This is a genomic window from Stenotrophomonas sp. STEN008 (genome assembly GCF_056760435.1).
The window spans coordinates 1-56896 of sequence record NZ_JBRRET010000009.1 but is presented as its reverse complement, the minus strand read 5'-3'; the positions used below and the strand labels follow the sequence as shown (position 1 = coordinate 56896).

The 56896-nt window shown below is 65.2% G+C and carries 51 protein-coding genes (1 of these 51 cut by a window edge); 24 read left to right on the top strand and 27 right to left on the bottom strand.

All coding sequences use genetic code 11. The features are described 5' to 3' along the window. On the bottom strand, positions 1-529 hold the start of the coding sequence (locus ACVOME_RS06870; RefSeq protein ID WP_428992351.1) for an undecaprenyl-phosphate glucose phosphotransferase. Its footprint begins 821 nt before the window's first position; only the first 529 of its 1350 coding nucleotides appear in the window; the start codon lies at positions 527-529; the stop codon falls past the left edge of the window. A gap of 594 nt (positions 530-1123) precedes the next feature. Between ACVOME_RS06870 and amaB the strand changes: the two genes are divergently transcribed. The 7 genes from amaB to ACVOME_RS06835 all read left to right on the top strand — a co-directional run bounded on the left by amaB (position 1124) and on the right by ACVOME_RS06835 (position 7647). Then, the gene (gene amaB, locus ACVOME_RS06865) at positions 1124-2656 is read left to right on the top strand and encodes an L-piperidine-6-carboxylate dehydrogenase (RefSeq protein WP_065175566.1); all 1533 of its coding nucleotides are present in this window, start codon (positions 1124-1126) and stop codon (positions 2654-2656) included. Continuing rightward, positions 2656-3459 carry an SDR family NAD(P)-dependent oxidoreductase gene (locus ACVOME_RS06860; RefSeq protein WP_481504878.1) on the top strand — a complete coding sequence of 268 codons (804 nt, stop codon included), beginning with the start codon at positions 2656-2658 and terminating at the stop codon, positions 3457-3459. The genes amaB and ACVOME_RS06860 overlap by 1 nt, the downstream gene beginning before the upstream one ends. 76 nt (positions 3460-3535) lie before the next feature. Continuing rightward, entirely contained in the window at positions 3536-3820 is a 285-nt protein-coding gene (locus tag ACVOME_RS06855; protein WP_053517549.1) for a DUF4190 domain-containing protein, read from the top strand. Positions 3821-3825: 5 nt separating this feature from the next. Continuing rightward, on the top strand, positions 3826-4593 hold the full coding sequence (locus tag ACVOME_RS06850) for a class I SAM-dependent methyltransferase (RefSeq protein WP_481504877.1): 768 nt from the start codon (positions 3826-3828) through the stop codon (positions 4591-4593). A gap of 8 nt (positions 4594-4601) precedes the next feature. Then, positions 4602-5657 carry a quinone-dependent dihydroorotate dehydrogenase gene (locus ACVOME_RS06845; protein ID WP_065181373.1) on the top strand — a complete coding sequence of 352 codons (1056 nt, stop codon included), beginning with the start codon at positions 4602-4604 and terminating at the stop codon, positions 5655-5657. A gap of 8 nt (positions 5658-5665) precedes the next feature. Further along, positions 5666-6727, top strand: coding sequence for a UDP-N-acetylmuramate dehydrogenase (gene murB, locus ACVOME_RS06840; RefSeq protein ID WP_481504876.1), 1062 nt, complete (start codon positions 5666-5668; stop codon positions 6725-6727). 32 nt (positions 6728-6759) lie between these two features. After that, on the top strand, positions 6760-7647 hold the full coding sequence (locus ACVOME_RS06835; RefSeq protein WP_283219827.1) for a DMT family transporter: 888 nt from the start codon (positions 6760-6762) through the stop codon (positions 7645-7647). A 7-nt stretch (positions 7648-7654) separates the two neighbouring features. On the opposite strand, the gene ACVOME_RS06830 is transcribed toward ACVOME_RS06835, so the two are convergent. Both ACVOME_RS06830 and ACVOME_RS06825 read right to left on the bottom strand, forming a co-directional pair. Next, positions 7655-8683 (bottom strand): phosphotransferase, encoded by a 1029-nt coding sequence (locus tag ACVOME_RS06830; RefSeq protein WP_481504875.1) that lies wholly within the window; start codon positions 8681-8683, stop codon positions 7655-7657. Positions 8684-8807: 124 nt separating this feature from the next. After that, the gene (locus ACVOME_RS06825) at positions 8808-9419 is read right to left on the bottom strand and encodes a TetR/AcrR family transcriptional regulator (protein WP_065175563.1); all 612 of its coding nucleotides are present in this window, start codon (positions 9417-9419) and stop codon (positions 8808-8810) included. Positions 9420-9522: 103 nt separating this feature from the next. Here ACVOME_RS06825 and ACVOME_RS06820 point away from each other — a divergent pair, with 103 nt between their 5' ends. Further along, positions 9523-10602, top strand: a complete 1080-nt coding sequence (locus tag ACVOME_RS06820; RefSeq protein WP_065181371.1) for an MBL fold metallo-hydrolase — start codon at positions 9523-9525, stop codon at positions 10600-10602. Positions 10603-10799: 197 nt separating this feature from the next. After that, positions 10800-13916, top strand: coding sequence for a galactose-binding domain-containing protein (locus tag ACVOME_RS06815; protein ID WP_481504874.1), 3117 nt, complete (start codon positions 10800-10802; stop codon positions 13914-13916). Between the two features lie 59 nt (positions 13917-13975). Here the strand turns inward: ACVOME_RS06815 and ACVOME_RS06810 are convergent, their stop codons facing one another. The 9 genes from ACVOME_RS06810 to ACVOME_RS06770 all read right to left on the bottom strand — a co-directional run bounded on the left by ACVOME_RS06810 (position 13976) and on the right by ACVOME_RS06770 (position 24574). Further along, complete coding sequence (locus tag ACVOME_RS06810) at positions 13976-14950, bottom strand: ABC transporter substrate-binding protein (protein WP_065175560.1); 975 nt, start codon at positions 14948-14950, stop codon at positions 13976-13978. A 16-nt stretch (positions 14951-14966) separates the two neighbouring features. Beyond that, entirely contained in the window at positions 14967-16697 is a 1731-nt protein-coding gene (locus ACVOME_RS06805; RefSeq protein WP_481504873.1) for an amino acid ABC transporter permease/ATP-binding protein, read from the bottom strand. Continuing rightward, on the bottom strand, positions 16694-17254 hold the full coding sequence (locus tag ACVOME_RS06800) for a GNAT family N-acetyltransferase (RefSeq protein WP_065181368.1): 561 nt from the start codon (positions 17252-17254) through the stop codon (positions 16694-16696). Before ACVOME_RS06800 ends, ACVOME_RS06805 begins: the two co-directional genes overlap by 4 nt. Next, positions 17251-18465: a M20 aminoacylase family protein gene (locus tag ACVOME_RS06795; RefSeq protein WP_053517561.1), complete on the bottom strand. Its 1215-nt coding sequence runs from the start codon at positions 18463-18465 to the stop codon at positions 17251-17253. The genes ACVOME_RS06800 and ACVOME_RS06795 overlap by 4 nt, the downstream gene beginning before the upstream one ends. A 4-nt stretch (positions 18466-18469) precedes the next feature. Beyond that, a complete protein-coding gene (locus ACVOME_RS06790; protein WP_481504872.1) occupies positions 18470-19813 on the bottom strand; it encodes an LLM class flavin-dependent oxidoreductase in 1344 nt (447 codons plus the stop codon). Between the two features lie 18 nt (positions 19814-19831). Next, the gene (locus tag ACVOME_RS06785; protein WP_053517564.1) at positions 19832-20827 is read right to left on the bottom strand and encodes an LLM class flavin-dependent oxidoreductase; all 996 of its coding nucleotides are present in this window, start codon (positions 20825-20827) and stop codon (positions 19832-19834) included. 14 nt (positions 20828-20841) lie between these two features. Continuing rightward, positions 20842-21204 (bottom strand): DUF3088 family protein, encoded by a 363-nt coding sequence (locus ACVOME_RS06780; protein ID WP_053517565.1) that lies wholly within the window; start codon positions 21202-21204, stop codon positions 20842-20844. Positions 21205-21363: 159 nt separating this feature from the next. Next, the gene (gene msuE, locus ACVOME_RS06775) at positions 21364-21945 is read right to left on the bottom strand and encodes an FMN reductase (protein ID WP_053517566.1); all 582 of its coding nucleotides are present in this window, start codon (positions 21943-21945) and stop codon (positions 21364-21366) included. 52 nt (positions 21946-21997) lie between these two features. Further along, on the bottom strand, positions 21998-24574 hold the full coding sequence (locus ACVOME_RS06770) for a TonB-dependent receptor plug domain-containing protein (RefSeq protein WP_481504871.1): 2577 nt from the start codon (positions 24572-24574) through the stop codon (positions 21998-22000). 260 nt (positions 24575-24834) lie between these two features. Here ACVOME_RS06770 and ACVOME_RS06765 point away from each other — a divergent pair, with 260 nt between their 5' ends. Together ACVOME_RS06765 and ACVOME_RS06760 are read left to right on the top strand one after the other, a co-directional pair. Beyond that, on the top strand, positions 24835-25836 hold the full coding sequence (locus tag ACVOME_RS06765; protein ID WP_065175558.1) for a helix-turn-helix domain-containing protein: 1002 nt from the start codon (positions 24835-24837) through the stop codon (positions 25834-25836). A gap of 86 nt (positions 25837-25922) precedes the next feature. Next, positions 25923-27167 (top strand): hypothetical protein, encoded by a 1245-nt coding sequence (locus tag ACVOME_RS06760; RefSeq protein ID WP_263177986.1) that lies wholly within the window; start codon positions 25923-25925, stop codon positions 27165-27167. 24 nt (positions 27168-27191) lie between these two features. Here ACVOME_RS06760 and ACVOME_RS06755 read toward each other — a convergent pair whose 3' ends face one another. From ACVOME_RS06755 to ACVOME_RS06745, 3 genes are all read right to left on the bottom strand, one after another. Continuing rightward, on the bottom strand, positions 27192-27677 hold the full coding sequence (locus ACVOME_RS06755; RefSeq protein ID WP_193396292.1) for a hypothetical protein: 486 nt from the start codon (positions 27675-27677) through the stop codon (positions 27192-27194). Between the two features lie 96 nt (positions 27678-27773). After that, the gene (locus tag ACVOME_RS06750; RefSeq protein WP_193396291.1) at positions 27774-28358 is read right to left on the bottom strand and encodes a TetR/AcrR family transcriptional regulator; all 585 of its coding nucleotides are present in this window, start codon (positions 28356-28358) and stop codon (positions 27774-27776) included. A 54-nt stretch (positions 28359-28412) separates the two neighbouring features. Continuing rightward, positions 28413-29366 carry an AraC family transcriptional regulator gene (locus tag ACVOME_RS06745; RefSeq protein WP_263177983.1) on the bottom strand — a complete coding sequence of 318 codons (954 nt, stop codon included), beginning with the start codon at positions 29364-29366 and terminating at the stop codon, positions 28413-28415. Between the two features lie 102 nt (positions 29367-29468). Here ACVOME_RS06745 and ACVOME_RS06740 point away from each other — a divergent pair, with 102 nt between their 5' ends. The 8 genes from ACVOME_RS06740 (at position 29469) to ACVOME_RS06705 (ending at position 34979) form a co-directional block, all read left to right on the top strand. Next, a complete protein-coding gene (locus ACVOME_RS06740; RefSeq protein ID WP_263177982.1) occupies positions 29469-30305 on the top strand; it encodes an oxidoreductase in 837 nt (278 codons plus the stop codon). 33 nt (positions 30306-30338) lie between these two features. Next, a complete protein-coding gene (locus ACVOME_RS06735; protein ID WP_053517574.1) occupies positions 30339-30653 on the top strand; it encodes an ArsR/SmtB family transcription factor in 315 nt (104 codons plus the stop codon). A gap of 2 nt (positions 30654-30655) precedes the next feature. Beyond that, on the top strand, positions 30656-31114 hold the full coding sequence (locus tag ACVOME_RS06730) for an SRPBCC family protein (protein ID WP_263177981.1): 459 nt from the start codon (positions 30656-30658) through the stop codon (positions 31112-31114). Positions 31115-31247: 133 nt separating this feature from the next. Then, entirely contained in the window at positions 31248-31667 is a 420-nt protein-coding gene (locus ACVOME_RS06725; protein WP_049445792.1) for a helix-turn-helix domain-containing protein, read from the top strand. Next, positions 31664-32530: an alpha/beta fold hydrolase gene (locus tag ACVOME_RS06720; protein WP_263177977.1), complete on the top strand. Its 867-nt coding sequence runs from the start codon at positions 31664-31666 to the stop codon at positions 32528-32530. Before ACVOME_RS06725 ends, ACVOME_RS06720 begins: the two co-directional genes overlap by 4 nt. Further along, the gene (locus ACVOME_RS06715; RefSeq protein ID WP_481504870.1) at positions 32523-32900 is read left to right on the top strand and encodes a DUF4180 domain-containing protein; all 378 of its coding nucleotides are present in this window, start codon (positions 32523-32525) and stop codon (positions 32898-32900) included. The genes ACVOME_RS06720 and ACVOME_RS06715 overlap by 8 nt, the downstream gene beginning before the upstream one ends. A 97-nt stretch (positions 32901-32997) precedes the next feature. Further along, complete coding sequence (locus tag ACVOME_RS06710) at positions 32998-33762, top strand: COG4705 family protein (protein WP_481504869.1); 765 nt, start codon at positions 32998-33000, stop codon at positions 33760-33762. Between the two features lie 140 nt (positions 33763-33902). Next, positions 33903-34979 carry a Shedu immune nuclease family protein gene (locus ACVOME_RS06705; RefSeq protein WP_481504868.1) on the top strand — a complete coding sequence of 359 codons (1077 nt, stop codon included), beginning with the start codon at positions 33903-33905 and terminating at the stop codon, positions 34977-34979. A 57-nt stretch (positions 34980-35036) separates the two neighbouring features. Here ACVOME_RS06705 and ACVOME_RS06700 read toward each other — a convergent pair whose 3' ends face one another. Next, a complete protein-coding gene (locus ACVOME_RS06700; RefSeq protein ID WP_481504867.1) occupies positions 35037-35819 on the bottom strand; it encodes a 3-hydroxybutyrate dehydrogenase in 783 nt (260 codons plus the stop codon). 128 nt (positions 35820-35947) lie between these two features. On the opposite strand from ACVOME_RS06700, the gene ACVOME_RS06695 reads away from it, so the two are divergent. The 3 genes from ACVOME_RS06695 to ACVOME_RS06685 all read left to right on the top strand — a co-directional run bounded on the left by ACVOME_RS06695 (position 35948) and on the right by ACVOME_RS06685 (position 39733). Further along, the gene (locus tag ACVOME_RS06695; protein WP_481504866.1) at positions 35948-37327 is read left to right on the top strand and encodes a M1 aminopeptidase family protein; all 1380 of its coding nucleotides are present in this window, start codon (positions 35948-35950) and stop codon (positions 37325-37327) included. 253 nt (positions 37328-37580) lie between these two features. Beyond that, positions 37581-37853, top strand: coding sequence for a nucleotide pyrophosphohydrolase (locus ACVOME_RS06690; protein WP_481504865.1), 273 nt, complete (start codon positions 37581-37583; stop codon positions 37851-37853). Next, positions 37850-39733 (top strand): DNA/RNA helicase domain-containing protein, encoded by a 1884-nt coding sequence (locus tag ACVOME_RS06685; protein WP_481504864.1) that lies wholly within the window; start codon positions 37850-37852, stop codon positions 39731-39733. The genes ACVOME_RS06690 and ACVOME_RS06685 overlap by 4 nt, the downstream gene beginning before the upstream one ends. Before the next feature lie 66 nt (positions 39734-39799). Here the strand turns inward: ACVOME_RS06685 and ACVOME_RS06680 are convergent, their stop codons facing one another. Together ACVOME_RS06680 and ACVOME_RS06675 are read right to left on the bottom strand one after the other, a co-directional pair. Further along, on the bottom strand, positions 39800-40531 hold the full coding sequence (locus ACVOME_RS06680) for a hypothetical protein (RefSeq protein ID WP_481504863.1): 732 nt from the start codon (positions 40529-40531) through the stop codon (positions 39800-39802). Between the two features lie 98 nt (positions 40532-40629). Next, positions 40630-41469: a type 1 glutamine amidotransferase domain-containing protein gene (locus tag ACVOME_RS06675; RefSeq protein WP_481504862.1), complete on the bottom strand. Its 840-nt coding sequence runs from the start codon at positions 41467-41469 to the stop codon at positions 40630-40632. A gap of 96 nt (positions 41470-41565) precedes the next feature. Here ACVOME_RS06675 and ACVOME_RS06670 point away from each other — a divergent pair, with 96 nt between their 5' ends. Both ACVOME_RS06670 and ACVOME_RS06665 read left to right on the top strand, forming a co-directional pair. Beyond that, the gene (locus ACVOME_RS06670; RefSeq protein ID WP_481504861.1) at positions 41566-42489 is read left to right on the top strand and encodes a LysR family transcriptional regulator; all 924 of its coding nucleotides are present in this window, start codon (positions 41566-41568) and stop codon (positions 42487-42489) included. A 544-nt stretch (positions 42490-43033) separates the two neighbouring features. Then, a complete protein-coding gene (locus ACVOME_RS06665) occupies positions 43034-43390 on the top strand; it encodes a hypothetical protein (protein ID WP_065181349.1) in 357 nt (118 codons plus the stop codon). Positions 43391-43491: 101 nt separating this feature from the next. Here the strand turns inward: ACVOME_RS06665 and ACVOME_RS06660 are convergent, their stop codons facing one another. The 9 genes from ACVOME_RS06660 to guaB all read right to left on the bottom strand — a co-directional run bounded on the left by ACVOME_RS06660 (position 43492) and on the right by guaB (position 56447). Further along, positions 43492-43644 carry a hypothetical protein gene (locus ACVOME_RS06660; protein WP_155761001.1) on the bottom strand — a complete coding sequence of 51 codons (153 nt, stop codon included), beginning with the start codon at positions 43642-43644 and terminating at the stop codon, positions 43492-43494. Between the two features lie 62 nt (positions 43645-43706). Then, positions 43707-44681 (bottom strand): ATP-binding protein, encoded by a 975-nt coding sequence (locus ACVOME_RS06655; RefSeq protein WP_231107719.1) that lies wholly within the window; start codon positions 44679-44681, stop codon positions 43707-43709. Continuing rightward, positions 44636-44794 carry an RNA-binding domain-containing protein gene (locus tag ACVOME_RS06650; RefSeq protein ID WP_231107718.1) on the bottom strand — a complete coding sequence of 53 codons (159 nt, stop codon included), beginning with the start codon at positions 44792-44794 and terminating at the stop codon, positions 44636-44638. The genes ACVOME_RS06655 and ACVOME_RS06650 overlap by 46 nt, the downstream gene beginning before the upstream one ends. A gap of 37 nt (positions 44795-44831) precedes the next feature. Further along, on the bottom strand, positions 44832-47489 hold the full coding sequence (locus ACVOME_RS06645) for a TrlF family AAA-like ATPase (protein ID WP_478452716.1): 2658 nt from the start codon (positions 47487-47489) through the stop codon (positions 44832-44834). A 159-nt stretch (positions 47490-47648) separates the two neighbouring features. Further along, positions 47649-50249, bottom strand: coding sequence for a DEAD/DEAH box helicase (locus ACVOME_RS06640; protein ID WP_065181347.1), 2601 nt, complete (start codon positions 50247-50249; stop codon positions 47649-47651). 3 nt (positions 50250-50252) lie between these two features. After that, on the bottom strand, positions 50253-52382 hold the full coding sequence (locus ACVOME_RS06635; RefSeq protein ID WP_065181346.1) for a site-specific DNA-methyltransferase: 2130 nt from the start codon (positions 52380-52382) through the stop codon (positions 50253-50255). A 458-nt stretch (positions 52383-52840) separates the two neighbouring features. Then, positions 52841-54406, bottom strand: a complete 1566-nt coding sequence (guaA, locus tag ACVOME_RS06630) for a glutamine-hydrolyzing GMP synthase (protein ID WP_065181344.1) — start codon at positions 54404-54406, stop codon at positions 52841-52843. Further along, a complete protein-coding gene (locus tag ACVOME_RS06625; protein WP_317233198.1) occupies positions 54403-54882 on the bottom strand; it encodes a hypothetical protein in 480 nt (159 codons plus the stop codon). The genes guaA and ACVOME_RS06625 overlap by 4 nt, the downstream gene beginning before the upstream one ends. A gap of 107 nt (positions 54883-54989) precedes the next feature. Further along, positions 54990-56447 (bottom strand): IMP dehydrogenase, encoded by a 1458-nt coding sequence (gene guaB, locus ACVOME_RS06620; RefSeq protein WP_053517615.1) that lies wholly within the window; start codon positions 56445-56447, stop codon positions 54990-54992. Between the last annotated feature and the right edge of the window lie 449 nt (positions 56448-56896).

The following is a 56896-nucleotide window of genomic DNA, read 5'->3' as shown; positions in this document are numbered from 1 at the left end:
CATCCAGTGCGCCCAGGCGCTGCGGGGCATCGCCGCCACGCCGGGTGGCGATGTCGCCCTTGCTGGTGAAGTAGCCGATCACTTCCTTGCCCATCTCCGGCTTGCCGCGCAGCAGGCGATGCAGCCTGAGCGCCGGGGCCCGGAGCCCGACCAGCAGGATCCGCTCATGATCCAGTCCACGCGAACGCAACCGGTGCAGCTGGACACGAAGGAGTACGCGCAGCCCCGCCATCGAGGCCAGGCCGCCAATGTACCAGCCCACCAGCCAGCGCGACGGAACGGCATCGGCCAGCCCCACCAGCACGGCATACAGCGAGAACAGGGCGAAGCTGCCGGACCAGGCCAGCAGCAGCAGCCAGAGGTCGGCCAGCAGGCCACGCAGGCGCCAGTTGCGGTAGACCGGCGCGATGGAGAAGCAGACGATGGCGCTGAGAATCACCGCACCGAAGACGATGCGCTGGGACTGGTTGGGCGCCGGCGTGCCGTAGCACACGACGTGGGCCAATGCAGCCATGCCGGGCAGGAGCAACAGGTCTCCGAGGCGAAGCCCCAGTTCCAGGGCCGCCCGGGCTTCGACCCGGCGGCGGCCGGCATCGGCACGCTCTGCGGGGAGGTCATCTACCGATCCATGTAGCACTGCACTTCTCCAAGCTGTTTTCCGATCCAGCACTACAATTGTGATGGCTGTCGCATACCAGGCCTCCCCAAGCCGGTGCGAACAGACGGAATTGCGTCAATAAGTCGAACGTGATTGTGGATGATGTGAAAGGCAATTGGTAGGAAGCGGCAGCCCGTCGCGCGCCCATTCACCCGCCCGACCCACCCTAAGTCATTAGAACTATTCCTATTTTTTTATATTTCAAAATGCGTCAAAATGATTCGCACTACGTCCGACAGCGTCCAGAAATTGACGTTTGATGCACGGAATCATCCCATCACGCCCCGAAGGATCAACCCGATTGGCGCCCCCCCGGGACGTCCCGTCCCAGCACGTCCGCCAGGCCTGGCACCCTGCACTGCACCAAGGCCGCTCATCGCCCTCTGCTACCATCGGCGGTTCTGTTCATCGCCCCCCACCCGCCCGCGATGACGCCAAACAACGTAACGAAACACAGGAGTCTGCATGTCTTCCGAGCTGCTCAAGTCCCTTGGCCTGGACGCGATCAACGCTGGCACGTACCTGGGCAACGGGGAGTGGTCGAGCGCTGCCAGCGGTGAGCTGATCACCCCGGTCAACCCGACCACGGGCGAGCCGATCGCACAGGTGCGTGCGACCACCGAGACTGAATACGAAACGGTGATCGCCCGCGCCCAGGAAGCGTTCAAGCAGTGGCGCACCACCCCTGCCCCGCGCCGTGGCGAAGCCGTGCGCCTGTGCGGCGAGGCGCTGCGCAGGCACAAGGACGCGCTGGGCTCGCTGGTTGCCCTGGAGATGGGCAAGAGCAAGCCGGAAGGCGATGGCGAGGTGCAGGAGATGATCGACATCGCCGACTTCGCCGTCGGCCAGAGCCGCATGCTGTATGGCTACACGATGCACTCGGAGCGCCCCGGCCACCGCATGTACGAGCAGTACCACCCGCTGGGCCTGGTCGGCATCATTTCAGCCTTCAACTTCCCGGTCGCGGTGTGGAGCTGGAATGCATTCCTGGCGGCGATCTGCGGCGACGTGTGCATCTGGAAGCCGTCCAACAAGACGCCGCTGACCGCCATCGCCTCGATGAAGATCTGCAACGACGCGCTGCGCGAAGCCGGCTTCCCGGACATTTTCTACCTGGTCAACGATGCCGGCACCGCGCTGTCGGAAAAGCTGGTTGATGATCGTCGCGTGCCGCTGATCAGCTTCACCGGCTCCACCCAGGTCGGCCGCACCGTCAATGAAAAGGTGGCGCGCCGCCTGGGCCGCTGCCTGCTGGAACTGGGTGGCAACAATGCCATCATCCTCGACGAGACCGCCGACCTGAAGCTGGCTGTGCCGGGGATCGTGTTCGGCGCCGTCGGTACGGCCGGCCAGCGCTGCACCACCACCCGCCGCCTGATCGTGCACCGCTCGATCTACGCCGACGTGCTGGCCACGCTGGTCAAGGCGTACAAGCAGGTGGAAGGCAAGATCGGCGACCCGACCGATGCCGCCAACCTGATGGGTCCGCTGAACAGCGAAGGTGCCGTGCAGCAGTTCCTCGATGCAATTGCCCAGGCCAAGGCCGCCGGCGGCACCATCGAGACCGGTGGCACCCGCATCGACCGCGCCGGCAACTTCGTGCTGCCGGCCATTGTCAGCGGCCTGAAGAACAGTGATGCCGTGGTCCAGCACGAGACCTTCGCGCCGATCCTGTACGTGATGCCCTACGACAGCATCGACGAAGCCATCGACATGCAGAACGGGGTACCGCAGGGCCTGTCCTCGTCGATCTTCACCCAGAATCTGAAGACCGCCGAACGCTTCCTGTCGGCTGCGGGCTCGGATTGCGGCATCGCCAACATCAACATCGGCACCTCCGGTGCGGAGATCGGTGGCGCGTTCGGTGGCGAGAAGGACACCGGTGGTGGCCGCGAGTCGGGCTCGGACGCATGGAAGGTCTACATGCGCCGGCAGACCAACACCATCAACTACTCCGATTCGCTGCCGCTGGCCCAGGGCATCAAGTTCGACCTGTGATGCATCCCGGCCCGGACGTCGCCGAGAGTGGGGCCCCGGCGGGGGCTCCAATCCTCGACTTCAGCGGCCGCCGGGTGCTGGTTGCCGGCGGCAGCAAAGGCATCGGCCGTGAGATGGCCCTGGCCTTCGCTGCGGCCGGCGCCCATGTCTCGGTCTGCGCACGTGGTCAGGCGGGGCTCGACGCCCTGCTGGCCAACGCAGCGGCCCAGGGGGCATCACTGCACGCCTTTGCCGCCGACCTGGCCGACCCCGGCCAGATCGACGCCTGGCTGCATGCGGCCGCAGCGTCCCTGGGCGGCATCGACGTGCTGGTCAACAATGCCACCGGTTACGGCATGGCAGACGATGAAGACGGCTGGGCCGCCAGCCTGCAGGTCGACCTGATGGCCGCGGTGCGGGCCTCGCGGCTCGCCGTGCCCTGGCTGCGCGAATCGAGCGACGCCTGCATCCTCAATCTCTCCTCGATCGCCGCGCAGCAACCCCGGCCGGGGGGCGCTCCCTATGCGGCTGCCAAGGCCGCTCTTTCGCACTACACCACGTCGCAGGCGCTGGCACTGGCACCGGACCGGATCCGGGTCAACGCCATCGCCCCGGGCTCCATCGAGTTTGCCGACGGTCTGTGGGACCGGCGCAAAACCAGCGACCCGGCGCTGTATCACGGCACCCTGGCAAGAATTCCGTTCGGCCGCTTCGGCCAGCCACGCGAGATTGCCGATGCCGCGCTGTTCCTGTGCTCGCCGCTGGCGCGCTGGATCACCGGTCACGTGCTGAACGTCGATGGTGGCCAGGTACTGATGGGCTGAACCGCTCGGGCCGGGCACTGCCCATGGGATTGCCCGGACGGAGGCACTATCATGTGCGTACTGCAAGGAGGACCCGATGAGCGTGGCACCCCGACAGACAAGCGCCCTGGCCGTGGTCAGCCTGGTCATGGGCATTGCCGCCTGGACTGTCCTGCCCTTCGTGGCCAGCATCGTCGCCATCGTCACCGGCCACATGGCCCGCGCCGAGATCCGCCGCCGCCCGCATGAACTCGAAGGCGATGGCCTGGCGGTCACCGGGCTGGTGCTGGGCTGGGTGATGGTGGCAGCCGCCCTGGCGGCAGTCCTGGCCTTCATCCTCTTCTTCGGTGGCCTGGCCTGGCTCGCCGCACTGTCGAACTGACCGCCATGACCTCCTCCGACAGCACCGAACGCTTCAGCAGCCGCGTCGCCGATTATGTCCGTTACCGGCCTGACTACCCGCCGGCGTTGATGGAATGGCTGCATGGACCGATGGGCGTCGGCCACGATGCACGGGTGGCCGACATCGGCGCCGGTACCGGCATTTCCAGCCGTCTGTTCCTCGACACCGGCCATCCTGTGGTCGCGGTCGAACCCAACGCCGCCATGCGCGCCGCCGCCGAAGGCTGGCTGGCTGCATATCCGTTGTTCCAGGCCGTCGATGGGCGTGCCGAGGCCACCGGCCTGGCAGAGCACAGCGTCGATCTGGTCAGTGCCGCGCAGGCCTTCCACTGGTTCGACACCGACGCCGTCCGTGTCGAATGGCAGCGCATCCTGCGCGCCGGCGGACTGGCGCTGATCTACTGGAACTCACGCCTGCTCGATGCCAGCCCGTTCCTGGTCGGCTATGAGCAGCTGCTGCTCGATTACGGCACGGACTATTCCGCCGTGGCCGAACGCTACCAGGATGACGCCACGATGCAGGCATGGTTTGGTGCCGGGTTGCGCGGCCAGGTGGAACTGCCGAACGTGCAGCATCTGGATCTGGACGCCCTGCGCGGCCGCCTGCTGTCGTCCTCCTATGCGCCACAGCCCGGGCATCCGCGCCATGCGCCGATGCTGGCGGCACTGCAGGATCTGTTCGCGGCCCACGCGGTCAACGGCCAGGTCGCCTTTGAATATCGAACCCGAGCCTTCCTCGGCACGCTGGACTGAACCGACGCATGTATTCGCTTGCCCGCCCCTTCCTGTTCTCGCTCGACGCCGAGCGCGCCCACGGCCTCGGCCTGTCCGCATTGGACGTGGCCTACCGCACCGGCACCACGCCGCTGCTGGCCGCACGCATCGCGCCGCTGCCGAGCACCGTGTTCGGGCTGACATTCCCCAATCCGGTCGGCCTGGCGGCCGGCCTGGACAAGAATGGCGAGCACATCGATGCGCTGTTCGCGCTGGGTTTCGGCTTCGTCGAGATCGGCACGATCACGCCGCGGCCACAGGCGGGCAACCCGACGCCGCGGCTGTTCCGGCTGCCGGCGCACAACGCCATCATCAATCGCATGGGCTTCAACAACGCCGGCGTGGATGCACTGGTGCGCAATGTCGAGCGCGCGCGCAACCGTCGCGGCCTGCTCGGCATCAACATCGGCAAGAACAAGGACACCCCCAACGAGCAGGCCGTCGACGACTATGTGGCCTGCCTCGACAAGGTGTACCCGCTGGCTGACTACATCACCGTCAACATCTCCTCGCCCAACACCGCCGGCCTGCGCGAGCTGCAGGAGGAAACCGCACTGCGCCAGCTGGTCAGCCAGCTGCGTGATCGCCAGGAAGACCTGGCCGCGCGGCACGGCCGGCGCGTACCGATGCTGGTGAAGGTGGCGCCTGACCTCAGCGAGCGCGACATCGACGCTGCTGCGCGCGTGCTCGGCGAGCTGCAGGTGGACGGCGTGATCGCGACCAACACCACGATCGACCACAGCAAGGTGGCTGGCGATCCGCTGGCGAACGAAGCCGGCGGTCTGTCCGGTGCCCCGGTCCTGGAACAGTCCACCCTGGTCCTGCGGCGGCTGCGCTCGCGCCTGCCCGAGTCGGTGCCGCTGGTCGGTGTCGGCGGCATCCTGTCCGGCGCCGACGCAGTGGCCAAGATGGCGGCGGGCGCCTCGCTGGTGCAGTGCTACAGCGGCCTGATCTTCCGCGGGCCGGCGCTGGTATCGGAATGCGTGGAGGCGATCCGCCGCCGCCGCGAAGCGCCCAGCCGTGGCGCGGTGGCGCCGCTGTGAGCGCCCCCATGGATGGACTCGACACCGCCGCGCCGCTGCGCTGGACACTGACCCGGAACGCGCCGCTGCAGGCGCTGAACACCTTCCACGTGCGTGCCAATGCCGCGCAGCTGCTGGAGCTGCATGACGCATCGCTGCTGCCGGAAGTGCTGGCGCTACCGGAGGTTTCCGGCGGACCGCTGCTGGTACTGGGCAGCGGCAGCAATGTGCTGATCGCCGACGATCTGCCTGGCACCATGCTGGTGTTCGGCAACCGCGACATCAGTTTCCTGGAGCATCGCGCCGATCATGCGGTGATCCGCGCCGGTGCCGGCGTGCCCTGGCACGGCCTGGTGATGTGGTCGCTGCAGGAAGGCCTGTCCGGGTTGGAGAACCTGGCCCTGATTCCAGGCACGGCCGGTGCAGCGCCGATCCAGAACATCGGCGCCTATGGCGCACAGGTCGGCGAGTTCATCCAGGCAGTGGAAGCCTGGGACTGCCGCGAGCAGGTATGGGTGCGGCTGGACAACGAACAGTGTGGCTTCGCCTACCGCGACAGCGTGTTCAAGCAGCAGGCAGACCGCTACCTGATCACCGCCATCGAGCTGAAGCTGCCCTTGCTGCACGACCTGCGCATGGACTATGCCGGCATCCGCGAAGAACTGCAGGCGCAGGGCGTGGAGCTGCCCAGTGCCGTGGACGTGGCCAACGCAGTCATCGCGATCCGCCGCCGCAAGCTGCCCGATCCGGAGGTGCTGGGCAATGCCGGCAGCTTCTTCAAGAACCCTGTCCTGCCCCTGGAGCAGGTCGACGTGCTGCTGCAGCATTTCCCGGACCTGCCGGTGTTCCCGGCCGATCGTGAGGACCGGCGCAAGGTCTCCGCAGCGTGGATGATCGAGGCCTGCGGCTGGAAGGGCTTCCGTGAGGGCGATGCAGGCGTTGCTGCCAGCCATGCGCTGGTCCTGGTCAACCATGGCAACGCCACCGGGGCCGAGCTGCTTGCGCTGGCGCGGCGCATTTCCGCGTCGGTGCTGGAGAAATTCGGCGTACCAATCGAACCGGAGCCCCGCCTGCTCGGCGCACAGTGGTGAACACCCCCGCCCTTTCCACCGGCGCCACCCCGATGCGGGCGGCGCTGCTGATGCTCGGCAGCACCCTGGCGTTCGGCATGATGGCGGTGGCGATCCGTTACGCCACCCGTTACGTACCGACCCAGGAGGTCGCCTTCTTCCGCAACGCGTTCGGCCTGCTGGCATTGCTGCCGATGCTGCTGCGGCCGGGCCATGCGCCGCTGAAGACCCAGCAGCTGCCACGCTACTTCGTGCGTAGTGCGATCGGCCTGGGTTCGATGCTGTGCGCGTTCTGGGCGTTGGGCCATCTGCCACTGGCGCAGGCGGTATCGCTCTCGTACTCCACACCGTTGTTCGTCACCATCGCCGCCGTGCTGTGGTTGGGCGAAACCGTGCGTGTGCGCCGCTGGGCCGCAGTGGTGGTCGGTTTCATCGGTGTGCTGGTGATCGTGCGGCCGGGCACCACCGGCTTCACCGCTGGCAGCCTGGTCGCCGTCGCCGCTGCGGTGCTGAGTTCACTGGTGGCCATCCAGATCAAGCAGCTCACCCGCGTGGACAGCGCCGATACCGTGGTGCTCTATACCTACGTCTTCTGGGTGCCGCTTTCGCTGGTTCCGGCAGTGTTTGTCTGGGTCTGGCCCAGTGGCGTGGCCTGGCTGTGGCTGCTGCTCACCGGCGTGATGGGCACGGTCGGCCAGCTGCTGTGGACGCGTGCGCTGCGCCTGGGAGAAGTGTCGGCGCTGACGCCGATCAGCTTCCTGCAGCTGCCGCTGGTGACCCTGTGCGGGTGGCTGCTGTTCAACGAGACCGTGGACCGCTGGACCATCATCGGTGCGGGCATCATTCTGGCCGCCAACGCTTACATCGCCCACCGCGAGGCCGTGCTGTCGCGGCGGGCGGCGACGGCGGCGGCGTCAGCGGCGGCCAAGCCCGCCGAATGATCCACCGTCAACGCTGCAGCGGCGACGCATCCAGTGCGCGATACGCGCGTTCGGCTGCGTCGAACACATTGCCCGGCGCGAACTGTTCGCCCAGGTAGTGCAGCGACTGACGGCGCAGCTGCGGCGAGCGCTCCAGTGCGTCGCCCCCCAGCAGCACCTGTTCGAACTCGATCAGGTCCTGCAGGATCCGCCAGTGCCGGTACCAGGCGATCCAGCGTGGGTCCCCCAGGTCCGGGCCATACCCTTCCACGAAACCGAGCGGACGTTCGCGCCCCCAGCGTCCACCCACCGCCGCGCCGGGAAACATCAGATCACGCTCGCGGGGCGCCAGGGACAGGCCATCCCAATCAATCAGGTGCAGGTTGCCCTCGTTGCCCATCAGCAGGTTTCCCGCATGCAGGTCGGTATGGCACAACCGCAGCGGCGGCCGTTCGTCGCGCAGTTCATCGTGCAGTTCCGACGCGCGGCGGTGGACCTCGGCGATACGTTCGCGGCGCAGCTCCCAGACGGCCAGGAATGCGCTGCCCAACCGATCCTGCGCGACCGGCAAGGCATCGCCCGGCTGCAGCCAGCGCCCAACGGTGTTCAACGCATCCGCTTCAAGGCGCAGGCTCGGCAGCGCGCGTTGCAGCGATTCGGGCACCTCAGCGTCATGCAGCCGGCGCAGCACGTTGCCCAGGCGCAGCCACTGCGCATGGCTGAGCGGCGCCTCGAAACCGGACTGGCCCTCGATGTAGGGAAACAGCGTGAACTGCAGGCCCCAGCGCTGGACCGACGCGCCGCCGGTCAATGCCGGCCAGGGCGCCACGACCTCCTCGATGCCCAGGGTGCCCCGCAGCCAATGCAGCGTGTCCCAGACCGCCGGTTGCACCTGGTAGGTGCGGCATTTCAACCACCACTGACCGCGTCGCGCGTCGATGCGGTAAACGCTGGCATTGGCGTCTGCGCCAACCGGGCGAGGCACCACGGCGGCGGTGGTGATGCCATAGGACTGTTGCAGGACTTCGCCGATATGGCGCGCCGAAGCGGATGACATGGAAGCAATCGTGCATTGATACCCGACGTCACTATCGCAGATGGCGCATCGACGGCACAGACATGTCCGTCACAGCACTGTGCTTGCGGGCCGGGCGAGCCATGCCGACGCGGTTGCCACGGCGTCAGCGCGCGTAGTGGCCCAGGAACATGGCGACCGCCGATGCCGCCACCCGCGCGCGCTCGTCGGCCCCCAGCGGCGCCTGCCCCATCGTTACCTGCGGCCAGAAGGCGAAACTCTTCACCAGTCCATGCAGCTGATGGGCGGCGAATTCGGGATCGACCGCACGCAGCCGGCCATCGGCGATCGCTGCACGGATCCAGGCGCTTTCCCCACTCTCCTTCTCGCCCATGCGACAGACGATTGCCTGCGCACGTTCGGGTGAATGGATGATCTCCGCCATGGCAACGCGGGCCAGGTCGATGAAATTGGCATCACCCAGCAGTTCCAGCTTCTGCTCCAGCAACGCGAGCAGCTGCGGCTCCAGTGGCTGCTCCGCACGGTAGGGCAGCTCGACGCCGGCCATGCTGCGTTCCCAGAGTTCCTCCAGAATCAGCGAGAACAGTTCTTCCTTGCTGGGGAAGTGGTTGTAGACCGTGCGTTTGGATACACCGGCCGCTGCCGCGATCCGGTCCATGCTGGTGGCTTCATAGCCGGCCGTGCGGAATTCCTCCACCGCCGCGCGCACGATGGCCTCGCGTTTGCGGTCGGTCAGACGCTGCGGCGGACGGGACATGGCGACACCAGATAACTGAACGGATACCCCCATTTTACACCGATCAGTGTACTTTTCCGCAGCGGGAAACTACACTGTGCAGTGTACGCTGCGGACGTCACCCATGAAGCGCCTGCTCCTTGTCCTCCTGCTTGGAATCCTCGCCGTGACCGCCTACACCTTCTGCAAGTCCTGGTCCCTCCCCGACTTCCCCGACTCCCCGCAATACCGCGAGGGCAAGTTCCACAACGTACTGCCGCGGCCGGCGATGGGCCTGCGCAACGGGCTGGAGATCTGGTGGACCTTCCTGTTCAACAAGCCGAAGGGGACCGTACCCGCGGGCGCCATACCGGTGCAGGCGCTGGATCGTGCCGCGCTGGAAGCCGCGCCGGATCGCAGCCTGTTCCGGCTGGGGCACTCGACGATCCTGCTGAAGCTGCGCGGCCAGTACTGGTTGACCGACCCGGTCTTCTCCGAACGGGCGTCACCGGTGCAGTGGATGGGCCCTGCGCGCTTCCACGCCCCGCCGATCAGCATCGAACAGCTGCCGCCGATCGCCGGCGTGATCCTCTCGCACAACCATTACGACCACCTGGATCACGCTGCGGTGATGCAGCTGGCGGGCAAGACCACGCGCTTCATCGCGCCGCTGGGTGTGGGTGATCAGTTGATCGCCTGGGGCGTGGACGCGGACAAGGTCGAACAGCTGGACTGGTGGCAATCGACCGAAGCCGATGGCCTGCGCCTGACCGCCACACCCGGCCAGCACTTCTCCGGCCGCGGCCTGGGCGACAGCGACCGCAGCCTGTGGGCCTCGTGGGTCATCCAGGACGGCGACTTCCGCATCTTCTTCAGTGGTGACACCGGCTACTTCGATGGCTTCAAGGCCATCGGCGAGAAGTACGGCCCGTTCGATCTGACCATGATCGAAACCGGCGCATACGATCCGCGCTGGGCGTTCGTGCACATGCAGCCGGAGCAGACGCTGCAGGCCCACCTGGACCTGCGCGGCAAGTGGCTGCTGCCGATCCACAACGGAACCTTCGACCTGGCCCTGCACGACTGGCAACAGCCCTTCGAGCGCATCACCGCGCTGGCAGCCGCGCACGATGTGCCGATCGCCACGCCGATGATGGGCGAGGCGCTGGACATGCAGGCGCCGCAGGCAGGCACGCGCTGGTGGGAACAGGTGGCGCTGCGCTGAGCTTGCCTGGGCGCTGCTGTCACGGGGCGCCGGTTCGTGCAGGCAGTGACCTTGCGGACGATGGCTGTCGCGACGCCTTGCAGGGAGCCGCGCCACGCGTCCGCACTCTCCCCTATTGCAGCGCGTCATGTAAACGATTACACCCCCTGCTAGCGTAGCGCCTGCCCGATCCTGGCCGAACCTCCAAGGCTGTCGACATGACGCTGCGTGCTGATCGCTTCCGCCCCTCCTGGGCCTGCCTGCGCTACGTCGCGCGCGCTCTGCTGCCGCTGGCCGTGATGGCCTCCGCCGCGCAGGCGCAGACACTGCCACCGCGCAGCCAGTGGCAGGCCAGCAGCTCATCACAGCAGGTCCCGGCGATGGCCATCGGCCATCTGATCGACAACGACCCGAAGACGGTCACCGGCGGCGCCTTCAGCCCCGGACACTGGTTCCAGATCGATCTGGGCGCACCGGCCCTGCTCGGCGGTGCACGCCTGACCTGGGACGTCTCCAATCCCGAGGGTTACACGCTGCAGACCTCGATGGACGGCCGGCAGTGGCAGACCGCATACACCATGGCCGACTCGCTGGGCGATGTGGAGACGCTGTACTTCGAACCGCGCCAGGCGCGCTATCTGAGGCTGGCCAGTCCCCAGCGCACGTCGGACTGGGGGGTCTCCATCTTCGAGATGGAACCCTTGGACGCCACGCTCAGTGCACGCGTGCACGGACTCGACAGCGCACAGGCAGCCGCGTTGTGGCAAGGCGGTAGCGGCGTCGCCCTCCCTACCGATGGCAAGGGCAGCCATGTGCTTGAAATCACCCTGCCGCGCGCTCAGCCGGGCACCGGCCTGGCGGTGGAGTGGGCGGGCCAGCGTGGCGCCGCACGCCTGCAGGCCCAGGATGCGCAGGGGCGCTGGCAGCCGCTGGCGCAGGACACGCAGGCCGCCAGCCATGCCCAGAGTTGGTTGGCCAGCGATACGGTGCACGATGTGCGTGCCCTGCGGCTCATCGTCGACGGGCCCTCGCCACAGGTCACGCGCCTGCGCCTGCTCGGCCCGAAGGCCGTGATGACGCCGATGAAGCAGTACCAGATCGCCGCCAGCGGCGCGCAGCGTGGCTTGTTCCCGGCGTCGTTGCAGATGCAGCAGACGTACTGGACGGCCGTGGGCGTGCATGCCGGACGGCAGAAGTCGATCTTCGACGAATACGGCAACATCGAGGCATTCAAGGGCGCACCGCTGGTGCAGCCGATCTGGCGCAATGCCGATGGGCGTGCCGCCGGTGCCGCGGAACAGGCCGTGCAGCATGCCCTGCGCGACGGCTGGAAGCCGATGCCCTCGGCCGCCTGGTCGCCGCAACCCGGTCTGGAACTGCGCAGCGAAGCGTTCGCGATCGAGCGCGACGGCCAGCCCGTCACCTTCCTCCGGCATCGACTGCGCAATACCGGTACCACGCCGGTCGAGGGCACGCTGAGCCTGGTGGTGCGGCCGATGCAGATGAACCCGCCGTGGCAGAACGGTGGCCTGTCGCCGATCCGCGACGTGGCCATCGACGGCCAGAGCGTGCGCGTCAATGGTCGTACCCTGCTGCACTCGCTGTCGGCGGTCAGCGCCTCCGGCGCGGCACCGTTCGGCCCGAACGGCGAAACCGAGATCACCTCCGCCATCGCTTCGGGCCGGTTGCCCGGCGCACGCCAGGCCACCGATGCGCGTGGCCTGGCGGCGGCGGCGCTGGACTACCGGATCACACTCGCACCCGGCGCCAGCCAATCCGTGGTCGTCGCCTTCCCGCTGGGCACGGCGGCGGCCGACGCCAAGGGGGTGCTACCGGAGCCACCGGCACTGGACCTCGCGCGCCTGCCACGCGATGCCGATGCCGGCTTCGAGACGCTGGCCGCCGAAGCCTCCGCCGACTGGCAGGCACGTTTGGGCCAGGTCGGACTGCGCCTGCCCGATCCATCGCTGGTCGACATGCTGCGTGCCCAGGCCGCGTACATGCTGATCAACCAGACCGGCCCGGCCATGCAACCCGGCCCACGCAACTACAACCGCTCCTTCATCCGCGACGGCATGGCCACCTCGGCGGTACTGCTGCGGATGGGCGAAGCCAAGGTCGCGCGCGACTACCTGGCGTGGTACAGCGAACACGGGGTACATGCCAACGGCCTGGTGTCGCCGATCCTCAATGACGATGGCAGCGTCAACACCGGCTTCGGATCGGACATCGAGTACGACAGCCAGGGGCAGTACGTCGCGTTGGTGGCCGATGTCGCGCGCCTCGACGGTGGCCCTGAGTCCGTGCGTGCGTACCTGCCGAAAGTGAAGGCCGCGCTGCGCTTCCTGCAGGAACTGCGTGAGCGCACGCTGGTACCCGGTTACAAGGCCGATCAACCGGCGCCGGAACGCTTTGCCGGCATCCTGGCACCGTCGATCAGCCACGAGGGCTATCCCTCTCCCACCCACAGCTACTGGGACGACTACTGGGGCCTGAAGGGCTGGCATGACGGCGCATGGCTGGCTGAATCACTCGGCGACCACGCCACCGCCACCTGGGCACGCGGGCAGTACAAGGCGCTGTATGACGCACTTCACGCTTCGATCCGCGCGACGATGGCGTGGAAGGGCATCGATTTCATTCCCTCCTCCGCCGATCTTGGCGATGGCGACCCGACCGGCGTCTCCATCGCGCTGGATCCCACCGGTGCGCAGAGCGTGCTGCCGGCTGATGCGCTGCGCACCACCTTTGCCCGCTATCTTGACGACGTCCGCAAGCGCAACCAGCCCGGTGCGCTGTATGCGTACACCCCTTATGAAATCCGCAACGTCCTGAGCTATGTGCATCTGGGCCAGCCCGCAGCGGCCGACGAACTGCTGCAGGGCCTGCTGCGCGACCGTCGCCCGCTGCAATGGCAGGTGCTGGCCGAAGTCGTGCACTCACGGCTGCGTTTTCCGCGCTACCTGGGCGACATGCCGCACACCTGGATCGGTGCCGAATACGGCCGCACCCTGTTCGGGATGCTGATGCGCGAGGACGACGATGCCCTGTCACTGCTGCCGGGCACGCCGCCCTCCTGGCTGGCCGGCGATGGCCTTGCGGTGGAGCGCCTGCCGACGGCGTACGGCACGCTGCGGATGCAGGCACAGCAACGCGACGGTACGCTGACCGTGACGCTCGGCGAAGGGCTGCGCAGCGCCACGGCCGTCAAGGTCTGGTGGCCCGCGCGCACGGCACCGAAGCAGGTGCGCGTGGACGGCCGTAGCGTTTCCGACTTCGATGCCGAGGGTGTGCGGTTGGCGAAGCCGTTCAGGACGCTGGAGGCGCGTTGGTAGAGCGGCCGAGCATGGCTCGGCTCTACAGAAGCAGCCTTGGTGCCGGGGCATGCCCGGCGTCAGAGATCCGGCAAGCCCGGCGGGTTGGTCTGCGACTGCGGCACGGCTTCCTCGGTCACGTTCCAGCGCGCCAGTGCCTGTGCGTAGGTGCCGCTGCCGATCTGGGTATTGAGCGCCTGGGTCACCGCATCGGCCAGGCCGCTGCCCTTCCGCGTGGTGACCGAGATCGCAGCAGCGTTCGGCCAACCGCCCGGAAACAGGCCAACGCGCCGCACCTTGCCATCGCGCGCGGAGTACGCGCCGGTGGCGTTGGGTTCGAACGACACATCGGCCCGGCCGGTGATCACGGCCAGGCGGCCGACCACCGAATCATCGAAGTACTGGTATTGCACCGGCTCCAGCCCGGCCGCGATGTTCTGTGCATCCCACTGCCGCAGGATCTGGTCCTGGTTGGTGCTGGCACCGACCACCACCTTCAGGCCAGCGACATCGGCCGGCTTCTCGATCTTCTGGATGGGCCCGTCGGTGCGCGTATAGATGCCGAGCAGGTCATAACGGTAGCTGGAGAAGTCGAACTTCTTTTTGCGCTCTTCGGTCACGGTTACGTTGGACAGCACTGCGTCGTACTTGCCCGACTCCAGTCCCAGCGGCCAGTCGGCCCAGGCGACCGGCACCACCACCAGCTTCAGGCCCAGCGCATCGGCCACCAGCCGTGCGATATCCGGCTCGATGCCGATCACTTCCTTGCTGTCGGCGCCATAGTCGGCCAGCGGCAACTGACCGGGATGCGTCGCGACCGTCAACGTGCCCGGCGTCACGAAGCGGAAGTCCGCCGGAACCAGCGCCTGCGCTTTCGGATCCACGGTCCCCCGCAGCGCTGGCGCGCCGGCACCGGCCAGGCTGCTGGTCGCTGCGGGCACGGCCTCCGGGGCCTGCCGTGCCCGTGAATAGACGATGCCGGCAATGCCGATGACCAGCACCGCGATGACCAGCAGGGTGCTGCGCGAGGGGCGACGAGACGTTGCAGGGCTCATGGGGGTCACATCCGGATCAGAGGGTCTTGGCGAGAAAATCGGCGGTGCGCTGCTGGCGCGGGTGTTCGAATACGGCCTCGGGCGTGCCCTGCTCGATCACCCGGCCCTGGTCCATCATCACCACGTGGTCGGCAACGCGGCGGGCGAAGCCGAGTTCGTGGGTGACGATCACCAGCGTGGTGCCGGAACGGGCGAGCTCTTCGATCACGCTGAGCACTTCGGCCACCAGTTCCGGGTCCAGCGCCGACGTCGGCTCATCGAACAGCAGCACCTTCGGCTGCAGGGCCAGTGCACGGGCGATGGCGATGCGCTGCTGCTGGCCACCTGACAGCTGGCGCGGGAACGCATCGGCCCTGTCCGCCAGACCGACGCGCTCCAGCAGCACGCGCGCCTGCTGTTCGGCCTGCGTACGCGGCACACCGCGCACCGCGATCGGCGCCTCGATGATGTTCTCCAGCGCGGTCAGGTGCGGGAACAGGTTGAAGCCCTGGAACACCATGCCGACCTCGGCACGACGGCGGCGGATCTCGCGCTCCGGCAGCTCGTACAGGGTGTCGCCGTCACGGCGATAGCCGATCAGCTGGCCACCGACGCTGACGAAGCCGGTGTCGGCGCGCTCCAGGTGGTTGATCAGCCGCAGCAGAGTCGACTTGCCGGCACCGGACGGGCCGATCAGCACCGTTACGCTGCCGCCGCGCAGTTCCAGGGTGATGTCCTCCAGTACCTGCTGCCCGTCGAACGCCTTGCCGACACCGTGCAGCGATATCGGCGCTCCCTGTCCGGCCTCGGCCGCGCTCGCGATGCGCGGCCGCACCGGAACCGGCGATGCCGCACGCGGCGCGGGCGAGGATACCCGCGACACGCTGCGCTCACGCTGCAGCTGGCCACGCGCGAAGCGCTGCTCCACGCGCCGCTGCAGCAGCGACAGCACGGTCAGGATCACCAGGTACCAGACCGTGGCCACCATCAGCAGTGGCACCACCTCCAGGTTGCGGCGGTAGATCACCTGCACGGTGTAGAACAGCTCCGGCAACGCCAGCACGTAGACCACCGACGTGCTCTTGGCCAGGCCGATCACATCGTTGAAGGCGGCCGGCAGGATCGAGCGCATCGCCTGCGGCAGGATGATGCGCCGCACCTGGCGGCCGCGCGGCAGGCCCAGCGCGGCCGCGGCGTCATACTGGCCGTGATCGACCGAGAGGATGCCACCGCGGATCACCTCGGCCGAGAACGCCGCCTGGTTCAGGGTCAGGCCCAGCACCGCAGCCGTGAACACACCGATCAGCTGGGTGGTGGGATACGAGAACAGGCTGATGCCGGTGAACGGAATGCCCAGTTCGATCGTGCTGTACAGATAGCCCAGATTGTTCAGCAGCAGCAACAGCACCAGCAGTGGAATCGAACGGAACAACCAGACGTAGCCCCACGATACCGCCGACAGCAACGGCGAGCCGGATACCCGTGCCAGCGCCAGCAGCGTGCCCAGCGCGAAGCCCAGGCCGGTGCCGAGCGCGGTCAGCAACAGCGTGCGACCCAGCCCTTCCAGCACCGGGCGGGCGAAGAACCACTCGGCGAAGGTGCCCCAGCCCCAACGTGGATTGCCGAGTACCGACTGCAGTCCGACCAGGATCAACGCCAGCGCCAGGACCGTGCCGAACACCTGCAGCGGATGCCGCGCCGGCACGATCTTCAATGCCGGTGCCGGACGCGCGGCCAGACCCTCGATCGCGGTGGACGGCGTACTCATGCGTGGACTCCCTGCACGGCGGCAGTGCTTGATGCCGGCGGACGCGCCGGTGCCCGCAGCTGCTTCTCGAACGGCAGATGGGCGATCGATTCCGGGTCGGCAGACAGATCGAACAGTGCGGTGTAGCCATGGCTCAGGTACAGGCCGACCGCCTCAGGCTGGCGGAAGCCGGTGGTCAGGTACACGCGGCGATAGCCCTGGCGTGCGGCCTGGTCTTCAAGCTCCTGCAGTACCCGCCGGGCGATGCCCTGGCGGCGCAGGCCAGGCAGTGTCCAGATGCGCTTGAACTCGGCCGTATCCGGGTCGCGGTGAGGCATGAACGCGCCGCCGGAAATGGCCACGCCCTCACGCAGCAGCAGCACGAACGCTCCCACCGGCGCAGCGAATGCCTGCGCTGGATAGCGTTGCAGCTCCTCGCGCGCACTGCCACCGATGCGTCGCCGCACATCGGCGTAACGACTGTCGTACTCCTGTTCGAGCCCATCGAACAGCGGCCGCGCCAGTGGATCGTCCACCGATGTGTAGAGGAAGCGCTCCTCGAATGGTGCCGTACTCATGCTGCGTCCTCCACCAGATAGTGTTCGGCCAGCCGCGCCCAGAGGCTGGCGGCAGGGGCGATGGCCGCATCGTTGAACACGTAGCGCGGGCTGTGCAGCGGCGCACTGTCACCGTTGCCGACGAACACGAAGCTTCCGGGCCGGGCCTGCAGCAGGAAGGCGAAGTCCTCGCTGGCGGTGCGCGGCGCGAAGGCATCCAGCACCTGCCCTGCGCCGAATCCCTGCAGCGCCACCTCACGGATATAGGCGGTCTGCTGCGGATGGTTGATCACGCTCGGGAAGCCACGCGGGAACTCGATCTCGGCGCGCGCCCCGAACGCGGCGGCGGTCTGCTCGGCAAGCTCGGTCACGCGACGGCGCAGCGTGTCGCGAACGTCGGGCAGATAGGCGCGTACGGTCAGGGTCAGCTCCACCACATCGGGAATCACGTTGGCCGCCTGCCCACCGTGGATCGAACCGACCGTCACCACGCCCATCTGCCGCGGGTCCACATTGCGCGACACCACACTCTGCAGTGCGGTGACGATGTGCGCGGCGGCGAGGATGGGATCCACGCTTCCCTGTGGTTCCGCACCATGCCCGCCCTTGCCGATCACCCTCAACCGTGCCCAGTCCACCGATGCCATCGCCGGTCCGTCGACGAAGCCGAAGTGCCCCACCGGCACACCCGGCCAGTTGTGCAGTCCGTAGATCGCATCCACCGGAAAGCGCTCGAACAGACCGTCGGCGAGCATCCTTGACGCACCGGAGCCGGTTTCTTCCGCCGGCTGGAACACCAGTTGCAGGGTGCCATCGATGCGCCCGTGCCGGGCCAGGTAATGCGCCGCCGACAGCAGGATCGCAGTGTGGCCATCATGACCGCAGGCGTGCATCCGTCCTTCGTTCTGGCTGGCATAGGGCAGCCCGGACGCCTCTTGGATCGGCAGCGCATCGATGTCGGCGCGAAGCCCGAGCCTTCGGCTGCCCTGACCCCGCTGCAGCGTTCCGACCACACCGGTTCCACCGACGCCCGTGGTCACCGTATAGCCCCACTGCTGCAGGAGTTCGGCTACGCGTGCGCTGGTGCGATGCTCCTCGAAGGCGAGCTCCGGGTGTCGATGCAGGTCGTGGCGGATGGCGATGGCCTCATCGGCGCGTGCGGCTATTTCAGGCAGCACGCCCGTCGGCCCGGTGGGCGCCACAGTCAACGATGCCCGGCGCAGTACGTTCATCGCCTCACCCCACCTTCCGCGCCGGTTCGGCGGCCGTCGAATGACGGCTGGCCTTGTAGGGCAGGCCCAGGTGGTCGCGCAGCGTCTTCCCTTCCAGCTCGCGCTGGTGATACCCGCGCGCCTGCAGGATCGGCAGTACCAGGGTCACGAAATCGTCCAGCCCCTCGCGCTGCGCCGCGAACCCGAGAATGAAGCCATCGCTGGCGCCCGCCTCGAACCAGCGGATCAACTCGTCGGCCACGTGCTCGGGTGTACCGATGAAGTTGGGCCGCGGGCTCACCGCCTGCAACGCGACCTGGCGCAGGCTCAAGCCCTGCTCGCGGGCATCCTGCTTGATCCGATCGGTGGTGGAGCGGAACGAATTGCTGCCGATCTCGCCCAGGTCGGGGAACGGCGCGTCGGGATCGTACTGGGTGAAATCGTGATGGTCGAAGAAGCGCCCGAGGTAGGCCAGCGCATCGTCCAGGCCCGCGAGTGCGGCAATCGCCTGGTACTTGGCTTCGGCCTCCTCGGCGGTGTGGCCGACAATCGGCCCGATGCCCGGAAAGATCTTAACGTCATTGCCGCTGCGCCCGTGGGCGATGGCCGAGTTCTTCACCTTCTGGGTGAAGGCACGGGTTTCCTCCAGCGAGGGCGAGTGGGCGAATACCGCATCGGCATACTTGCCGGCCAGCGCGATGCCGTCGTCGGACGAGCCCGCCTGGAAGATCACCGGCTGCCCCTGCGCCGAGCGCTGGATGTTCAGTGGGCCTTCGACCTGGAAGAAGCGGCCCTTGTGGTCGAGGCGGCGGAACTTGTCGGTGGCGAAGAAGGTGCCCTGTTCGCGGTCGCGGATGAAGGCATCGTCGTCCCATGAATCCCACAGGCCCTGCACCACCTCCAGGTATTCGTCGGCGATCTGGTAGCGCAGCGCATGTTCCGGATGCGGGCGGCCGTAATTGCGGCCCGATCCTTCCAGCGGCGAGGTCACCACGTTCCAGCCGGCGCGCCCACCGCTGATCAGGTCCAGCGAGGCGAACTGCCGGGCCACGGTGAACGGATCGCTGTAGGAGGTGGACAGCGTGCCGGCCAGGCCGATCTTCTTCGTCGCCGTGGCCAGCGCGGACAACAGCGAGATCGGCTCGAAGCGGTTGAGGAAGTGCGGGATCGATTTCTCGTTGATGTACAGCCCATCGGCAACGAAGCCGAAGGCGATGCCGTTGTCTTCGGCCGTGCGCGCGATGTCGATGTAGAAGTCCAGGTTCACGCTGGCATCGGCCGGGTTGGACGGATGCTTCCACGCATGCATGTGGCTGCCCGGTCCCTGCAGCATGATGCCGAACGGGATGGTGCGCGGTGTCTTGCTCATGGGTATCGCTCCTGCAGGTCAGGCCACCGCCGCGCGTGGCGCGGGCGACAGCAGTTCAAGGGATGCCAGGCGTGCGTCGAGGTCGGCCACCGGCGCATCGAGGATGAATTCGCCCACGCCGAAGCGGCGGTGCAGTGCGTCCAGTTCCCCGCGCACCTGCTGCGCGTCGCCCGACAGCACGCTGGGCCGCGTCTCTTCGATACGGAAGTCGGTCACGCCGACCTGGCGGGCATACTCGGCCGCGGCGTCCGGGCTGGGCAGGTTCACCGTCTGCCCCGGGCCGAGGTGCAGCTTGTAGACACGCAATGCGCCGACATGGCGCGCCGCCGCTTCGCTGGTGGGCGCCGCGAAAGCGACGGTGGCCAGCAACGGCGGCTGCGTGGATACGGCGCGATAGGCCTCGAACGCCGCTTCGATGTGCTTCGGGTCGCCGTCGAAATGGGCGGCATAGACGAAGCGCCAGCCCAGCTCCGCCGCCTGCCGTGCGCTCTGCGGGCTGGCGCCCAGCAGGAAACGCTCGGCCGCCACCTGCGGCACCGGCCGCGCCTGCGCATTGGCATGCGCATGATCTTCGGCCAGCGAGCCGGACAGGAATCCTTCCAGATCGCGCAGCTGCTGATCGAAATCGGCGAAGGCCGGCCGCCCCGCGGCCAGCGCTGCGGTGGACGCCGGCAGGCCACCGGGTGCCTTGCCCACCCCCAGGTCGACGCGTCCGGGCGCCAGCGCCGCCAGCAGGTTGAAGTTCTCGGCCACCTTGTACGGCGCATAGTGGCGCAGCATCACGCCACCGCTGCCGATGCGGATGCGCCGGGTCTGTGCCAGCACCCATGCCGCCAGCACCTCCGGCGCCGGACTGGCCAGGGTCGGTGCGGCGTGATGCTCGGCAAACCAGTAGCGGTGGTAGCCCAGCTGTTCGGCACGCTGGGCCAGCTGCAGGCTGTTGCGCAGCGCCTGCTCGGCGCCTGCGCCTTCGGCCACCGGGCTCTTGTCCAGCACGCTGATGAGGTAGCTCATGTCCGCGTCCTCGCTCAGGGGTGGGCCACAGGAATGCCAAGCAGGCCATTGAGTGCGGCCAGGATCGGCTCGGCACCGGTCACGTACTGCCGGTCCTGGTAGGCACCGTTGGCGTGTTCGCTGCGCACGCCCTGCGGCAGCACCAGCTTCGGCAGCGACTGGTCCTGCTCGCCCACCGCCGCGATCACCTCGCGGCGTGGCCGCGCGAAGCCGATGCGGCGCACGTCCAGCTGTGCATCCAGGCCGTCGATGCTGGACAGCGCGCCTTCCAGCAGCAGGCTGTGCCGGCAGAAGAAGCGCTGGCCCGGCAACTGGCCGTCGACGAACTCGCGATCAAGCAGGAACAGGATGGGTTTGGGGGAGGCAGCTGCAGCCACGGGTTCGTCCTCGTCTGGGCCGGCAATGAAGTGCCGTTTCGCTATCGATGCTAGAGAAGCTGTGCGCCGCGCCCGTACCTGCTGGCGACAATCGCCGGTCGGATCCGGCCACGCAGATGCAGGTTGGCAATAAGCAGACTGCTGGCCGTTATGGGCAGCTCAGGCGATGCGGCGCAGGGGCGCCGGCCCGCTGGCGGCATGCGGCAGCAGATGCCCGGCAGCGCGCTCGGCAGCCAACTGGATGCGCGCCTGCAACGCCGCGCTGTTGATCTGCTCGCCATCGAAATCGGCTGGTGTGGCGTACACGCCGATGGGCAACGTATGCGCCTGCAGGAAGCTGAACAACGGTCGCAGCTGATGGTCGATCACCAGCGCATGCCGCTCGCTGCCCCCGGTGGCCGCCAGCAGCACAGGGGTATCCACCAGCGCCTCGAGGTCGATGAAGTCCACCAGGTGCTTGAACAACCCCGGGTACGAGCCACGATGGACCGGTGCGGCCACCACCAGCAGCTCGGCGTCCTCGAGGGTGGCCAGCGCCTGCTCCACCGCGGGCTCGGCCTCGCTGCGCGACAGCGTCTGCCCCAGCGCGCGCGCTATCGGCGCCAGCTCCACCAGTGTCACGCTGGCATGCAGGCGCTGCTGCAGCGCCTCCAGCAGGTGCCGTACCAGCAACAGCGTGCGCGAATTCACCGATGCCGTTGGCGAACCGATCAACGCAACAATCTTCAACCCAGATGACATGCCACTCTCCTCGGTAACGCCGGACGCTGGCCGGCGACGCCATGCCTGAACCTCAGAACCGGTAATTGACCCGCCCGTACCAGAACGCGCCGATCCTGCTGAGCACGTCACCGCTGTCCCAGGTGGTCTCGATGCTGGCCACGTCGGTGGCGCTGCGCGCGTACTCCGGCACCTTGCGGGTGCGCTTGTCGAACACGTTGTTGATGCCCAGCGCCGCACTCCAGCCCGCGCCCAGCTCCACACCGCCGGACAGGTTGGTCACCAGCACCGGTGGCTGCCTGTATTCCACGCCGTTGTTGAGGCGCTTGATCGACCCGTAGTAGGTAACGTCCACATTCGAGCGCCAGCGTCCGTTCTGCCAACCCAGTCCGGCCACCTGGGTGTAGCTGGGCGTACGGAAGCGCAATGCGTACTCGCCGGACTTCGTCAGCAGGTTGATGTTGGGCAGCCCCTGCAGCGCCGCAGGAATGGCGCTGACGCTGCGGATCGTGGTGCGTCCGACGTTGGCGGCATAGCTCCAGCGCAGCTTGCCCCACGATGTGTCCTGGTTCGCCTCCAGCGTCAGCTCCACGCCGCGCGTGCGGGTGTCGCCCACGTTGGTGAAGTAGCTGGCATAGAACGCGTCGCCCGGCAGGATGCTGATGCCGGCCGAACCCAGCAGCGCATCGATCGTGTTCTTCTGCGCGGAGGTCAATACGGTGCCGCTGTTGTCGGTGATGCGCGCCGGATCCTGCGCGTTGTAGCCGATCTGGCTGGACTGGCCGAGCTGGCCGCGGATGTCGATCTGGTAGGCATCCACGGCCAGGTGGAAGGCCGGGCTCGGGTCCCAGGTCACGCCGATGCTGTAGTTGGTGGCCTTCTCCGGTTTCAGCGGGGTGGCACCCAGTGCCACCGCAGCGGGCGAGGACACCTGCGCCACCAGCGTCGTACCGCACGGGCAGCTGCCCGTGGCCTGGTAGAACTGCGCGCCCAGGCTTGGCGCGTGGAAGCCGTTGCTGACCGTCGCACGCACGCCCAGTGCGTCGGTGATGTCGAAGCGGCTGGTCAAGCGTCCGGTCGAGACGCTGCCGAAGTCCGAATGGTCTTCCCAGCGCGCGGCCGCATCCAGGTACCAGCGCGAGGTGACGTTGGTCGCCGCCCCCACGTACACCGCCTTGCTGTTGCGCGTGGCTTTCACCGCGTCGGCGGTGGAGTAGCCGACAAACGCAGCGGCACCGAATCCGGTGTACGACTCCCACTGCCCTGCCCCGCGCTCGTAGCGCTCGTGCTGGTACTCGGCACCGGCACTCACTTCCAGGGGTGAGGCAAAGGCCGCTACGTCAAAGCCCCGACGCAGGTCCAGGTTGGCAATGCCCTGCTGGTAATCCAGCTTGCCGTCATAGAAGTCGGTGGGCGAGCCCGGGTACGGCAGCGAGTAGTTCACCGAGTTGCGGGTATAGGTGCGCACCGTGCTGCGGTTGCCGGTCAGGCTGGCGTCGTAGTCCCAGCCGGCCACCTGCCCCTTCACGCCGGCGGTGCCGGTGTACTGCTTCTCCTTGGTCTCCAGCACCGGCAGGAAGCCGTCGGGAAACACGCTCAGCACCCCCGGCGTCCGGTACGTGGTGAAGATCGTGGCCGGCAGGCGGAAGTTCTGGATCGCCTGCGCGGTGCGGTCACTGGCAGTGGCGTTGGCGTAGAACTGCGCGCTCTCACCCAGGCCATGGCCCACGTTCACCGCAAACGCCTTCAGCGCATACGACGGTGAGCTGAGGATGGTGTTGGCTTCGGCATCGCGCGTGGCCTCGGCAGGGTCCGGCGTCGCACCGGCCGGCAGGCGGTTGTTCGGCCGCAGCGCGATCCGGTTGCCATTGGCATCGATCGCCGGATAGCTCAGATAGCCATCGATGTAGCGTCGCGTCCGGATCGCGTGGTGCTGGCGCGTGGTCTCGCCCGAGAGGTTGACGAAGCCGTCCTCACCCCAGGGCAGGCCGACGTTGGCGCGCACGCTGGTACGGGTGCCATCGCCATCGATACTCTGCCCGCTCTCCACCGACACCTCGCCGCCCTGTGCCTGCGATTTCAGGATGACGTTGACCACACCGGTGATCGCGTCCGAGCCGTAGATGGCGGAGGCACCATCGCGCAGCACTTCCACGTGGTCGATGGCCGACACCGGAATCAGCGCCAGATCCGCCCAGGCGTGGCCAGGAAAGCCGCCGCCGTTGGCACCGCTCACATAGGCACTGGCGTTGCGGCGCTTGCCGTTGACCAGCACCAGCGTGTAGCCCGGTGAAAGATTGCGCAGCTGATAGCCGCGGATCAGGCTCTCCTGGTCGCTCTGGTAGCCACCGATCTGGCTCAGCGACGGCAGGCTGCGCTGCAGCGCTTCGAGCAGGTTGGCCTGCCCGGTCGCAGCAAGATCCTCGGCGGAGATCACGTCGATGGGCGTGGAGCTGTTCTTGACCGTGCGCGTGCTGGTGCGCGAGCCGGTCACCACCACTGCGTCCAGGGTGGATGCAGCAACGTTGGCGGCAGCCGCTGTGGTTGCCGGCTGCGCATCGGCGTCTGCCGCATGCACGGGGGCCGCTACCAGGGCGGCGGCGATCAACACAGCAAGAGGACTCAGGACAGGGGCGTAGGCGGCAGGCATGGGGGCTCGTGGGGTGGGCCGGAAACACGGTTCCATTCAAGGGCCTGTTCACTCGCCACGACAGGCGTGATCGCGTCACCCAGCCGTAACATCCGGCCACCCACATGACCGCTGGTAATGACGTTAGGCAGCGCACTTGCATGGGGTCGGATCCCTTTCGAAGGAAACGGATCCGACCCCAGCCGCCATATATCCCGCAGGCATCACCTCATGACCGCATGCCACGCGGCGGCATGCACCATCACCGGTAGCATCAGGCCATGCCCATCCACGCTGCCGATCCCACCGCGCCGACCGTCGCCATCGTGGCCTGCCACGGCCAGGGCCTGTTCGAGTTCGGTTGTGCGGTGGGCCTGTTCGCACCGGTGCGTCCGGAACTGGGCGTGGCGTGGTACCGCACGCAGCTGTGCGCGGGCGAACCCGGTGCACTGCGCATGCTCGGCAATACGCAGGTGCAGTTGCCGCATGATCTCAACGCGGTGGACGATGCGGACATCATCGTCATTCCCGGTTGGCGCGAACCCAGTGAACGCCCGCCGCAGGCGTTGCTTGATGCGCTCGTCCGCGCCCACGCGCGCGGCGCCCGCATCGCCTCGATCTGCTCCGGCGCCTTCGTGCTGGCCTGGGCCGGCCTGCTCGATGGCCGCCAGGCCACCACCCACTGGCGGCTCACCGAAACGCTTGCGCAGCAGTTCCCCCGCATCGGCGTGCGCGACGACGTGCTCTACGTCGACGCCGGCAGCATCATCACCTCGGCCGGTTCGGCCACCGGCATGGACATGATGCTGCACATGGTGCGCAAGGATTACGGCGCGCGCGTGGCCAACCTCGTTGCCGAGCGCCTGGTGCTGGCGCCCTGGCGTGATGCCGGGCGCAGCCAGCGCGTCAGCCGCGCCATTCCCAGCGGCGAGCCGACGCGCCTGGCCAAGCTGATGGAATGGATGCGGCGCAATCTGCGCGAACCGCACTCGCTGGGCAGCCTGGCCGAACAGGCTGCGTTGAGCCAACGCACCCTGCAACGGCAGTTCCTCGACGCCACCGGCCTGTCACCCATCGACTGGCTGATCCGCGAACGGGTGGCTTTCGCCCGCGAACTGCTGGAAACCACCGACCGCCCCCTGCACTGGGTCGCCGAGCAGGCCGGTTTCGGCTCACAGGAATCGTTCCGCCGCCATTTCCGCGGGCTGGTCGATGCCAGCCCCACCGAGTACCGCAGCCTGCATCGGCAGGGCATCGAAGCCGATCGACTGGTCGGCTGCTGAGGGTAGGCCTGCGGCAACGTCCGCCTTTCCACGCCGCCATCGGACCGGCAAGATATCGCCATGTCCCGCAGGCCGATGGAACGGTGATGACTGACCGCCCTTACAGGAACTACCGCTTCGGGATAGGCGTGTCGCTGGTGCTGGCGGCGTTCATCGCCACCCTTTCGCTCATCGCCGTGGCCACCCCCAATCTGGGTTGGGGCGTTGTGGCGCTGGCCACCCTGGCGATCTGGGTGGGCGTACCGTTGCTGCTGGTGCTTGCGCTGGCGTGGCTGCGCTACATGGTACGGGACCGTGGCCAGGTGCCCGGCCGCGTGCACGCTGTGATGTTCGTGCCCACCGCCGCAGCCATGCTCATCGTTCCGCTGTGGCACTCCCTGCAGAACACCTGGGACAGCTTCGCCGGCGGCTCGCGTGCCGCCATCGCGGAACTGCACGTCAATCTCAGCGGGCAACCGCTGTGGCTGGACACCTCGCCGTATGCATCCACCGGCTCCGGCGCTGGCCCGGACCTGCCCATGCAGGGCGACACGCCCGAACGTTTCATCGCCTTCCACCGCTACCCCAACGCGCAGTCCGATGCAGACAGGGCATTCCCGTATGAAGACGGGCGCTTGAAGCGCTCGGTGGACCACTACCGCTACGCCACGCCCTCTGGAGATCGTGCCGTCACCGACGTGCCCCTGCTGCGCCGCCCCTATCCGGACCTTGCGCCCTTCAACGCGGCATGGAGACGCCCGGGCACGCCGGAACTGGTGCATCTCTATTACCACTACCGCGATCATGTGGAGGTCGCGCCCGCGCTCGCACGCCTCAGCGGCACTACCGCAGATGATCTGGAGCGCAGCCGCTTCGAAGGCCTGGCGCTGTTCAAGGTCCACAACTACGGCGGTGCGCCCATCGTGCGGATGGAGGTCAATGGCCTCACGCTGGACATCGGTGACGGCGCCATCGCCAACATCCCGACGCCACCCGCGGACTGCACCGCCTACGGCTACCCGGACGGCGCCGCGCTGCTTCCGCTCGATCAGCCCTTGCAGGTCCGCTGGCAGACCAGCAGCGAGCCGATGCGCTGGCACAGCGCCCGCGTGCAGGTACCGGCGTTCCGCACGCCGCAGCCCCTCGATGGCCAGTCAACCCTGCAGCGCGTGCTGCTGTATGTGCTGCCTGATGACGCGCTGGCCGCCGAACGCTACGCGGAAATGTTCGACCGCGATACACGGCGTGGCATCCGCGCCACCGGCCTGCCCGCGGCGGCCGCTGCGGTGGCCACCTGCGGCAGCGCCTACGCCACCTATGGCGAAGACGCGCCGCCGCCGCTGGCAGACTGAGCAGCGTCGCCGCGGCGCCCGTTCTCAGCGGCGGCCACGCATCCGCCAGCACTGTGCGATGAAACCGAGCACGAACACCACGAAACACCCCAGCAAGGTCTGCAGCACGACCGGAGCCATCGGCGCGGCCGCAATCGGATGTGCCACCGGGATGCGGGTCAGCGTTTCATTCACACCCGGCACCAGCGAGAGCAGGAAGCTGAACGACAACGCGAAGGTGGACAGATACCGCGCCGCCCGCCCCAGGAAGCGCAGGCGCGCGGCTAGCACCCCGCCGAAAGCAACCAGCAGCACGATCACGCCAAAGGCGTGGCCGGGATTGAGTCCGCCCGTGCTGGACACGGTGAACGAGGTTGCCACCGACAACACCAGGCCCAGCAGGTAGAGCTTGCCGGCACGCGTGGCCGGATCGATGGCGCGGTGGCGGACCAAGCCATAGAGACCGGCCACGATGGGAAGCAGGCTGACGGCAGTGTGGATGACGCCGAGGGCGGACAGCGGGTGTGGCATGGGAGTACTCCATTGGGCTTCAATAAACCTACTAGTAGGTAGGCTTGGTGGGCAAAAAGAAGACCCGCGTTGCCGCAGGCCTTCCGCATACAGTTCTCAGGCGGCGCTCACCCGCGCGATCGCCAGCCGCGCCAGGGCCGCGAAGGTGGCCGCATCGCCAAACCCCCGCGCCGCCAGCATCGCACCGTGCACGGACGCCATGAACGCCTTGGCTTCGTCGTCCGCCGGGCCCTGCAGGCGCAGCTGCCCCTGCGCAGCGCCCTTCAGCAGGGTACGGGTCAACCACTCGGTCAGGTCCTCGAAGTGGCCGCGCACCTCCTCGGCAATCTCCACCGGGATCATCGGTGCTTCCGCGGCCAGCATCGCGCAGATGCAGAACGACGCCGTTCCGCCGGCAATGCAGCTGGACCAGTAATCGACATAGGCGTTGAGCTCCAGCAGCGGATCACCCAGCTGCCGGTCCAGCAGTGCCAGTCCCTCGCGCGCCTCGGCCCGGTACAGCACCACCACCGTGCGCACCAGATCGGCCTTGCTGGGGAAGTGGTGATGGATGCTGGCCTTGCTGATGTTCACCCGCGCGGACACGTCCGCGTAGCTGAAACCGTTGTAACCACCGGCTTCCAGCAGGGAACGGGCCTGCGCCAGAATCTCCAGCGCCTTCGGGGACAGCGACTCTTTCATGGCGCAAACCTACTAGTAGGTAGATAGGCCTGTCAACGGGCCGACCCGCGCCGTTCAGTGGGAAGACACATACAGCGCACCGGCTGGCGCGGGCGGCACCGCGAAGCTGCGCCGCATCCGCGCCACTTCCGCCGCCGGCGGCAGGCCGAACAGACGCTTGAACTCCCGGTTGAACTGCGACGGGCTGGCATACCCCACCGCCAGCGACGCCGCTTCGGCGGTCATCCCCTGGCGCAGCATCAGCAACCGCGCCTGGTGCAGGCGCGTGGACTTCACGTACTGCATGGGCGAAGTGCCGGTGACGTCACGGAAGTGATCGTGGAAGGTCGCCACGCTCATCCCCGCCTCCGCCGCCAGGTGTGCCACGTCCAGCGCCGTGGCATAGGCCGCATGGATCTGCCGCAACGCCCGGCCGATGCTGCCGAAACGGCCGCGCATGGCCAGCGCCTCGCGCATCGCAGCGCCCTGCGCGCCGGTCAGCACGCGGAAGTACACCTCGCGCACCAGCGCCGGGCCCAACACTGCCGCTTCCCGTGTGTCGCCCAGCGCATGCAGCAGCCGTATCACCGTGGCCTGCATCGGCGGGTCCATCGGGCTGGCCATCATGCTGCGCGCGTGTGTCTGCCCCGGCGCCTCATGCGCATCCAGCGCAAGCAGCAGCTCCGCCGCCAGCTGCAGGTCCAGGTGCAGGTAGATCGCCAGCAACGGCGCCTCCGCCGACGCGTCGGTTTCCATGGTGAACGGCACCGGCACCGACACCGCCAGGTAGTGCTGCGCGTCGTACTGGTAGACCTGCCCGCCCAGGTAGCCGCGCTTGACGCCCTGGCAGACGATCACGATGCCCGGGTCGTACAGCACCGGCGTGCGCGCCAGCGGCCGGTTCGAGCGCAGCAGGCGTACGCCCGGCACGGCGGTGAGCGTGTAGCCCTCCTCCGGCGCCAACGCGTGCAGCAGCCCCACCATGCGCGCCTGCGCATCCTGCTGCACCGGATCATCGCCAGACCGCACCGCACACCTCAGAGGAATAGGCAAGATCGGCCGAAGCTTAGGCCTGTAGGGCATCCCCCACAAGCACTACTGTGCAAGCCCGCTTTCCATGAGGCCATCACCATGTCCCCCTCCCGTCTGCTGCTCATCACCGGCGTCAGCAGCGGCTTCGGCCGCGCCCTCGCCGAACAGGCCCTGCAGGCCGGCCACCGCGTGGTCGGTACCGTGCGCAACGAACCGGCCCGCCAGGCGTTTGAATCCCTCGCTCCCGGCCGCGCGTTCGGCCGCCTGCTGGACGTCACCGACCACGCCTCCATCAACACGCTGGTCGATGCCATCGAAAGCGGCATCGGCGCCATCGACGTGCTGGTCAACAACGCCGGCTATGGCCACGAAGGCATCCTCGAGGAATCCACGCTGGACGAACTGCGCCACCAGTTCGAGGTCAACGTGTTCGGCCCCGCCGCGCTCATCAAGGCCGTACTGCCGCGCATGCGCGCGCGCCGCCGTGGCCACATCCTCAACATCACCTCGATGGGCGGCTTCATCACCCTGCCCGGCATCGCCTGGTACTGCGGCAGCAAGTTCGCACTGGAGGGCATCAGCGAGGTGCTGGGCCAGGAAGTGGCCGCGTTCGGCATCCACGTCACGGCCGTCGCGCCGGGATCGTTCCGCACCGACTGGGCCGGCCGTTCGATGGTGCGCGCACCGCGCAGCATTGGAGATTACGACGCCTTGTTCGACCCCATCCGCAGTACGCGCGAGGCCAAGAGCGGTCATCAGCTGGGCGATCCGGAAAAGGCGGCGCAGGCCATGCTGAAGATCATCAACAGCGACGCACCGCCCAGCCACCTGTTGCTGGGCAGCGATGCCGTGCAACGTGTGCGTGACAAGCTGCAGGCCATGTCCAGCCGCATCGACCAGTGGGAGGTCGTGAGCCGATCCACCGACGGCGGTTGACATGCAGGTATCTACCTGCCTATTCTGTCCGCCATGGATGCAGACAAGGTGTTCAAGGCCCTGGCCGACCCCACGCGCAGGACGCTGCTGGACCTGCTCTGCGCAGACAACGGCCAGACGTTGGGCCAGCTGTGCGAACACCTGGACATGGCCCGGCAATCGGTCACCCAGCACCTGGGCCTGCTGGAAGACGCCAACCTCATCAGCACGGTGCGCCGTGGCCGCGAGAAGCTGCACTTCATCAACCCGGTGCCGCTGCATGACGTCTACGAGCGCTGGGTACGCAAGTTCGAGCAGCAGCGCCTGAGCCTGCTGCATGACCTGAAACGAGAACTGGAAGGAGAATGACGATGTCCGCAGCGTCCACCCGCTTCATCCACGTGGTCTACATCGCTTCCACGCCACAGAAGGTGTTCGAGGCCATCACCCGGCCCGAGATCGCCCGCCGCTACTGGGGCCACGAGAACGTCTCGGACTGGAAACCCGGCTCGCGCTGGCAGCACGTGCGCGCCAACGACACGCGCTCGGTCGAGCTGGTCGGCGAAGTGGTGGAAAGCACCCCACCCTCGCGACTGGTCATCACCTGGGCCGCGGCCTCGCAGGCCGACAACCCGGACAGCTACAGCCGGGTCACCTTCGAGATCGTGCCCTACCAGGACATGGTGCGGCTGACCGTCACCCACGACGATCTGGAACCCGGCAGCGGCATGGATACCGGCATCCGCCAGGGCTGGCCGATCGTGCTGTCCAGCCTGAAATCGTTGCTGGAGACCGGCAAGGGTCTGGACGTGTTTGCCAAGCCAGCGTAGTCGTCGGGATGGCTGCCCGCGCAGGCGGCACCAGGGAGATGCCCCCCTGTCGCCGCCTCGGCAAAACTCCCAATCGATCCCACCAATTGCATTCTATGGAACAATAGGGAGCACATGGTTCTCGAGTTCCGATATGTCCCCCGCGCTGCTAACCGTCGAACAGGCTGCCCAGCAGCTCAGCCTGCACCCCAAAACCGTCCTTCGGCATATCCGTAGCGGCCAACTGCGCGCGACCCGCATCGGCAAGTCCTATCGCATCACCGCTGAAGACCTCGACGTGTTCACCGGCACCGTGCGTGAGCCCTCCGCTGCGCGCCCACAGCTGACCACGGTGGTGGATATTCCCGGATGCGGTGCGGCACGTGCCGCCGACCTGGTCCGTGCCCTGCATGCGCGCGTCACCGGCCGCGAGGCCGACGATGAGCCGCTGCGCATGGAGACGATTTATTCGCCCGAGCACGATGTGCTCAAGCTGATCGTGATCGGTGGCCTGGCAGGTTCCACGGCGCTGCTGGTCAGCCTGCAGCGTCTGCTGCAGGACCACAGCGCATGAAGCGGCGCCGCCCCGGCATTCCCACGCAGCGCGTACTTGCCGCCTACCGCCAGGTGCTTTCGGACTGGCCGGTACCACACGAATCGCACCATTTCGCCACCCGCGCCGGTTCGACATTTGTGGTCAGCTGCGGCCCCGAACACGGCCCTGCCCTGGTGCTGCTGCATGGCACCCTCAGCAATGCCGCCAGCTGGATGTTCGATGCCGCACGTTGGAGCGAGTACTACCGCGTGCATGCCGTCGACATCATTGGCGAACCGGGTCTCAGCGAAGGCACGCAACCTGCGCTGGACAGCGATGCGCATGCGCAATGGCTGGATGATGTCCTCGACGCACTCGGCGTGGAAAGCGCTGCATTCGTGGGCCTGTCGTTCGGCGGATTCCTGGCAATGGATTACGCGTTGCGAAGGCCTGCCCGGGTTAACGCACTGGTTCTGGTCAGCCCCTCGGGTATCGGGCGCCAGCGTGCATTCCTGCTCAAGGCGCTCCCACTGTTGCTGCTTGGCCGATGGGGGCGCGAGCGCCTGCGCCGTGCGGTCATGGGCCCCGAGCCACTGCATGCACCTGCACGTGCGCAGCCGCTGCTCGACCTGTTGGCATTGATCCGTGCCGAGGTCCGACCACGTCCGCTGCGCATTCCCCGCATCAGCGACGAGCGCTTGGCTACGTTGCATCCACCGGCAGCCCTTGTCATGGGCGCGCGTGATGCCCTCATCGACACCCCTGCCGCCGCCGAACGCATGAAACGGCTCGTCCCGACGGCGGACGTCACCCTGCTGGCAGACGCCTACCACTACATCCCCGGCCTGCGCGAAGACATCCTCGCCCGGCTGCGTCGACTGCAGAGCCTCCAGCATGAATGATTCCATTGAGTACATCGGCACCATCCGTCTCCTGCGCATCGAGCCGCAGGGCCCGACACTCGATGCCAACGGCCTGCGCGACCTGGTCGGCGATGCCCTTGGGCATCAGGCCGAGTGGATCGCCATTCCGGTGCAACGCCTCTCTCCGGACTTCTTCGAGCTGCGCTCCGGCATGGCCGGGCAATGGCTGCAGATGCTGGTGAACTACCGCCTGCACTTCGCCGTACTGGGCGATGTCAGCACCTACCGCGCACAGAGCGAATCGCTGGACGCGTGGATCACCGAATGCAACCGCGGCCGCAACGGCTGCTTCGTGGCCGACTGGGACGCCCTGCTGGCGCGCCTTTCGGCCCCGGCCAGCGTGGGCTGAACGCCGCCGCCACACTCACTCTCGCCGAACCCGGTTCCGACTGCACTCCGACGCCGGCCGCCACAGCATCACCGACAGGCTCCCCAGGCGTCGTTCGATGAGTGCTTCAAACGCAGATTCCCTGCACAGCAAAGTGGCGGCGGTCACGCTCGGCTTCTGGGTGATGAAGATCGCCGCCACCACCCTCGGCGAGACCGCCGGCGACCTGCTGTCGATGACGCTCAACCTGGGCTACGTGGCCAGCTCGGCCATCCTGCTGACGGTCCTTGCCGGCCTGTTGGCCCTGCAGCTGTCTGCACGGCGCTTTCACCCAGTGCTGTTCTGGTCGGTGGTGCTGACCACCAGCACCGCAGGAACCACAATGTCCGACCTGCTCGACCGCACCCTGGGGCTGGGCTACGCCACCGGCGCCAGCCTGCTGGCCGGCTGCCTGGCGCTGGTGCTGCTGGCCTGGCGCATGTCAGAGAAGTCGATCTCGGTCAGCAACATCGCATCGCGCCGCGCCGAAGGCTTCTACTGGACCGCCGTGCTGTTCTCCAACACGCTCGGCACCGCGCTGGGCGACTTCCTTGCGGACGATTCCGGGCTGGGCTTCACCGGCGGCGCACTGCTGATCGGCAGCCTCATCGCGCTCACTGCACTGGCCAGCCGCATCAAGGGCATCAACCGGGTCATCCTGTTCTGGATCGCCTTCGTGCTCACCCGCCCGTTCGGCGCCACCTTCGGCGACCTGCTCACCAAGCCGCTGGAAAAGGGTGGGCTGGGCTTCGGAACGGTCGGCTCGTCGCTGGTGCTGTTCACCATCCTCGTTACGCTGGTGGCGCTGCCGATGTTGCAGCGGCGTGCACAGCCGGTCCAGTGACTGGATCGACTGAGTATCCCTGGCCGTTGATTCCCAACTGTCGTCCTCATTGGTGAAATCTGTAAGGGAATCCCCGATTGTGTGCCAAACATAAGACGCACATTGTTGACACTCCATGGAGGAGCGAGAGCAATTGCAGAATGAAGATTGTAGATACGGTACTCAGCTACGCAGGCGACTACCACCCGCAATCCAAAGGCATGTGCCGCCTACGGGTATTCTCCGGGGATGACGGCCCGCGCGTTCTCATCACGGATCTTGGCCCATGCAACAACGGGCGGTCCGTTACCAATGCCATTGAAACGATCGTGGAGCGAATCGAGGACAGCGGGCTGGCCCTCGGTGCGACCGTTTATATCGAACACTATGAGAGACCTGACCCGGAGCAAGACACCTTTGACCAGGTGCGAGTCTCTCCAGGGGTCAACTGGCAGTCGATCTCGAGAGAGGCTGCAATTGCCCTTCTGGGTTGTAGTCCGGAAGAGCTTGAAGACCGTACCGAACACAACAAGCGAATCGTCGGCAGGACCGAAACGCTCAGGCTCTCCACAAGGCGATTTGATGGTTCACCCTGGCCCGAGTCTCCCGAAGTCATCAAGCGCAAGCTGGAGATAGCAGACGGCATGATCTCGCGCTCCTCTGTGCGCGCACTCGTCGAGGCTGGAAGTGGTGAACGCGAGCTCCAACGCTTGCTCAAGAGCGATCTATCGATTGTCGCCGAAGCGTTCACCTCACCAGATGACGAGTACATCTGCTTTTCAGAATTTCCCTTTGGCGACGGCTATGTGGATTTCGCCGTGTTCACCGGTCGCTCGCGCATGGACGTCATCCTGATCGAGGTCAAGGGAGCCGAATTCAACCTCGTCAACAGCAACCACTACCAGGAATTCAACCACAAGGTACTGGAAGCCGCAGGCCAGCTCCGCAACCGCCTCGGATTGTTCTATCGCAACCCGGAGCCCATCCGCTGCGAGCTGCACCGTCTCCGCGCGGAAGCCGAGCGCGGAAGTTCGCTCCACAATGCATTTCTCGGCCCCGAAGCCCCTCTTGAGGTCGATCCCGATAAGGACATCAACATCCGCCCGGTGATCATCGGCGGGAGAACCCAGAATGACCTGGAAGAGAGCCGCAAACGCCACGATTACGAACGCGGAACGTCACCCCAAGTGCGGCTTGAATCGTGGGACACGTGGTTGCGCCGAATCCAGCGGGACTGAACCCACCATCCAGCTGGCAGTCCTATCCCATCCCCGCTTTGATCAGGGTTCCCGCTGCTAGCGCGCGGTCCAGCCCCCATCCACCGGCAACGCTGTGCCGGTGATCTGGGCGGCGGCGTCCGAGGAAAGGAACACCACCATTTCTCCCAGCTGCTCGGGGGTGACGAACTGCAACGAGGGCTGCTTTTCGGCCAGCAGCGCACGCGCGGCAGACTCCTGATCGATGCCCTCGCGCTCGGCCAACGCGGTGATCTGCTGCTCCACCAGCGCCGTGCGCACCCACCCCGGGCAGAGGGCATTGGCGGTGATGCCGGTGCCGGCATTCTCCAGCGCGGTCACCTTGGTCAATCCCACCACGCCATGTTTGGCTGCCACATAGGCCGACTTGTTCACCGAGCCCACCAGCCCATGCGCCGAGGCGATGTTGATGATGCGGCCGGCGCCCTGCTGCTTCATGTAGGGCAAGGCCGCCGCCGTGGCATGGAACACCGCCGAGAGATTCAGCGCCAGGATCGCGTCCCACTTCTCGACAGGAAATTCCTCGATCGATGCGGTGTGCTGGATGCCCGCGTTGTTCACCAGGATGTCGATACGCCCCATCCTCGCAACGGCGTTGGCGATCATGTTCCGTACGGCCTCGCCCTGGGACAGATCGGCGCCGTCATGCGCCACCCGCACACCGAACTCCGCTTCGAGGTTGGCGCGGAGGCTCTCGATCTGCGCCGCATCGCCGAAGCCATTCAGCACGATGTCGGCGCCCTGTCGCGCCAGCGCCGTGGCGATGCCAAGGCCAATACCACTGGTGGAACCGGTGACCACCGCGACCTTTCCGTTCAACATGGGCGAGCTTCCATCACGTGCAGGGGGCCAGTGTAGCTCCGCAACTGCACGCCACGCGTGGATGCGCCCCTCTCGGCAGGAATTCATATTGGCTCTATAGTCGGCGCCATCCACCCAAGGATGGCTCGATGAACCCCAGCAAGGCCCTGCTGCCGGCGGCCCTCGCCGCACTGCTCGCTCCTTCCCTCAGCCAAGCCGCATCGCCCGAGCAGCTGGCAACGCCGCTCACCACTGGCAGTGTGCGCCTGGATATCGCCAGTGGCCGCGTGGAGGGCGATGCATGCCTGTCCAATCGCCCCGCCGACGCACAGGGCCACTTCGTGCTCAATGCCGGTCTGAACGTCGCACGGGTCACCGATGACGAGGGCAAGCCGGTCGGATTCGATGGCTGGTACGACCCGGGCGTGGATGGCGAGGCGCGCGTCTACTCTCTGGCCGAGCCCACGGCCACGCTCTGCGTGCAGTACGTGGGCGCGTTCCCGCTGTACCCGAAGCACGATGCCATGGGCGACTTCAAAGGCATGATGGCCTTCAACGGCGACAGCGCCCGTTTTACCGAGCAGTCTGCATGGCTGCCTCAGGCGTTCGACCCCAAGGCCCGCGTGCGCGGCAGCGAAAGCCGCTACGACCTGCAGGTGGACTGCCGCGGCTGCCGCTTCCTGTACCTCAATGGCAGCCCCGCCATCGAAGGCACGCAGGGCCGCTTTCGCAGCGACAACGCGCGGCCCATCCTGCTGTTCGGTGGCAGCGGCCCGATCACCCACACCGCGCAGGTCACCCTCCTCAACGAGAGCCTGCCCACGCCCAAGGTCGACGCGCTGTCCCGCGTCGTGCAGCAGGTGGCCGACGTGCACGCGCGCTACATGGGCGTGCCGCTGGCCGACCGCCCCACCTTCCTGCGCATGGTCACGCTCAACCAGGCCGAGCGCGACCGCGACGGCAGCGAATGGGGCTTTGCCACCTGGCCGACCATCGCCATGAGCGGCAGCATCGGCAACGTGGCCGATTCGCTGCTGGCCGGCGGTGAACAGGCCGAACGGCGCGTGCAGTACGTCGCGCACGAAATGGGCCATTACTACTTCGGCACGCTCAACCGTCCGCAGGGGCCGTACTACTGGGTGCTGCTGGAATCCAGCGCCGAATTCCTGTCGATCAAGGCGCTGCGTCAGATCAGTGGTGACGCTGCGGCGGACCACTATGTTGCAAGGTTGCAGGCCACCGTCGATGCGCTCGATACGCCGCTGCCGGCGCTTGATGCCGTCGATGGCCACTCGGACCTGGGCGAGATGTATCGCTACGTCTATGGTCCGTTGCTGCTACTTTCGCTGGAAAAGCAGGTGGGTGAGGCGAAGATGCAGGCCTTCATGCGCGGGCTGCTGGCCGCGCCTTCACCGAAAGACTGGGCGGAGCTGCAGGCCATTGCACTGAAGGCCAGTATCGATGCCGAGGCCTGGCAGCACTGGCAGGCCAGCTGTGTGGCAGGGGGCAGGCCGAGGTGTCGGGGCTGATGCCGGGACGGGCAATCATCGCCTGATCGCATCACCAACAAGGGCGCCCATTGGCGCCCTTGTTGATTGCAGGGGAATCAAGGCCGAAATGTCGCTTACGCCCCACTGGCATGGGTAGAATTGGCCAAACCCTGTCGTATAAGGCCATGCCATGGAACACCCTCTTGTCGAGGTTCGGGGCGCTGCCCAAGCGCTCAGGGAGTTCGCCGAAGCCCGTGACTGGGCCCAGTTTCACTCCCCCAAGAATCTTGTCATGGCCCTTTCCGGCGAAGTTGGAGAGCTGAACGAGATCTTCCAGTGGATGACAGAGGCCGACTCGTTCAAGGCGGCGACTTCGGAAACCACCGCCAAGGCCGTACGCGATGAAGTTGCCGATGTAGCCCTGTACCTCATCCGGCTGTCGGACGTGCTCGGCATCGATCTGAACGAAGCCGTCAGCAGCAAGCTGGCCACCAATGCCGCCAAGTACCCGGTGGACCTCTCGCGGGGTGTCAGCACCAAGTACAACAAGCTGACGCCGCCATGATCGTGTACCAGGCAGACAAGGCGTCCTTCCTTCGCCAATGCAACGACGAGGAGATCGAGGAGGTCATCCGCGCCAGCTTCAAGGCGGCGACGAAGGGCGACGTAGGCGAGTCCGAGATCCGTTCCTGGCGCGAGTCGCTTCGGTACGTCGCGCGTGCACTCACCCATCACTCCATTCCCGATGACATCGGCGTGGCCGTGGAGTTCATACTTCCTCAGTCGAAGAAGCGCATCGACGTCGTCCTGACCGGTCGCTCCGAGGACGGCTCACCCCACGTCATCATCGTCGAGCTCAAGCAATGGTCCGCCATCAAGCCGACCAAGCGCGACGCCATCGTGGAGCTTCGCGAAGGGCAGTCACTCGTTCACCCCAGCTATCAGGCGTGGTCCTATGCTGCGTTCCTGGAAGGCTTCAACGATGCGGTCCATGAAGGAAAACTCCAGCTTCACCCCTGCGCCTACCTGCACAACTATGTGCCGGACGGTGTGATCGATTCGCCCCACTATCAGCCCTACATCGAACGTGCCCCGCTCTTCCTGAAGAGCACCGGGGACCTCGAGAAGCTGCGTGGCTTCATCAGTCAGCACACCAGCAAAGGTGATGGCGCGTCCGTGCTTGCCGAGCTGGAGAATGGGCGAATCCGCCCTTCCAAGGCGCTCGCCGACGATGTGCATCGGCTGTTGAGGGGAAACAGTGCCTTTGCGCTGCTTGATGAGCAGAAGCAGGTATTTGAAGCCGCCAAGGCCGCGTGTGCCCAAGCGCACGCCAGCGGAAAGCCCCGTGTCGTCATTGTTGAGGGTGGCCCGGGCACGGGCAAGTCCATTGTCGCGGTGAATCTTCTTGCCGCGCTTCGCGATGGATTGACCGTCAAGTACATCTCCAAGAATGCGGCACCTCGCGCCGTCTACAGCAACACGCTCATCCAGAAGCCCGAGAACGCCCATCTGGTGCATCTTTTCGGCGGGTCCGGCTCCTTTACCGAGTCGGCACAGAACGCGTATGACGTATTGGTCGTGGACGAGGCACACCGCCTTACCGAGAAGAGTGGGTTCTATGGAAACCTGGGCACGCACCAGATCCAGGAACTGATAAACGCCGCACTTTGCAGTGTGTTCTTCATCGATGAAGACCAGCGCGTCACGCTGAAGGATGTGGGCACCAAAGAGGCCATCCGGGACTTCGCAATCGCCCGTGGAGCGACGGTGGAGGAATACGTACTGTCTTCGCAGTTCCGTTGTGCGGGTTCGGACGGCTATCTGGCGTGGCTGGACGATGTGCTGCAGATCCGGCCTACCGCAAACACAACGCTGGACGAGAACAGCTACGACTTCCAGGTATTCGACGATCCGTCCGCGCTGCATGCCGCCATCGAAGCGAGGAACACCGGCAACCGTGCGCGCGTGGTGGCCGGCTACTGCTGGCCTTGGAACAGCAAGAAGAACAGCAAGGAGATGGACATTGTCATCGGCAGCTACCAGCGCCAATGGAACCTCAATGACGACGGAAGCCTCTGGATCATCTCGCCAGACTCGATCGACCAGGTGGGATGCATCCATACCTGCCAGGGTCTGGAAGTGGACTACATCGGGGTGATCATCGGGCCGGACCTCGTCATGCAGGACGGCGCGCTCAAGACCGTGCCGCGCGCGCGGGACCGGCACGACAAAACCATGAAGGGTTTCGTGAAGCTGTCAAAGGCTCATCCCGCCCACGCCGCTGAACTCGCGGACACCATCATCAAGAACACCTACCGCACCTTGATGACCCGAGGGATGAAGGGCTGCTACGTCTACGCGACCGATCCGCAGGTTGCCGCCTACTTCAGGGCCCGACTGCAGTCCGTCGCCAGCGTTGAGCACGCTGTAGAGGTGGAGGCCTGAGCGCCTCCACCTGACAGGCCATCAGCGGTAGATTCACGCGGGGCGAAGATGCTCCCCCTCAACCCATCACTTCCAGTGATCCGGCCCCAGAAACGGCAGGCTCAACACAAATACCGGAACCGCCACGGGAATCAAAGCGGCGCCCAGCACCTTGCCCGCCGCTGACCCCACACCCGGCCCGTCCTCCCGCTCCGGCAGGATACGCTCGGCGCGCGCGTTGATCGGCTGCGCCAGCGTCGCCTTCTCCGCCAGCGCCGCAGCGTGCGGCAGCTGCACGCGTTCGCCATCGCCCTCGAACAACGCGCTGTAATAGCTGCCACCCTTCTTTGAAAGGTCGCAGGCACGATCAAAGGCCAGCGAGTAACGGGTCCGCTCCAGCGGCAGGTAGTAGCGCGCGCGCTCATCGACCACCTTGGCTTCGCGCGGTGTGACGTCAATCCGTTCCAGCCTGAACTGCGCTGCGTGTTGCGGCGTCACCTGCTCCGGCCGCAGCAGCAGCGCGTAGCTGCCATGCACCTTGGCCTTGTTGGCCGGGTCGCGCCAATCCTCGTGGAAGTACATCTGCGCGCACACCACCGCCTCGCGCAGCGGGCTGTCCATCAGGGCGCGGTAGTCACGGAACGGCGCGGCATCGAAACGCATCGGTTCGTCGTAGCGCGGCAGCAAGTACAGCTGGCCATCGTCGGCCACGAAGGCACCGGTGATCTCGCGGCTTGAGGTGTGCTGCTCCGGGCCACTGGCGCACCCGGACAGCAGGCCCAGGCACAAGGCGGAAAGAATGAAGAAGGACGTTCGCATGTCGTGTCGAGGGCTTCCCTGGGAAACGGCCTCGCCAGCAAGGACGAGGCCAATCCGCCATGGTGCCATGCCGGCCATCACACGCCCAATCAACCGGTTTACTTCAACCGCTCAAGCAACCGCTGCCCGACTTCCAGCGCCGAGGCCGGGTTCTGGCCGGTAATCAGCTCGCGGTCCACCACCACATGGCCGGTCCACGGCGTGGTGTTGCTGCTGAACTTCGCACCCGCCCGCTGCAACGCGGTCTGCGGGTAGAACTTCATCTCGCCGCCGCCCAGCAGCGGCTTGGCCTGTTCTTCTTCCTGGTTGCTGATCACCGTCATCCGGTAGCCGCTGTAGATCCACTTCGGCGTGGCCGGCGTCGCCCCCGCGTCCAGCTTCGCCACGAAACCATCGGCGTCCGGCAGCGTGGACAGCAGCGCGATCGGGCCGTGGCAGACCAGCGCGGTGGTCTTGCTGCGCTGGTGGAAGTCGGCCAGCAGCCGGCCCAGCGCCGGGCTCTTCAGCAGGTCCTGCATCGGCGCGTGGCCACCGGGAATGTAGACCGCATCGAAGCGCGCGTAGCCCTGCTGCTCCACACGCGCCAGGCTGACCACCGGCGAGGCCGTCGGCGAGGTCAGCGCCAGTTTCTCGAGCAGGTCCTTGTGCAGCGTCAGCTGCGCGGCGTCGTTACCGAAGTACGCCGGCGTCACCGAGGACGCATCCACCGTCGGCGCCCGCCCCTGCGGCGTGGCGAAGGTCACCGCGTGGCCCGCATCCAGCAGCAGCTTGACCGGCTGCATCAGCTCGTTGAGATAGAAGCCGGTGGACAGCACCTTGCCGTCCTTCAGGTCCAGGTGGTTTTCGTCGGACAGCACCACCAGCACGTTGGCGGCCTGCGCGCCGGTGGCGGCCAGGGTGAGGGCCAGCGCTGCGGCCAGCCGGGTCATCAGGTTCATGGGGAGCTCCTATCGGGGAATGGCGGCCACTTTATTCATCGCCCCAGCGGCGATAAATTGGCCCCATCGCAAAACATCTGTTCCCCGGAGAGCCAAATGAGCCGCAAGTTCGACTACCTGGGCGATGTGGAGGTGTTCCTGGCGGTGGTCGAGCACGGCTCGTTCACCGCCGGCGCGGTGGCGCTGTCCACCACGCCGTCGGTACTGAGCCGCGCGGTCACCCGGTTGGAAGCGCGGCTGGGCCGCCAGCTGCTGCAACGGACCACCCGCCGCGTGGGCCTGACCGACGCCGGGCGGCTCTATCGGGAACAGGTGCGCACGGCCTTTGGCCTGCTGGACGACGCCGAGCGCGACATACTGGCCCAGGACGGCTCGCTGGCTGGCCGCGTGCGCCTGAGCGTGCCGACTACCTATGGCCACTACCGGCTGCCGCCCGTGCTGGCGCGCTTTGCGCAGCAGTACCCGCAGGTGCAGGTGGAACTGAACATCACCAACCGCAACGTGGACCTGGTGGCCGAAGGCTTCGACCTGGCCATCCGCCTGGGCCAGCTGCCGGACAGCGGGCTGGTGGGGCGAAAGCTGGAAGACGCTCCGCTGCTGCTGGTGGCCGCGCCGGACTACCTGCAACGCCGTGGCACGCCGCAGACGCTGGACGACCTGCAACAGCACCTGTGCCTGCCCTTCGTGATGCCGCGTACCGGCCGGCTGGCGCCGTGGATCTTCCGCGACGAGGGGCGCGACGTGGACTGGCTGCCGCGTTCGTCCATCGAGACCTCCGACGATGTGCTGGGCGTGGTGTCGCTGGCCGAACAGGGCATCGGCATCTGCCAGAGCTATGAGTTCATCGTGCGCGAGCGGTTGCTTCGCGGGCAGCTGGTGGAAGTGCTGCCGCAGCTGCGGGGAAGATCGCGGCCGTTCTCGGTGATCTATGCGCCGCATCGGCGGCAGTCGGCGGCGGCGCGGGCGATGATTGAGTTGCTGGTGGGGAATGCGGCGGAAGCTGAGGACGGCGTTGGTTGAGGGTGCGATGCCTGCTGGCAGTGTCGTGATTGAACCGATTTTTCAGATGCGCGGGTGATCGGGCAGCGTCGCCATTCGATTTTGAGCCGAAAGGGGTGTTAAGAAGGCTGTCGCGCTATTCGCTTGTGGCGTGGGCGATTACGCCAGTTTGATTCGCAATCAGCAGGGTGACTGCGCGAATGCGTCTGGCGATGTCGCGTGCTGCACGAATGGGGCGTGCCACAATAGTTCTTCGCTCTCGATTCGTGCGATTTCTTCGGGAATTTCTATTGGCATTCGGAGCGACGGCGTAAACACCATGGCGCGCCACCGACAACGGGTGGCCGGGTCTGCAAACCCGAACTGTTAGTTGTTTACGCTTACCCGTCGGCACCGTCATTGAGCGGTGCCGGCGGGTAATCCGTCGGCCTTTATGGCGGGCGGTGCGTGGGGGTCTTCGGACCCGCCGGGGCACTGACAACTAACGACCGGTTTGCAGCCACGCATCGTCCGCCACCCCGCCTACGCGGTGGCGCTGTCACGCACAGCCAGGGAAACCGACGCCATGAACGACTCCGAGAACTTCTCTTCGTATACGTCCGTTGAGCCCATCAACGACGACACCCCGCCGCCCGACCTCAACTCCTTGATTGGCATCCTCAAGCGCATCCGCCGCTGCGAAGGCGCGGATGGGCTGCCTTGGCCGGAAAACGATGTGTCGCCTGGACGCCGAGTCAGCCTCGCGAGGAGCGAGCGCGCGATGGTGGGGGCGCTGACCGTGCTGGAGGTGCTGCACGCCGCAGATCGCTGCCGGGTGGCGGCTGACCCGGAGCGGCATTTGGATGAGGGGGTGGTGGATGGGTTGTTTCTGGCTTGCCGGGGGTTGCTTGAGTGGGCTTGTCGGGAGGTTAGGCCGGAGTGAGACTCGAGCCCTTCAAGATCAATCAAGTCACCGATAGAGATCAGCAAGACGCACATTGACGCTCTCGATGAAATTGGTGGTTATAGATCACCTTCTAGATATCAGGTGGGAACGCGAAGGAGCTCTACCCCGATGTCGCGGACGCTCTTCGTTCTGGCACGGCCGCGAGATTTGAACTCACAGCCGGCAGCAGCCGTCTGGGCGGCCATGTCCTCGGTGGCGAAGAACGTTTCGTTCTCATCGTTCAGTTCCATGCTGACAGCATAGGGACGATCTAAAGACCAGAAGCCTATCCACCTCACTTTCAGCCGATCAGTCAAGAACTTCCGGCCGCCTCGAGAAAGTTGCGACGTGCCACGATAGCCTTGAACAGATTGCCAGCCCGATCATCGATGAGTTCGATCTGCGGCCATGCCCTCAGTGGGCGCAGCAAGCCGCTACCCAATCCGCGATAAGGCAGGAGCTTGGCGGCAAAGGACGCCAGGATGGGGTTGCGCATACTGGAGTTGCCTGCCTTGATGTTCTCGATAGTCAGGTTCTTGGGCAGGTGGCCAGGGCTGACGATCTCGACACGATCCGCGAAGACCAGTATGCGGATAGGCGCGCTGACGAAGTAGTCGCAGTGAATGAGGGCGTTGGCAACCAGTTCTTCCCAGACGATGCGGGGAATCTCAGGCTGCCCTTGAGAGTTAAAGCCCTGCTCGCCCTGCGCGGCGCGGGTGTTAGCGACTATAAAGCCCAGCGTCTGCTGGAACACGTCGGCCAGCTTGCCGACGATGTCGCGGCTGTCGATGTAGCGTTCGTCCTCAATCTGGGTGCCAACAAAGGCGACGGCCTTGACGACGAAGGCAGGCAGCGCGTAATACGGCGATTTGGCAAACAGCAGACCGCCCACCAAGTTGAGCTGCTCCTGGTTCATCAGGTTCATGTTGGTCAGTACCTGCGGCAGCGGCTTGTTATGCTGAGCGAGCGACTCACCGAAGTGCTGCTCGAAAGAGGTTTCGAGATAGGGCATGTCCACATCGCCCGCGCTCAAGCCCGCTACGGGCGTTTCGTCGGCGTGCACCAAACCTGCCTGCTGGAACAGGCGCTGCAATTCCTCGCGCCAAGTGGCCCGGCGCTTGTCCGAGGTGTTCTTCACCCAAATTGTGCCGTTCTTGTCCATGTAGGGCTTGTTAACACCGTCAGCGACGAAGAGCACCAGCACCGTGCCTGCCGAGTGGGGCACGTTCTCAGTGAGCGGGTTCACGGCTGGACGCACGACCTGCGAGGCGACGTTGGCGATGAGCATGTTGAGACGAGCAACATCGGCGCTGGATAGACTCCGCACCGAACCGCGTCGTTCACCCCGATGAAGATGCGACCACCAGCGGTGTTGCTGAAGGCAAAGATTTCTGCTGCCAAGGGGTCAGAATTGTTGATGTCCGTTTTGAACTGCTGCCTACTGTCCTCTCCCCGGCTGAGCAGGTCGATCAGCTCTGTGGTTCCATAGGTTATAGACCTCTTTGCGGCGGTTGAAGGCTTCCTGGCCTCCTTCCATGATGTTGATGATGGCGTCCTGCACCCGCCGGGCGTCGATGCTGCCGCTTCGCGTGGCGACCTTCTCGTCCTGATATTGGCAGGCGTGCACCTGTTCCGCGTCACCCAGCACCGGGAAGTTAGCGTTGTGGGTCGCGAAAATGAACTGGGCATGAGGCTTCATTTCCCGTAGCAGCTTGATCACATCGTCGTAAATGGTCTGGTTGTCCAGATCATCTTCCGGTTGATCGATGATGATCACGTCGTTCTGGCGTTGACTGAGCACGTACAGCAACAGCGCCGAAGCGCGCTGCCCGAGAGAGTGGTGCTTCAACTCTTTGCCGCGATAGCGGATGACGAAGCGGTTGGGCACCTGCCAAGTGACGAAATCGGTCAGGTTCTGCATCAAGGTCCTCTCGAAGACCTCGGGGGTACTGCCAGCCTTCGCCAAGGCTCCCGGCAGGGCACGCAGGAGGCCGCCGAAATCGGCATAGTCATCCATCACTGCGCGCAGCGTGGTTTCGCGGATGTTGCTGCCCTTGAAGAGTTGTTGCATGAAGTTGATGGCGGCTTCCTTGTCACCCTTAAAGTCCGCTTCGATCTGCAGGGCAGTGTGGCCAGCGTTCACGCGGTCCAGCTCTGCCTTGATGGTGTTGAACTCGCGCAGCCATAGTTCATTGAGCTTGTCGATCTCGGCAAACAGCGCGTCGCGGATGCTGGTCTGCTGTGATTCCTGCTTGGTCAGTGCCTCCAGCATTTGCTCCGCCTTGGTTTTGCGCTGCTGCTGGGCCAGGAAGTCGTCCGGCTGGATGGCAGTCATGCCGGTTTGCTTGAGCTCCTGAGCCAGTTGGCGCTCAACTTGTGCGAACTCCTCCTGAAGGTTCTTGCTTGCATCTTCAAATTCGCCCTGTTTGGTCTTGAGGCGAGCCGCAATGGCCCGCGCGTCTTGCTCGATCTGCTTGAGCTGATCGACCTTGGCAACGAGGTTGGAGAACTCGGCGTAGCAGGCCGTGAAGAAATCCGGGTTCTGCTTGGAAACGTAGCTCGTTGCGTTCCGCAGCTCGTCCTCATGCTCGGCAATCAGACTTCCTAGGGCGAGGATGAAGCTGTCTGCCCGCTCCATCATGCGCGCGAGCGCTGTGGCGTCCTGCTGGAAGCCAAGTCGCTTTTGGAGCTTATCGGCGACACCATGCTCCGCGAACTTGGTCAGACGGAAGTTGGCATCATTTAGTTGGGTCTCGAAGTCGCGCTTGAGTTCGGCCGTGTTGCTGAGCTTGAGCCAGCGCTGAGCAGCGTCACGCACGCGCTGGCGTTGAACCTCTATTTCGTCACGCAGCACACGCAGCTTCTCGCCAACCAGCTTTTCCACCAGGTCGGTCTCGAAGCCTTCGCCGGTACTGGAAAGGTCCTTCTGGCCGAAGTAGATCGGACGGCGCAGTACGGTCTCCCGGATCGACACGCCGGGTTGCAACTTGCCGCCCAAATAGACATTCGGGGCTTCGCGGAAGATGCGGGAGATGGTGAATTCCTGTCCGTAAACGTCACATGCTGTCAGCGTCACCTTGCCGCCGCTGCCAAGGGTATGGCGGATCAACTCATCCTTGTACTTGGTGTCCTGCGCCTTCTCACCGCGTGGAATGTCGAGGGCGTAGCGTACTGCCTCCAGGATGGATGATTTGCCGCTGCCCCGAATGCCGATCAACGTGTTGAGTTCGGAAGAGAAATGCAGCACTTGCCCGTCGAGGATGCCGCCGTCGAAGCGGATGCTGCGGATGTGCGACGCTTGATGTTTGGGCGGCTCCATGGCTACCCGCCCAGCGGGATCGCTCAAGGCAAACTTGACCGCCTCGAAGGACAGTTCGCCCAGCTTCAGGTAGCTGGCTTTGCCTCGACCGATTTCATCGACACTCTTGGGGTCGCTGCCTTCCAGTTCGGCGGGGTACCAGCTCTGTAGCCAGCTTTGAATCTTGGTGCGGCAGGGTTTGTCTTTGCCTGCGCCGTCGTGCGTGCGTACCTTCTGAAAAGCCAGCGTTCTGCGTCGGAAGAACTCGTTTTGCCCCAACTCAGTAAGCCGGCCGCCATCCAGCTCCGCCCACAGGCCACTCGGGGCTTCGACATGGGCGAAGACAAGGAAGAAGTCCCGGTGATAGCCTTCCAGCTTCTTGATGGTCTCCAGAAGCGACCATGAAGTGCGCCCGTTCTCCTGCTCGTACTGCGCGGGCGTTTTACCTTCGAATGCGCTGGTCAGAAAGGGGTTGATGTAATTGTGTTCATCGATCCATTCGTCGGAGAACACAACAAGCGTGTGGATGCCATTAGCCCCGTCATTGACCGACAACTCAACGCCTGGCAGCAGCGCAATACCCTTCTTCTGCGCCGTCTTGCGCAGTGCTTTGAATTCTTCGAAGTCGAACTTGTTGTGGTTGGTGATGACGCCCAATCGGATGTCCGCTTTCTCCAACGCATCCACATAGTTGCTGTTGTAGAAGTTGTCATCGCCCTTGAACTTGAATTCTCGGTCCGCTCGGGTATGCAGATGAAAGTCAGCACGGACCCACAGCGCCCCTTCTGCAAAGACCATAGATCGAGTCTCTGGTTGCTTCGGTCGCAGATTTTCCATCATGGTCCATCCTTACATTGAGTCCGCGCGTAGACTGCCAATTGCGAGGTAATTGGATCATAGATAACTTCGTTAATCGATCCATTTCGAATGTGCTGATTCGTCATTGCGCCTAGACGGTCACTGGTAATCTTCCGCCAACCCGCTGCTGAACAGAACCTCTGCATCCTGGCCCACGGCAATCGCATCCCGCACTTCCGGCCGTTTCAAGTCAAGCACGCGCAGTTTGTCACTGCCCTTCACCTTGGCAATGGACTCGATCCGGCGATAGGCATCGGCATGGTTGGCTGCGTACAGCGCCAAGCCCTGCAGCTTGACCAGCGCGTCACTCAAATGCAGCCCATGCGGATCAACCAGATCAACGACAAGGGAGCCATCCCCCTGAATAGCAAAGAACAGAAAGTCCGGGCGAACAATTCCATACTGCCCAGCATTTTCATAGGCGATACCCAGCGAAGCCTGCCCTGGCTGCTGCGGGTTGCGATACCAGAACGAGAATCCCGGCTTTGCCGATTCCGTATCGACGACCGTCCGCTCCCAGTCATTCAGTTCAGCAGGATACTTGCCGGCCTCGTTGCACAGCAAGTGGCCATCCCAGACCTGGAGCACTCTCACTTTGCCGTTCTCGTTCGCCTTGGTCGCCTCATAACGAGCCTCTGGCTTGAGCAAGCCCACGTCCTGCGGCTCCGTGCTCATTTCGATGATCTGCCTGTAGGATTCCCGTCGATCGTCACTGAGCGCCTTGATCTGCGCCCCATGCTTGACCAGCCAATCCTTCGTCAGCTTATCGGCCTCGGCATCGAAATAAGCCTGTGCCTCCATCACCAGCCCCAAACCGGCAATGGTTACGCGAGCCTCCATAATGGCCTCAAGAAAGCCCTCCGGGTCTTCGTCGCGGTCGGCTTCCTGACTGGCAAGATGGTCAACATAGGAATGGGCAATCGGCGGGCTGAAGATGCGCGCCGCACGGCGGTAGGCATCGTCGATGACTGCCACATCGGCGTCTTCCCAGAATTTCTCTAGACTTCGGCCCTGACCCAGCAGGTCAGCCTTGACGGTCTCGCCGTCCACAACCAGGACCGACTGCCGCTTAGCCTTGATCTTGGCCTCGTTGTCGGCCTGAAATGCATCCAAGACCGTATGCATCGCGGCGTGTGCCCGTTGGCCTGCGCCGGACAGAATATCGTCAGATACCAATTCATGTGCCAGTGCGGTCAACCTGACCGCCGGCCTGGCACCCCGTTGCGGCCGGGTTTGCGACGGCAGCGCCTCGAATGCCTCCCACACCGCAGGCGGGGCCGCCGGGTTCGGCCGCACCTCGATGTAGTCGATCAACACCCGTCCCGGTGTGGCGGCCTCGCTGCCGGTCATCAACGCATCAACCACTTCTTCCACGGCCTTGCGATTGAATTTCGGCAGCAAGCAGTCAACCGCATTCAGGCGGTCGTTACCGGGAACACGGCGGGCCAGCGGCGAGCGCACCAGACGACCCAACAACTGCGTGATGTGCGTTTTGTCGTTGGCCGCACGGAACGACACCATCACCTCGGCACGCGGGCAATCCCAGCCGGTACTGATGGCATCCTTGGCAATCAGCACCCGCACCCAAGTCGATTCCTGAACCCGCTGCGGCTCGATGTAGGGCACATCGCGGTTACCGAAGCGCTGGGTAGTGTGATCCCCGAAAACATGCGCCACGCAGGCAGAGGGCAGCTCCGGATATTGTTTGAAGATCGTATCCAGCGCCCTTCCGATTTCATCGGGATCAGGCGTGTTGGGTACCTGCAGGACCATCAACGGCACAACAGCATGGGCTTCCTGTTGCAGCCTAGAGTAAGCGCTCCAGGCAAGGCTGGACTCCTTCAATTTATCAGTCGCTCGCCGCACCAGCACGGTATCAAAGTCGCCAGCTTCATCTGGAATATCCAGCAGGATGGTGTCCTTGATCAGGCCGGATTCCTGCACCTTGGAGGCATCCACTTCCACATTCGGCAGCTTGATGTGCTTGCCTGCCGACTCAATCGCCTTGTTGAATCGTTCCACTGTGGCCGAAATGCCCCAAACCGCCGGAATGCCCGGCACGCTGCCCACGCCATTGATCAGCCGCTGGACGATGGTGCTCTTGGCGTTCTGACTGGCGGCTGTTTGCGCGCCCATGCCACGGTGCGCCTCATCCAGCACCAGATAGAGCGTCAAATCCGGGTCTTCAATGGTGTTCTGAATGGTGTCCCAGATCGTGTAAGCCCGCAGGTCTGGTCGCATGTCCGGGAAGGTGCCGTCCCGCTTGGCGGCCAGCTCTTCAGGGTCGTAGCCGCGCACCAGCAAGCTGTTCTTGCTGAGCTTCTGGGTGTTCAGAAAGTAGATTTTCCCCGCCTGGAACTTCGGCTGGTTGAAGGTGTTCTCCACCACCACCAGATCGGTGTAGCTGATGCGGTCACTGGCCTCGATAAAGCGAAAGCGGGTCTGCTCGTTCAGCGAAGGATCGTCGCTGAACCAGATCACCACCGCGCCAGGGTCGGCGTCGAAGCTGAATTCATCGTCACCGTGAAACAGCGCCTCGAACGTGGCAGCGGCCATCACGGTCTTACCCGCGCCGGTAACCGCCGTCAGTGAAAACGCCGTCCTGTCGGCCTCGCCCCGCCACAGGCGGCGGGCCTTGCCCAAATTGCTCAGGGAGTCGCGGACGGCGTCGCGCTGGTAGTCTTTTAGCGTGAACTTCATCCCTTACTCCCCGTTAGCGAAGCTGAAATTAGTCAGATACGATTCGTACAAGCGCACCGGCTCAACGCCATCAGGCAAGCGCTTGGCAATGGCCTGAAAGCGCCGATCGTCATCGGTGACGATATAGGCGATGCGGATTCCATCAGCCTTGGACAGCGCCTTGATAAAGGGTGTCGCCGCGTCCACCTGGTGAAGCAAGCCATAGGCGTCTGCCACCGCCCAGCCATCACTAGGCAGCTTGTCTATGCGGCCGCCCCGCGCCCCGGCTCGCAACCACAGCAACGGCGCAATCCGGTTGAACGCAAGGTTGTAATTGACCGATACCGGCGTCTCATAGGTCAGCGTGAAGAACTCTGCATTTTCCTCAAAGCCATCCGCCATCGGGAACTCGTCGGGGAATTTGTAGTCGCCCTTGATGGGCTCGCCGTTGGGTGTCCTGCCTGTGATGGCGCTGGCAACGCGGGGCTTGGTGATGTAGTCGCAGATGCCGTTTTCTTCCCACTCGGCATCACCGGGGCGTAAACCCGCTTCGCGTAACTTCTTCTGTTCATCGGCAGCGACTTCATTGTTGGTGACGCTGATGCATTGACGATGACCGCCATCCTGACGGTTCAGTCGCATTACTGCGTGGGCAGTGGTGCCGGAGCCGCTGAAAAAATCGAGGATGACGGCTTCGGGCTTGTCGCCTATGAAGAAGCGAAGTGAGTCTTCTACGGCATACAGTGATTTAGGAAATGGGAACCGGCGACCAGGAAGCAATTTGGACAGGATCAGTGACCCGCCGTTCTCAGCATTGTGCGACGTCATGTTCCATACCCGTTTGGGGATCACGCCTTTGCGTTCGCGGTAAACCGCTTGAACCGCGCCGTCAGGATCGTGGCCAACAACGTCGATCCGCCCATCTTGAATTGCGCTCACCGTTCCGCTGGGAAGGTAGTGGATAGAAACCTGTTCAAGCTCTGGCTTGTAGTTGCGGGCGCGGATGTAGCCGTCTTTGAGGTAGCACTTCGCGGTTTCAGGCGTAATTCCCCAAAGCCCTTCGCCGCCATTTGGTCTCAGCGGCCAGACCGCGAAGGTTCCCTCTGGGACTTTGACTTTCAGTCGGTCGACATCATCGGTGATCGGTTCACCGACTGACTCGATGTAGCCGGTCTTTGTGTCCACGAAGATCGGGTAGAACTGATTTGGTCGCGCTCCGCGCTTTGCCGTGGGCTCCCGACGGCGCAGCCCAAGCCAGTCAATGTCTTTTCCGATCTGTGCTGTCGCCGAACGCGACTCGTCCAGCATATTGTTCTCGCCGAGCTGGACCGTGGACTTACCGATTCTTGCAAAAAAGATGAACTCTTCAACTCGAGAAAACTGACCAAAACGAGCCACACCTTTGGCACTGATCACTGTCGTGACCATTTCGATTTGGGCCTCTGGGAACAACTGCTCCAACAGCAGCCCCAGACGCAGATACTCCTTTTCATCAATCGTAACAATCAACACCGAATCCGCCGGATTCAACAACTCCTTCGCCACTTGCAAGCGGCGCTCCATCATCGCCAGCCATTTGCTGTGGCGATATTGGTCATCACCTTCCACATAGTCGTTGTTGTACTTCCAATCCTTCGCCCCGGTGTTGTACGGCGGGTCGATGTAGATGGCATCCACCATGCCCCGATGCGTGTAGGTCAACGCTTTTAGAACGTGGTAATTCTCGCCATTGATGACAGTGTGGCAGGGCTTGTCACCACCACGCTGCACCTTACCGGTACTTACCAAGCCGGGATAGATGGTGTCGCGGAACTCGGCCACCACCACCAGATCATCCAGCGCCTTGGTCTGCGTTTCGACCTCTGCCGCACCCAGCAACTCCAGGTCGGCCGCCTTCTTCGCCTTGTGGATTGCCTTCACCTGCCACAGCCGCTGATCGCCCTTTCGGGTTTCGCCACGCTCCGGCAGCACACGCACCTTGTCGCCCTTGCGCAGCGGGCGCAGCGGTAGTTCCACCGCCTCCGGGCTATGCCGCTCGAAGTTCAAGCCAAATGGAAGGCGCGAAGAGAGTATCTTGAACTCTCGATCCAACTCAGCCCCCAGAGTCGAATCCTTGGCTTTGGCCTTGGCAATCAAATCAGTCAGTCTGGACACGGAAATGTCTTCTCTCTATTGCTTCTTTGCTATTGATGACGTGGTTGTACGACACCGCAATGCTTGTACATGGCGGTTCGGGATACGCCATAGCGGCCGGCCACGTCCGCCAACTGTATACCGGGGTCATGCAGCAGGGCCTTGATCTCTCTCACCTGCTACTCGCCAAGCTTCGGTTTGCGACCACCGGCACGACCAGCTTCCCGTCGCTGGCTTATCCGCCAAGCTGCTGTCTTTCTGTGGGGCGCCCATGTCTTGTCCTGCGTCTTCTAGGCTATCGGCAACTTCTCATGACGTAGAAGCGCTCAGTTTTGTCCATCATGCCATGAAGAAACGGTATTTAGCGATGCCAGATGTTGGCCGGCAATGCGCTCAGCCAAATCATAAAAAAGCCCGCAGTTGCGCGGGCTTAGGTAGACCTTCGTGCGACTAACTGCCAGCAAACACCAGAGGCCGAATCATTCCCACTCAATAGTAGCCGGCGGCTTCCCCGAGATGTCATAAACAACGCGCGACACCCCCCGCAACTCATTGATGATCCGGTTGCTCACCGTCCCCAGGAACTCATACGGCAGATGCGCCCAGTGCGCCGTCATGAAGTCAATCGTCTCCACGGCCCGCAGCGCAATCACCCACTCGTAAGCCCGCGCGTCACCCACCACGCCCACCGACTTCACCGGCAGGAACACGGCAAACGCCTGGCTGGTCTTGTCGTACAGATCCGCCTTGCGCAGCTCATCAATGAAGATCGCATCGGCCTTGGCCAGCAGCTCGGCGTATTCGCGCTTCACTTCGCCCAGAATACGCACGCCCAGGCCCGGGCCCGGGAACGGATGGCGGTAGACCATGGTGCGCGGCAGGCCCAGCTCCACACCCAGGCGGCGCACTTCGTCCTTGAATAGCTCGCGCAGCGGCTCCACCAGGCCCAGCTTCATGTGCTCCGGCAGGCCGCCCACGTTGTGGTGGCTCTTGATCACATGCGCCTTGCCGGTCTTGCTGCCGGCCGACTCGATCACGTCCGGGTAGATGGTGCCCTGCGCCAGCCACTTCGCGTTCTTCAGCTTGTTCGACTCTTCGTCGAAGATCTCAACGAACAGGTTGCCGATGATCTTGCGCTTGGCTTCCGGGTCGCTCACGCCTTCCAGCGCCTTGAAGTAACGGTCGGCGGCATTCACGCGCACGACTTTCACGCCCATGTGCTCGGCGAACATCGCCATCACCTGGTCGCCTTCCTGCCAGCGCAGCAGGCCGGTATCCACGAACACGCAGGTCAGCTTCTCGCCGATGGCCTTGTGCAGCAGCGCGGCCACCACGGACGAATCGACGCCGCCGGACAGGCCCAGGATCACTTCATCATCGCCCACCTGTTCGCGCACGCGGGCGATCTGGTCGTCGATGATGTTGGCGGCGGTCCACAGGGTCTGGCAGCCGCACACGTCCACCACGAAGCGGCGCAGCAGCGTCTGGCCCTGCAGGGTGTGGGTCACTTCCGGGTGGAACTGCACGCCGTACCAGCGCTTTTCTTCGTTGGCCATGGCGGCCACCGGAATGCGGTCGGTGGTGGCGGTGATGGTGAAGCCCGGCGGTGCCACGGAGACGTGGTCCCCGTGGCTCATCCAGACATTCAGCTTCGGCTCGCCGCCGTGGTCGCTCAGGCCCTTGAACAGCGCATCAGGGTTGATGACATTCACTTCGGCGTGGCCGAACTCGCGCTGGTCAGCGGCTTCGGTGGCACCGCCCAGCTGGGCTGCCAGGGTCTGCATGCCGTAGCAGATGCCGAAGATCGGCAGGCCGCTGTCGAACACTTCCTGCGGTGCGGCCGGGGCACCCGGCAGCGTGGTCGATTCCGGGCCACCAGACAGGATGATGCCCTTGGCGCCGAAGCCGGCGATCTCGGCCGGGTTGTGGTCCCACGCCCAGATTTCGCAGTAGACGCCCAGCTCGCGGATGCGGCGGGCAATCAGCTGCGTGTACTGCGCGCCGAAATCGAGAATCAGGATCTTGTCGTTATGGATGTTGGTCATGGTGCCGTTCCAGTGGTGTTTTTCGCAGCGCCCGGCGCTTCAAGGCTCTGTGTCAGCGTGGCGATGAACGCCTCGCGTTGTTGAATATGTGAGGGGTCTTCCTCGTCCCAGCGCAGCATCAGCAGGCCGTGCGGTGCGGTGGGGTTGGAGCGGTCAGCGCGCGGCAGCTCGGCGATTTCCTGCACTTCGGTGCCGGGCACGATGCGCCGTTGAAAGGCGTGCATCGGGTAACCGGAATCCGCGGCGTTGCCCCAGAACGCGGACTGCACGCTCATCCGTTTCGGCTCCAGCGGCCCCAGCTCGGCGGTGACCACAGGATCTTCAAGCCTGTCACCCAGATCGGTAACGCACCGCAGGATGACCTGCAGCGGGCGCTCGCCGGTGCCTTTCAGCAGCCAGCGCTGCTCGCCAGCGGCCTGCACCTGCCAGCCCTTCGGCAGCGAGAACGCGTTCTGGCACGCCTGCACGTGCTGCAATTGCGAAACCGCCGCGCCCGGAGACCCGGAGCGCGGCGGCGGTTCGGACAACGAACAGCCTGCCATCAGCAGGCTGCCCGTAATCGCAAGAGCAGTTCGCAAGCGCATCAGGCGCGGTAGTTCGGCGGCTCTTTGGTGATCGTCACGTCGTGGACGTGGCTCTCACGCTGGCCGGCGCCGCTGATCTTCACGAACTTGGGCTTGCTGCGCATCTCGTCGATGGTGGCGCAGCCCACGTAGCCCATGGTGGCGCGCAGGCCGCCCATCAGCTGGTGGATGATGCCGCCCACCGGGCCGCGGTACGGCACGCGGCCTTCGATGCCTTCCGGCACCAGCTTGTCGGCGGTGGCGGCGTCCTGGAAGTAACGGTCCTTGGACCCCTTCTCCATCGCAGCCAGCGAGCCCATGCCGCGGTAGCTCTTGTACGAACGGCCCTGGTACAGCTCGGTCTCGCCCGGCGATTCCTCGGTACCGGCCAGCAGGCCACCGACCATGATGGTCGAGGCACCGGCGGCCAGCGCCTTGCCGATGTCGCCCGAGTAGCGGATGCCACCGTCGGCGATCAGCGGGATGCGGTCCTGCAGCGCTTCGGCCACCAGGTCGATGGCGGTGACCTGCGGCACGCCGACGCCGGCGACGACGCGGGTGGTGCAGATCGAGCCCGGGCCGATGCCGACCTTCACTGCGTCCGCGCCGCTGTCCAGCAGCGCCAGTGCGGCTTCGCCGGTGCAGATGTTGCCACCGATGACCTGCACCTGCGGGAAGTTCTTCTTGACCCAGCTGACGCGGTCCAGCACGCCCTGCGAGTGGCCGTGCGCGGTATCGACCACGATCACGTCCACGCCGGCGGCGACCAGCGCTTCCACGCGGCGATCGGTATCGCCACCCACGCCGACGGCGGCGCCGACCAGCAGGCGGGTCGACAGATCCTTGGCGGCGTTCGGGAAGTCGGTGTTCTTCTGGATGTCCTTGACGGTGATCAGGCCACGCAGTTCGAACGAATCATTGACCACCAGCACCTTTTCGATGCGGTTGCGGTGCAGCAGCTGCAGCACTTCGTCGGACGCGGCGCCTTCCTTGACCGTGATCAGGCGATCCTTCTTGGTCATGATGTGGCGGACCGGATCGTCCAGCTCGGTCTCGAAGCGCATGTCGCGGTGGGTCACGATGCCGGCCAGCAGGCCGTCGCTGCCCACCACCGGCACGCCGGAGATGTTGTGCGCCTGGGTCAGGGCCAGCACGTCACGGATGGTGGTTTCCGGGCCGACGGTGATCGGGTCGCGGATGACACCGGCCTCGAACTTCTTCACCTTGGCCACTTCCGCGGCCTGCTGTTCCAGGCTGAGATTCTTGTGGATGATGCCCATGCCGCCGAGCTGGGCCATGGCGATGGCCAGGCGGGCTTCGGTGACGGTGTCCATCGCGGCGGACAGGATCGGAAGCTTGAGCTTCAGGTCTCGGGTCAACCGCGTTTCGAGGTTGACGTCCTTGGGCAGGATGGTCGAGTGGGCGGGGACGAGCGAGACGTCGTCGTAAGTGAGTGCTTCAGCCTGGATGCGCAGCATCGGCATACCCGAGATGTGGGGAAGCGCGACATTTTACCTTGTTTTCGCGCCGCGTGGCAGGGGGTGGATGCGACGCAGTGTCGCGCGGGCGGCGGTCGGTTCAGGAGGGCTTGGGTGGGTGCCAACCTTGGTTGGCACAACCCGTCCGGCACCGGTACCCCAGATGGGCCGATGGCCCTGATGGATGTGTGCCAACCAAGGTTGGCACCTGCCAGGAGCGGGTCGGCGGGAATCGCGGGGCATCAATGCAACCCCGGTAGCGGGGGGGGGGGGGGGGGGGGGGGGGGGGGGGGGGGGGGGCGCCCGCCCCCCCCCCCCCGCGGGGAACGGGCCCCCCCCCCCCCCCCCCCCCCCCCCCCCCCCCCCCCCGCCAACCTGCAGGAAACCGGCTTTTGACGTTGCTGTTGCTTTGGCTGTTGCTTCGGCGGGTGCCGGGCGCAGCCCGGCCC

Bases quoted from the DNA above. Each gene is read 5' to 3' on its own strand.
- ACVOME_RS06790 (WP_481504872.1), bottom strand. From the start codon at position 19,813: ATGAGCAAGACACCGCGCACCATCCCGTTCGGCATCATGCTGCAGGGA.
- guaA (WP_065181344.1), bottom strand. From the start codon at position 54,406: ATGACCAACATCCATAACGACAAGATCCTGATTCTCGATTTCGGCGCG.
- ACVOME_RS06705 (WP_481504868.1), top strand. From the start codon at position 33,903: ATGAAGATTGTAGATACGGTACTCAGCTACGCAGGCGACTACCACCCG.
- ACVOME_RS06765 (WP_065175558.1), top strand. From the start codon at position 24,835: ATGCCCATCCACGCTGCCGATCCCACCGCGCCGACCGTCGCCATCGTG.
- ACVOME_RS06730 (WP_263177981.1), top strand. From the start codon at position 30,656: ATGTCCGCAGCGTCCACCCGCTTCATCCACGTGGTCTACATCGCTTCC.
- msuE (WP_053517566.1), bottom strand. From the start codon at position 21,945: ATGTCATCTGGGTTGAAGATTGTTGCGTTGATCGGTTCGCCAACGGCA.
- ACVOME_RS06700 (WP_481504867.1), bottom strand. From the start codon at position 35,819: ATGTTGAACGGAAAGGTCGCGGTGGTCACCGGTTCCACCAGTGGTATT.
- ACVOME_RS06750 (WP_193396291.1), bottom strand. From the start codon at position 28,358: ATGAAAGAGTCGCTGTCCCCGAAGGCGCTGGAGATTCTGGCGCAGGCC.
- ACVOME_RS06735 (WP_053517574.1), top strand. From the start codon at position 30,339: ATGGATGCAGACAAGGTGTTCAAGGCCCTGGCCGACCCCACGCGCAGG.
- ACVOME_RS06685 (WP_481504864.1), top strand. From the start codon at position 37,850: ATGATCGTGTACCAGGCAGACAAGGCGTCCTTCCTTCGCCAATGCAAC.
- ACVOME_RS06715 (WP_481504870.1), top strand. From the start codon at position 32,523: ATGAATGATTCCATTGAGTACATCGGCACCATCCGTCTCCTGCGCATC.
- ACVOME_RS06820 (WP_065181371.1), top strand. From the start codon at position 9,523: ATGAAGCGCCTGCTCCTTGTCCTCCTGCTTGGAATCCTCGCCGTGACC.
- ACVOME_RS06680 (WP_481504863.1), bottom strand. From the start codon at position 40,531: ATGCGAACGTCCTTCTTCATTCTTTCCGCCTTGTGCCTGGGCCTGCTG.
- ACVOME_RS06830 (WP_481504875.1), bottom strand. From the start codon at position 8,683: ATGTCATCCGCTTCGGCGCGCCATATCGGCGAAGTCCTGCAACAGTCC.
- ACVOME_RS06690 (WP_481504865.1), top strand. From the start codon at position 37,581: ATGGCCCTTTCCGGCGAAGTTGGAGAGCTGAACGAGATCTTCCAGTGG.
- ACVOME_RS06815 (WP_481504874.1), top strand. From the start codon at position 10,800: ATGACGCTGCGTGCTGATCGCTTCCGCCCCTCCTGGGCCTGCCTGCGC.
- murB (WP_481504876.1), top strand. From the start codon at position 5,666: ATGGATGGACTCGACACCGCCGCGCCGCTGCGCTGGACACTGACCCGG.
- ACVOME_RS06805 (WP_481504873.1), bottom strand. From the start codon at position 16,697: ATGAGTACGCCGTCCACCGCGATCGAGGGTCTGGCCGCGCGTCCGGCA.
- ACVOME_RS06795 (WP_053517561.1), bottom strand. From the start codon at position 18,465: ATGAACGTACTGCGCCGGGCATCGTTGACTGTGGCGCCCACCGGGCCG.
- ACVOME_RS06725 (WP_049445792.1), top strand. From the start codon at position 31,248: ATGTCCCCCGCGCTGCTAACCGTCGAACAGGCTGCCCAGCAGCTCAGC.
- ACVOME_RS06860 (WP_481504878.1), top strand. From the start codon at position 2,656: ATGCATCCCGGCCCGGACGTCGCCGAGAGTGGGGCCCCGGCGGGGGCT.
- amaB (WP_065175566.1), top strand. From the start codon at position 1,124: ATGTCTTCCGAGCTGCTCAAGTCCCTTGGCCTGGACGCGATCAACGCT.
- ACVOME_RS06640 (WP_065181347.1), bottom strand. From the start codon at position 50,249: ATGAAGTTCACGCTAAAAGACTACCAGCGCGACGCCGTCCGCGACTCC.
- ACVOME_RS06695 (WP_481504866.1), top strand. From the start codon at position 35,948: ATGAACCCCAGCAAGGCCCTGCTGCCGGCGGCCCTCGCCGCACTGCTC.
- ACVOME_RS06800 (WP_065181368.1), bottom strand. From the start codon at position 17,254: ATGAGTACGGCACCATTCGAGGAGCGCTTCCTCTACACATCGGTGGAC.
- ACVOME_RS06845 (WP_065181373.1), top strand. From the start codon at position 4,602: ATGTATTCGCTTGCCCGCCCCTTCCTGTTCTCGCTCGACGCCGAGCGC.
- ACVOME_RS06655 (WP_231107719.1), bottom strand. From the start codon at position 44,681: ATGCTCATCGCCAACGTCGCCTCGCAGGTCGTGCGTCCAGCCGTGAAC.
- ACVOME_RS06670 (WP_481504861.1), top strand. From the start codon at position 41,566: ATGAGCCGCAAGTTCGACTACCTGGGCGATGTGGAGGTGTTCCTGGCG.
- ACVOME_RS06850 (WP_481504877.1), top strand. From the start codon at position 3,826: ATGACCTCCTCCGACAGCACCGAACGCTTCAGCAGCCGCGTCGCCGAT.
- ACVOME_RS06855 (WP_053517549.1), top strand. From the start codon at position 3,536: ATGAGCGTGGCACCCCGACAGACAAGCGCCCTGGCCGTGGTCAGCCTG.
- ACVOME_RS06710 (WP_481504869.1), top strand. From the start codon at position 32,998: ATGAGTGCTTCAAACGCAGATTCCCTGCACAGCAAAGTGGCGGCGGTC.
- ACVOME_RS06755 (WP_193396292.1), bottom strand. From the start codon at position 27,677: ATGCCACACCCGCTGTCCGCCCTCGGCGTCATCCACACTGCCGTCAGC.
- ACVOME_RS06720 (WP_263177977.1), top strand. From the start codon at position 31,664: ATGAAGCGGCGCCGCCCCGGCATTCCCACGCAGCGCGTACTTGCCGCC.
- ACVOME_RS06645 (WP_478452716.1), bottom strand. From the start codon at position 47,489: ATGGTCTTTGCAGAAGGGGCGCTGTGGGTCCGTGCTGACTTTCATCTG.
- ACVOME_RS06835 (WP_283219827.1), top strand. From the start codon at position 6,760: ATGCGGGCGGCGCTGCTGATGCTCGGCAGCACCCTGGCGTTCGGCATG.
- ACVOME_RS06740 (WP_263177982.1), top strand. From the start codon at position 29,469: ATGTCCCCCTCCCGTCTGCTGCTCATCACCGGCGTCAGCAGCGGCTTC.
- guaB (WP_053517615.1), bottom strand. From the start codon at position 56,447: ATGCTGCGCATCCAGGCTGAAGCACTCACTTACGACGACGTCTCGCTC.
- ACVOME_RS06660 (WP_155761001.1), bottom strand. From the start codon at position 43,644: ATGGAACTGAACGATGAGAACGAAACGTTCTTCGCCACCGAGGACATG.
- ACVOME_RS06785 (WP_053517564.1), bottom strand. From the start codon at position 20,827: ATGAGCTACCTCATCAGCGTGCTGGACAAGAGCCCGGTGGCCGAAGGC.
- ACVOME_RS06825 (WP_065175563.1), bottom strand. From the start codon at position 9,419: ATGTCCCGTCCGCCGCAGCGTCTGACCGACCGCAAACGCGAGGCCATC.
- ACVOME_RS06665 (WP_065181349.1), top strand. From the start codon at position 43,034: ATGAACGACTCCGAGAACTTCTCTTCGTATACGTCCGTTGAGCCCATC.
- ACVOME_RS06810 (WP_065175560.1), bottom strand. From the start codon at position 14,950: ATGAGCCCTGCAACGTCTCGTCGCCCCTCGCGCAGCACCCTGCTGGTC.
- ACVOME_RS06675 (WP_481504862.1), bottom strand. From the start codon at position 41,469: ATGAACCTGATGACCCGGCTGGCCGCAGCGCTGGCCCTCACCCTGGCC.
- ACVOME_RS06760 (WP_263177986.1), top strand. From the start codon at position 25,923: ATGACTGACCGCCCTTACAGGAACTACCGCTTCGGGATAGGCGTGTCG.
- ACVOME_RS06770 (WP_481504871.1), bottom strand. From the start codon at position 24,574: ATGCCTGCCGCCTACGCCCCTGTCCTGAGTCCTCTTGCTGTGTTGATC.